This window comes from Streptomyces tendae (assembly GCF_008632955.1).
GTDB lineage: Bacteria > Actinomycetota > Actinomycetes > Streptomycetales > Streptomycetaceae > Streptomyces.
The window spans coordinates 5,124,245-5,180,903 of record NZ_CP043959.1 but is presented as its reverse complement, the minus strand read 5'-3'; the positions used below and the strand labels follow the sequence as shown (position 1 = coordinate 5,180,903).

52 protein-coding genes, 1 tRNA gene and 2 pseudogenes (2 of these 55 cut by a window edge) are annotated in these 56,659 nt (G+C 72.7%); 31 read left to right on the top strand and 24 right to left on the bottom strand.

Features of this window, described 5'->3' with window-relative positions; translation table 11 throughout:
• A protein-coding gene (locus F3L20_RS23875; RefSeq protein ID WP_145825280.1) for an NYN domain-containing protein crosses the window boundary here: on the top strand, positions 1 to 877 show its 3' portion. Its footprint begins 332 nt before the window's first position; only the last 877 of its 1,209 coding nucleotides appear in the window; its start codon lies off the left edge, out of view; it ends in the stop codon at positions 875 to 877.
• A 143-nt stretch (positions 878 to 1,020) separates the two neighbouring features.
• On the opposite strand, the gene F3L20_RS23870 is transcribed toward F3L20_RS23875, so the two are convergent.
• Complete coding sequence (locus tag F3L20_RS23870) at positions 1,021 to 1,425, bottom strand: VOC family protein (protein WP_145825279.1); 405 nt, start codon at positions 1,423 to 1,425, stop codon at positions 1,021 to 1,023.
• A 273-nt stretch (positions 1,426 to 1,698) separates the two neighbouring features.
• On the opposite strand from F3L20_RS23870, the gene F3L20_RS23865 reads away from it, so the two are divergent.
• From F3L20_RS23865 to F3L20_RS23855, 3 genes are all read left to right on the top strand, one after another.
• Complete coding sequence (locus tag F3L20_RS23865) at positions 1,699 to 2,673, top strand: ABC transporter ATP-binding protein (protein ID WP_150157478.1); 975 nt, start codon at positions 1,699 to 1,701, stop codon at positions 2,671 to 2,673.
• 86 nt (positions 2,674 to 2,759) lie between these two features.
• Positions 2,760 to 3,581 carry an ABC transporter permease gene (locus tag F3L20_RS23860; RefSeq protein WP_150156098.1) on the top strand — a complete coding sequence of 274 codons (822 nt, stop codon included), beginning with the start codon at positions 2,760 to 2,762 and terminating at the stop codon, positions 3,579 to 3,581.
• Between the two features lie 34 nt (positions 3,582 to 3,615).
• Positions 3,616 to 4,323, top strand: a complete 708-nt coding sequence (locus F3L20_RS23855) for an AAA family ATPase (protein ID WP_150156097.1) — start codon at positions 3,616 to 3,618, stop codon at positions 4,321 to 4,323.
• A gap of 190 nt (positions 4,324 to 4,513) precedes the next feature.
• On the opposite strand, the gene ybaK is transcribed toward F3L20_RS23855, so the two are convergent.
• The 4 genes from ybaK to F3L20_RS23835 all read right to left on the bottom strand — a co-directional run bounded on the left by ybaK (position 4,514) and on the right by F3L20_RS23835 (position 8,622).
• The gene (gene ybaK / locus F3L20_RS23850; RefSeq protein ID WP_150156096.1) at positions 4,514 to 5,014 is read right to left on the bottom strand and encodes a Cys-tRNA(Pro) deacylase; all 501 of its coding nucleotides are present in this window, start codon (positions 5,012 to 5,014) and stop codon (positions 4,514 to 4,516) included.
• Positions 5,015 to 5,036: 22 nt separating this feature from the next.
• On the bottom strand, positions 5,037 to 5,777 hold the full coding sequence (locus tag F3L20_RS23845) for an LON peptidase substrate-binding domain-containing protein (RefSeq protein ID WP_150156095.1): 741 nt from the start codon (positions 5,775 to 5,777) through the stop codon (positions 5,037 to 5,039).
• Between the two features lie 11 nt (positions 5,778 to 5,788).
• A complete protein-coding gene (locus tag F3L20_RS23840; RefSeq protein WP_150156094.1) occupies positions 5,789 to 6,865 on the bottom strand; it encodes a hypothetical protein in 1,077 nt (358 codons plus the stop codon).
• A gap of 179 nt (positions 6,866 to 7,044) precedes the next feature.
• A complete protein-coding gene (locus tag F3L20_RS23835) occupies positions 7,045 to 8,622 on the bottom strand; it encodes an oxidoreductase (RefSeq protein WP_150156093.1) in 1,578 nt (525 codons plus the stop codon).
• Positions 8,623 to 8,814: 192 nt separating this feature from the next.
• Here F3L20_RS23835 and hisD point away from each other — a divergent pair, with 192 nt between their 5' ends.
• From hisD to hisF, 8 genes are read left to right on the top strand one after another with little or no spacing between them, the layout of a single operon-like run.
• Positions 8,815 to 10,140, top strand: coding sequence for a histidinol dehydrogenase (gene hisD, locus F3L20_RS23830; protein WP_150156092.1), 1,326 nt, complete (start codon positions 8,815 to 8,817; stop codon positions 10,138 to 10,140).
• Positions 10,137 to 11,249 carry a histidinol-phosphate transaminase gene (locus tag F3L20_RS23825; RefSeq protein ID WP_150156091.1) on the top strand — a complete coding sequence of 371 codons (1,113 nt, stop codon included), beginning with the start codon at positions 10,137 to 10,139 and terminating at the stop codon, positions 11,247 to 11,249. Before hisD ends, F3L20_RS23825 begins: the two co-directional genes overlap by 4 nt.
• A complete protein-coding gene (gene hisB / locus F3L20_RS23820; RefSeq protein WP_150156090.1) occupies positions 11,246 to 11,839 on the top strand; it encodes an imidazoleglycerol-phosphate dehydratase HisB in 594 nt (197 codons plus the stop codon). Before F3L20_RS23825 ends, hisB begins: the two co-directional genes overlap by 4 nt.
• Positions 11,840 to 11,842: 3 nt before the next feature.
• A complete protein-coding gene (locus F3L20_RS34090) occupies positions 11,843 to 12,001 on the top strand; it encodes a hypothetical protein (RefSeq protein ID WP_167534591.1) in 159 nt (52 codons plus the stop codon).
• A 4-nt stretch (positions 12,002 to 12,005) separates the two neighbouring features.
• Complete coding sequence (gene hisH / locus F3L20_RS23815) at positions 12,006 to 12,647, top strand: imidazole glycerol phosphate synthase subunit HisH (protein WP_145825270.1); 642 nt, start codon at positions 12,006 to 12,008, stop codon at positions 12,645 to 12,647.
• 4 nt (positions 12,648 to 12,651) lie between these two features.
• Positions 12,652 to 13,374 carry a bifunctional 1-(5-phosphoribosyl)-5-((5-phosphoribosylamino)methylideneamino)imidazole-4-carboxamide isomerase/phosphoribosylanthranilate isomerase PriA gene (priA, locus tag F3L20_RS23810; RefSeq protein ID WP_150156089.1) on the top strand — a complete coding sequence of 241 codons (723 nt, stop codon included), beginning with the start codon at positions 12,652 to 12,654 and terminating at the stop codon, positions 13,372 to 13,374.
• 16 nt (positions 13,375 to 13,390) lie between these two features.
• On the top strand, positions 13,391 to 13,795 hold the full coding sequence (locus tag F3L20_RS23805; RefSeq protein ID WP_145825268.1) for a Rid family hydrolase: 405 nt from the start codon (positions 13,391 to 13,393) through the stop codon (positions 13,793 to 13,795).
• The gene (gene hisF / locus F3L20_RS23800) at positions 13,792 to 14,547 is read left to right on the top strand and encodes an imidazole glycerol phosphate synthase subunit HisF (RefSeq protein ID WP_145825267.1); all 756 of its coding nucleotides are present in this window, start codon (positions 13,792 to 13,794) and stop codon (positions 14,545 to 14,547) included. The genes F3L20_RS23805 and hisF overlap by 4 nt, the downstream gene beginning before the upstream one ends.
• 3 nt (positions 14,548 to 14,550) lie before the next feature.
• Here hisF and F3L20_RS23795 read toward each other — a convergent pair whose 3' ends face one another.
• Positions 14,551 to 14,949 carry a VOC family protein gene (locus tag F3L20_RS23795; protein ID WP_150156088.1) on the bottom strand — a complete coding sequence of 133 codons (399 nt, stop codon included), beginning with the start codon at positions 14,947 to 14,949 and terminating at the stop codon, positions 14,551 to 14,553.
• A gap of 23 nt (positions 14,950 to 14,972) precedes the next feature.
• Positions 14,973 to 15,608 (bottom strand): TIGR03085 family metal-binding protein, encoded by a 636-nt coding sequence (locus F3L20_RS23790; protein WP_150156087.1) that lies wholly within the window; start codon positions 15,606 to 15,608, stop codon positions 14,973 to 14,975.
• Between the two features lie 84 nt (positions 15,609 to 15,692).
• Between F3L20_RS23790 and hisI the strand changes: the two genes are divergently transcribed.
• The 11 genes and pseudogenes from hisI to lgt all read left to right on the top strand — a co-directional run bounded on the left by hisI (position 15,693) and on the right by lgt (position 24,654).
• Complete coding sequence (hisI, locus tag F3L20_RS23785; RefSeq protein ID WP_145825264.1) at positions 15,693 to 16,136, top strand: phosphoribosyl-AMP cyclohydrolase; 444 nt, start codon at positions 15,693 to 15,695, stop codon at positions 16,134 to 16,136.
• Positions 16,137 to 16,147: 11 nt separating this feature from the next.
• The gene (locus tag F3L20_RS23780; RefSeq protein WP_150156086.1) at positions 16,148 to 17,665 is read left to right on the top strand and encodes an anthranilate synthase component I; all 1,518 of its coding nucleotides are present in this window, start codon (positions 16,148 to 16,150) and stop codon (positions 17,663 to 17,665) included.
• A gap of 49 nt (positions 17,666 to 17,714) precedes the next feature.
• A complete protein-coding gene (locus F3L20_RS23775) occupies positions 17,715 to 18,356 on the top strand; it encodes a TIGR02234 family membrane protein (RefSeq protein WP_150156085.1) in 642 nt (213 codons plus the stop codon).
• Positions 18,357 to 18,539: 183 nt separating this feature from the next.
• Complete coding sequence (locus tag F3L20_RS23770) at positions 18,540 to 18,791, top strand: HGxxPAAW family protein (protein ID WP_150156084.1); 252 nt, start codon at positions 18,540 to 18,542, stop codon at positions 18,789 to 18,791.
• 82 nt (positions 18,792 to 18,873) lie between these two features.
• Positions 18,874 to 19,294 (top strand): annotated as a pseudogene (locus F3L20_RS23765) (DUF2752 domain-containing protein).
• 119 nt (positions 19,295 to 19,413) lie between these two features.
• Entirely contained in the window at positions 19,414 to 20,220 is an 807-nt protein-coding gene (gene trpC / locus F3L20_RS23760; RefSeq protein ID WP_145825259.1) for an indole-3-glycerol phosphate synthase TrpC, read from the top strand.
• A gap of 22 nt (positions 20,221 to 20,242) precedes the next feature.
• Positions 20,243 to 20,401, top strand: a complete 159-nt coding sequence (gene trpM, locus F3L20_RS23755; protein WP_145825258.1) for a tryptophan biosynthesis modulator TrpM — start codon at positions 20,243 to 20,245, stop codon at positions 20,399 to 20,401.
• 183 nt (positions 20,402 to 20,584) lie between these two features.
• Complete coding sequence (gene trpB, locus F3L20_RS23750) at positions 20,585 to 21,868, top strand: tryptophan synthase subunit beta (protein WP_150156083.1); 1,284 nt, start codon at positions 20,585 to 20,587, stop codon at positions 21,866 to 21,868.
• The gene (gene trpA / locus F3L20_RS23745; protein ID WP_145825256.1) at positions 21,865 to 22,680 is read left to right on the top strand and encodes a tryptophan synthase subunit alpha; all 816 of its coding nucleotides are present in this window, start codon (positions 21,865 to 21,867) and stop codon (positions 22,678 to 22,680) included. Before trpB ends, trpA begins: the two co-directional genes overlap by 4 nt.
• 96 nt (positions 22,681 to 22,776) lie before the next feature.
• Positions 22,777 to 23,553, top strand: a complete 777-nt coding sequence (locus tag F3L20_RS23740; protein WP_167534590.1) for a thioredoxin domain-containing protein — start codon at positions 22,777 to 22,779, stop codon at positions 23,551 to 23,553.
• An 87-nt stretch (positions 23,554 to 23,640) separates the two neighbouring features.
• Entirely contained in the window at positions 23,641 to 24,654 is a 1,014-nt protein-coding gene (gene lgt, locus F3L20_RS23735; RefSeq protein WP_150156082.1) for a prolipoprotein diacylglyceryl transferase, read from the top strand.
• Between the two features lie 57 nt (positions 24,655 to 24,711).
• Here lgt and F3L20_RS23730 read toward each other — a convergent pair whose 3' ends face one another.
• Genes F3L20_RS23730 through F3L20_RS23705 form a run of 6 tightly spaced genes read right to left on the bottom strand, consistent with a single transcriptional unit; the run spans position 24,712 to position 31,557 of the window.
• Positions 24,712 to 25,542 (bottom strand): HpcH/HpaI aldolase/citrate lyase family protein, encoded by an 831-nt coding sequence (locus F3L20_RS23730; protein ID WP_145825254.1) that lies wholly within the window; start codon positions 25,540 to 25,542, stop codon positions 24,712 to 24,714.
• Positions 25,539 to 26,762 (bottom strand): CaiB/BaiF CoA transferase family protein, encoded by a 1,224-nt coding sequence (locus tag F3L20_RS23725; protein ID WP_150156081.1) that lies wholly within the window; start codon positions 26,760 to 26,762, stop codon positions 25,539 to 25,541. The genes F3L20_RS23730 and F3L20_RS23725 overlap by 4 nt, the downstream gene beginning before the upstream one ends.
• On the bottom strand, positions 26,759 to 28,135 hold the full coding sequence (locus F3L20_RS23720) for an ADP-ribosylglycohydrolase family protein (protein ID WP_150156080.1): 1,377 nt from the start codon (positions 28,133 to 28,135) through the stop codon (positions 26,759 to 26,761). Before F3L20_RS23720 ends, F3L20_RS23725 begins: the two co-directional genes overlap by 4 nt.
• Complete coding sequence (locus F3L20_RS23715; RefSeq protein WP_150156079.1) at positions 28,123 to 29,304, bottom strand: ADP-ribosylglycohydrolase family protein; 1,182 nt, start codon at positions 29,302 to 29,304, stop codon at positions 28,123 to 28,125. Before F3L20_RS23715 ends, F3L20_RS23720 begins: the two co-directional genes overlap by 13 nt.
• 7 nt (positions 29,305 to 29,311) lie before the next feature.
• Positions 29,312 to 30,556, bottom strand: a complete 1,245-nt coding sequence (locus tag F3L20_RS23710) for an ADP-ribosylglycohydrolase family protein (protein WP_150156078.1) — start codon at positions 30,554 to 30,556, stop codon at positions 29,312 to 29,314.
• Complete coding sequence (locus F3L20_RS23705) at positions 30,553 to 31,557, bottom strand: ADP-ribosylglycohydrolase family protein (protein ID WP_150156077.1); 1,005 nt, start codon at positions 31,555 to 31,557, stop codon at positions 30,553 to 30,555. The genes F3L20_RS23710 and F3L20_RS23705 overlap by 4 nt, the downstream gene beginning before the upstream one ends.
• A 281-nt stretch (positions 31,558 to 31,838) precedes the next feature.
• Between F3L20_RS23705 and F3L20_RS23700 the strand changes: the two genes are divergently transcribed.
• The 3 genes from F3L20_RS23700 to F3L20_RS23690 all read left to right on the top strand — a co-directional run bounded on the left by F3L20_RS23700 (position 31,839) and on the right by F3L20_RS23690 (position 38,993).
• Positions 31,839 to 32,570: a VIT1/CCC1 transporter family protein gene (locus F3L20_RS23700; RefSeq protein WP_150156076.1), complete on the top strand. Its 732-nt coding sequence runs from the start codon at positions 31,839 to 31,841 to the stop codon at positions 32,568 to 32,570.
• A gap of 368 nt (positions 32,571 to 32,938) precedes the next feature.
• The gene (gene gltB / locus F3L20_RS23695; protein ID WP_150157477.1) at positions 32,939 to 37,537 is read left to right on the top strand and encodes a glutamate synthase large subunit; all 4,599 of its coding nucleotides are present in this window, start codon (positions 32,939 to 32,941) and stop codon (positions 37,535 to 37,537) included.
• A complete protein-coding gene (locus tag F3L20_RS23690; RefSeq protein ID WP_150156075.1) occupies positions 37,530 to 38,993 on the top strand; it encodes a glutamate synthase subunit beta in 1,464 nt (487 codons plus the stop codon). The genes gltB and F3L20_RS23690 overlap by 8 nt, the downstream gene beginning before the upstream one ends.
• A gap of 95 nt (positions 38,994 to 39,088) precedes the next feature.
• On the opposite strand, the gene F3L20_RS23685 is transcribed toward F3L20_RS23690, so the two are convergent.
• The 3 genes from F3L20_RS23685 to F3L20_RS23675 all read right to left on the bottom strand — a co-directional run bounded on the left by F3L20_RS23685 (position 39,089) and on the right by F3L20_RS23675 (position 41,991).
• Positions 39,089 to 40,003 (bottom strand): chitosanase, encoded by a 915-nt coding sequence (locus F3L20_RS23685; RefSeq protein ID WP_150156074.1) that lies wholly within the window; start codon positions 40,001 to 40,003, stop codon positions 39,089 to 39,091.
• Positions 40,000 to 40,926: a rhomboid family intramembrane serine protease gene (locus F3L20_RS23680; RefSeq protein WP_150156073.1), complete on the bottom strand. Its 927-nt coding sequence runs from the start codon at positions 40,924 to 40,926 to the stop codon at positions 40,000 to 40,002. The genes F3L20_RS23685 and F3L20_RS23680 overlap by 4 nt, the downstream gene beginning before the upstream one ends.
• Before the next feature lie 165 nt (positions 40,927 to 41,091).
• A complete protein-coding gene (locus F3L20_RS23675; protein WP_150156072.1) occupies positions 41,092 to 41,991 on the bottom strand; it encodes a hypothetical protein in 900 nt (299 codons plus the stop codon).
• A gap of 101 nt (positions 41,992 to 42,092) precedes the next feature.
• On the opposite strand from F3L20_RS23675, the gene F3L20_RS23670 reads away from it, so the two are divergent.
• The 3 genes from F3L20_RS23670 (at position 42,093) to pepN (ending at position 45,757) form a co-directional block, all read left to right on the top strand.
• Positions 42,093 to 42,431, top strand: a complete 339-nt coding sequence (locus F3L20_RS23670; RefSeq protein WP_024882496.1) for a chorismate mutase — start codon at positions 42,093 to 42,095, stop codon at positions 42,429 to 42,431.
• A 149-nt stretch (positions 42,432 to 42,580) separates the two neighbouring features.
• Positions 42,581 to 43,123 carry a response regulator gene (locus F3L20_RS23665; protein WP_150156071.1) on the top strand — a complete coding sequence of 181 codons (543 nt, stop codon included), beginning with the start codon at positions 42,581 to 42,583 and terminating at the stop codon, positions 43,121 to 43,123.
• Between the two features lie 48 nt (positions 43,124 to 43,171).
• Entirely contained in the window at positions 43,172 to 45,757 is a 2,586-nt protein-coding gene (pepN, locus tag F3L20_RS23660) for an aminopeptidase N (RefSeq protein ID WP_150156070.1), read from the top strand.
• 71 nt (positions 45,758 to 45,828) lie between these two features.
• Here pepN and F3L20_RS23655 read toward each other — a convergent pair whose 3' ends face one another.
• Positions 45,829 to 47,637, bottom strand: a complete 1,809-nt coding sequence (locus F3L20_RS23655) for a bifunctional metallophosphatase/5'-nucleotidase (RefSeq protein ID WP_150156069.1) — start codon at positions 47,635 to 47,637, stop codon at positions 45,829 to 45,831.
• 241 nt (positions 47,638 to 47,878) lie between these two features.
• Here F3L20_RS23655 and pyk point away from each other — a divergent pair, with 241 nt between their 5' ends.
• Entirely contained in the window at positions 47,879 to 49,315 is a 1,437-nt protein-coding gene (pyk, locus tag F3L20_RS23650) for a pyruvate kinase (protein WP_150156068.1), read from the top strand.
• 16 nt (positions 49,316 to 49,331) lie between these two features.
• On the opposite strand, the pseudogene F3L20_RS23645 reads toward pyk, so the two are convergent.
• A pseudogene (locus F3L20_RS23645) lies at positions 49,332 to 50,074 on the bottom strand (transposase).
• A gap of 106 nt (positions 50,075 to 50,180) precedes the next feature.
• Positions 50,181 to 50,255: transfer RNA gene (locus tag F3L20_RS23640), tRNA-Leu, on the bottom strand.
• Between the two features lie 100 nt (positions 50,256 to 50,355).
• Here F3L20_RS23640 and F3L20_RS23635 point away from each other — a divergent pair.
• Complete coding sequence (locus F3L20_RS23635) at positions 50,356 to 51,012, top strand: ANTAR domain-containing response regulator (protein WP_145825239.1); 657 nt, start codon at positions 50,356 to 50,358, stop codon at positions 51,010 to 51,012.
• 71 nt (positions 51,013 to 51,083) lie between these two features.
• Here the strand turns inward: F3L20_RS23635 and F3L20_RS23630 are convergent, their stop codons facing one another.
• The 5 genes from F3L20_RS23630 to F3L20_RS23610 all read right to left on the bottom strand — a co-directional run.
• On the bottom strand, positions 51,084 to 51,800 hold the full coding sequence (locus F3L20_RS23630; protein ID WP_145825238.1) for an ABC transporter ATP-binding protein: 717 nt from the start codon (positions 51,798 to 51,800) through the stop codon (positions 51,084 to 51,086).
• Positions 51,797 to 52,855, bottom strand: coding sequence for an ABC transporter ATP-binding protein (locus tag F3L20_RS23625; protein ID WP_150156067.1), 1,059 nt, complete (start codon positions 52,853 to 52,855; stop codon positions 51,797 to 51,799). Before F3L20_RS23625 ends, F3L20_RS23630 begins: the two co-directional genes overlap by 4 nt.
• 5 nt (positions 52,856 to 52,860) lie before the next feature.
• Complete coding sequence (locus tag F3L20_RS23620) at positions 52,861 to 54,687, bottom strand: branched-chain amino acid ABC transporter permease (RefSeq protein WP_150156066.1); 1,827 nt, start codon at positions 54,685 to 54,687, stop codon at positions 52,861 to 52,863.
• Positions 54,688 to 54,692: 5 nt separating this feature from the next.
• On the bottom strand, positions 54,693 to 55,625 hold the full coding sequence (locus tag F3L20_RS23615; RefSeq protein ID WP_150156065.1) for a branched-chain amino acid ABC transporter permease: 933 nt from the start codon (positions 55,623 to 55,625) through the stop codon (positions 54,693 to 54,695).
• Between the two features lie 112 nt (positions 55,626 to 55,737).
• Positions 55,738 to 56,659: the 3' portion of a branched-chain amino acid ABC transporter substrate-binding protein gene (locus F3L20_RS23610; protein WP_150156064.1), read on the bottom strand. Its footprint extends 314 nt past the window's final position; the window shows 922 of its 1,236 coding nt (coding positions 315-1,236); its start codon lies off the right edge, out of view; its stop codon occupies positions 55,738 to 55,740.

Genomic DNA, 56,659 nt, shown 5'->3' with positions numbered 1-56,659 from the left:
CCGCAACCGCGCCTGCTCCGACATCGTCCTGGTCACCGGGGACGGCGACCTGCTGCCGGGCATGATGGCCGCCAAGGAACACGGCGTGGCCGTGCACCTGTGGGCCGTGCAGGCCGCCGACGGCGACTACAACCAGTCCGAGGACCTGGTCGCCGAGGCCGACGAGCGCCGGGTGCTGGACCGGGCGTGGATCACCCAGGCGGTCCGCGCCAAGGAGATCGGCGGCGTGTGCGCCCCGTCGCCCGCGCCCCGGCCCGAGATCGCCGCGATCCTCTCCGCCCCGCTGCCCGAGTCCGCCCTCGCCCCGGCCACCGAGCGCCCCACCCCGGAACCGCGCCACCCGGCCGCCGCCGGGCACAACGGCACCGGCGAGCGGACGCCCGTCGCCAAGGGCGTCCCCACCCCGAAGGACCTGGCCGCGCTGCGCCACCCCGGGACGCACCAGCCGCAGCAGCCCGCCTCCGCGACCCTGCGCTGGTCCTCCGACAAGGGGTGGGTGGACCGGCCGGCCGCCGAGCCGCCGGAGGCCGCGTCCATGCCGACGCTGGCCCAGCTGACCACGGCCGAGCAGCGGTGGGCCGACCGCGAGGAGGACATCACCACCGTCGGCGGCGACCCTTTCGAAGTGGGGCAGGTCTTCGCGCGGCGCTGGGTGGAGCGGCTCGGCGATCACAGCCACATCCAGAAGCTGTCCGCGATGTACCCGCGCATTCCGCACCGCGTCGACGGTGAGCTGCTGCGTTACGCGGCCCGGTTCGGGCTGCTCGCCCACAAGGACGACCAGATCGACGAGCGGGACCGTTACGCCATCCGTGCGGGTTTCTGGCGTGAGCTGGACACCCGTACCGGTACGGAGCGCGCTTCCGCGGGGGAGTGAGGGACGCGTCGGCTCCACAGGCCGGGGCCGTCGTGGGCCGTTCGCGCAGTTCCCCGCGCCCCCTGAAGGGGCGCGGGGAACTGCGCGAGTGAGCATGGCGCACCCGCGGACGGTGTTCAGGGGGGCGCGCCCCTCAGGCTGCTCTAGTCACCGAGTTCGGTGAACAGAGTGAGCTGGAGCGCGCCCGGCGCCTCCAGGCGGGAGTTCAGGGAGTTCCACGGCGTACGGGTCGGCTCGGCCACCACCTCCGCCCCGGCGGCGGCCAACTTCTCCGTCGTCGCCGCCGAGTCGTCGACCTGGAACGCGACCCGGACGTGCCCCGCGACCCGCCGCCCCACCTCGACGTCGTCGATGAACGCCGCGTGGTTCGGATCGGTCAGCTCCAGCGTGGCCCGCCCCGCCTCCAGGATCGTCACCCGCCCGCCGTCCGACGTGAACGCGGCCCGCTCGGTCAGTCCCAGCACGTCCCGGTAGAACCGCAGCGCGGCGTCGTAGTCCTCGGCCGTCACCACCAGGCGCAGCTCGCGGACGGCGGGTTCGTCGGTCATGGCGGCTCTCCGTCTCGTTCGACGATCGTTCCGGTACGCGGGGTGAACACGGTCCGCGACCGAATGATTCCCCAGCGTCGAACCCGTCACCGGTGCTTTCGGGCGCCCTTGGGGCCGCAGGGGGCGGCGATCCCTCCCGGGGTGTCCGGTGCGTCCCCCCGCACGGGGTGGCGCGCGAAGGTGACCCGAGGGCGGAACGGCGGGGCCGACCCCGTACGCTCGTCCCTTGTGAGTACGCGCGCGGCACAGGGATATCGGCACGGTGGTGACGTCGTGTGTGCGGTGCGCGGGCTGACCAAGACCTATCCGGCGGTGCGCGGACGGCGGGGGGTGCCCGCGACGCCCGAGGTCCGCGCCACCGACGACGTGGCGCTCGACATCACGCGCGGTGAGATCTTCGGCCTGCTCGGGCCGAACGGCGCCGGAAAGTCCACCCTGGTGCGCCAGATGACCGGTCTGATGCGGCCCGACAGCGGCAGCGTCGAGATCCTCGGCCACGACATCGTCCGCCACCCCGAGCGGGCCTCCCGCATCCTCGCCTACCTCGGCCAGGAGTCCAGCGCCCTGGACGAGCTGACCGTGTCCCTGGCCGCCGAGACCACCGGCCGGCTGCGCGGGCTCGACCTGCGGCGGGCACGCGCCGAACGGGACGACGTCCTCGACGAGCTGGGGCTCACCGCGATCGCCTCCCGCCCGCTGCGCAAGCTCTCCGGCGGCCAGCGCCGCCTCGCCTGCTTCGCCGCCGCGCTGGTGGGGGAGCGCCCGCTGATGGTCCTCGACGAGCCCACGACCGGCATGGACCCGGTGGCCCGGCGCGCGGTGTGGTCCGCCGTCGACCGGCGCCGCGCCCAGCAGGGCACCACCGTCGTGCTCGTCACCCACAACGTCATCGAGGCCGAGACCGTGCTCGACCGGGTCGCCGTGCTGGACCGGGGCCGGGTCATCGCCTGCGACACCCCGGCCGGGCTGAAGGAACAGGTCGCCGGGGAGGTCCGGGTCGAGCTGGTGTGGCGCGAGGCCGCGCCGCTGCACGTGCCCGAGGTGGCCGCCCTGCGCGACCGGGCGGCCGAGTCCGGCCGCCGCTGGACCCTGCGGCTGGCGCCGGAGGAGGCCCGCACGGTCGTCGCCACCGTGACCGGCGGCGCCGCCTTCGCGGCCCTCGACGACTTCACGCTGGCCACGCCCAGCCTGGAGGACGTCTACCTGGCGCTGGGCGGCGCCGTGCGACAGGGACTGGTGAAGACGTGAGCGCACGGGCCGTGACATCCGTACCGAACGGGGCGACCTCCGGAGCGGCTCCGGACGGAATCCCGAGCGAAGGGGAGCAGCACGACGTGAGTGTCGTACCCGCCGATGCCCTGCCGGCCGGCGCCCTGACCGCGGAGGAGGCCGCGCCGGCACCGGCCGCGCTCGGCCCTCGCGCGCGGCTGTGGCCGTCGCTGGCGGCCGTGTACCGCGCCCAGCTGTCCCGGGCCCGGGTGGCGCGGATCCCGCTGCTGTTCGTGGCGACCTTCCAGTCGGTCGGGATCATGATCCTGATGCGCGGCGTGGTCGACGGCGGCGGCGAGGCGCGGGCCGTGGTGGCCGGGGCGTCGGTCCTGGTCGTCGCCTTCGTCGCGCTGAACCTGCTCGCCCAGTACTTCGGCCAGCTGCGCGCCAGCGGCGGTCTCGACCACTACGCGACCCTGCCCGTGCCGCCCGCGGCCGTGGTGCTGGGCGCGGCGGGCGCCTACGCCTCGTTCACCGTTCCCGGCACCGTGGTGACCGCCGTGTTCGGATGCGCGCTGTTCGGGCTGCCGCTCGCCCACCTGTGGATCCTGGTCGCGGTGATCCCCCTCGCGGGCGCGGCCCTCGCCGGGCTCGGCGCCGCCCTCGGCCTGCTCGCGCCCCGCCCGGAACTGGCCACCCTGCTCGGCCAGCTCGGCATGTCCGCGGCCCTGCTGCTGGGCGTGCTGCCGCCCGAACGGATGCCGGAGGTGGTGCGCCTGGCCCGCGACCTGCTGCCCTCCACGTACGGCGTCGAGGCCTTCGCGCGCACCTTCGCGCCGCACCCCGACTGGGCGCATGTGCTCGGTGACCTCGCCGTGTGCGGGGTGGTCGGGGTGATCTCGCTGGCCGTGGCGACCTGGGCGTACCGCAGGGCCGCCGTCCGGTGACGCGCGGTACGGCCACGCCTGGCACGATGGCAGGGTGAGCGCACCTCTGACACCCCCGCCGCCGCACGACCCGTCCGCCCACGACCCGTGGCAGCCCCCCTCCGACACCCCCTCGGCCGGCGCGCACCGGTACGACGGGAAGCCCGGCCGTGCCACTTCCCCCCGCCACGGCTGGTGGCAGGAACCGGGCGGCCCCGGGCTCGCGAAGGAGATACGGGAGGCCGCCGTGGTGGCTGCCGCGGTGGCGGTCGGCGGGGTGCTGCTCGGGGTGCTGTGGTGGTGGCTGGCGCCGCGGGTGCCGCTGGTGGGCGACGCGTCCGGCACCGCGTGGGTGGTCTACCTCAAGGACTCCGAGGGCGAACAGAGCATCGGCGTGGACGGCACGTTCACCCTGCTCGCGCTGGCCTGCGGTGCGCTGAGCGCGCTGGTGGTCTTCCTGGTGCGGCGGCGCGGCGGCGTCCCGCTCGTGGTGGGCCTGGCGGTCGGCGGGCTGCTGGGCTCGGTGCTGGCCTGGCGGCTCGGGGTGTGGCTCGGCCCGACGCAGGACGTCATCGCGCACGCGAGGAGCGTGGGGAAGGGCGTCACTTTCGACGCGCCGCTGAAGCTGAACGCGAAGGGCGCGCTGCTGGCGTGGACGTTCGCGGCGCTGGTGCTGCACCTGGGACTGACGGCGCTGTTCGGGCCGCGTGACCCGGAGGACTGGCCGCAGGCGGACCAGCCGTACGCGCCCCACGGGACGTAGGCCCCGGGGTGCCGGGCGGTCGCGTCCCGCCCGGCACGTCCGTCAGGCCGGGCGGCGTCCGTGGTTCGCCCGGCGCTTCCTGATCCGCCACCTGCGTTTGCGCGTCCGCTTCGACATACCTCGGTACCTACCGAACGCCCCGACACCCGTCGACCCCCGGAACAGGCCGCGTCCGGGCAGCGGTCGGGGGCTACTCCCGGCCGATCGGTGCCAGGGTCGCCGAGGTCAGTGCGGCCAGGTCGGCCGGGGCGAGTTCGACCTCCAGGCCGCGACGGCCCGCCGAGACGCAGATCGTCGCGTGGCGGTCCGCCGACGCGTCCAGCACCGTCGGCAGCTTCTTGCGCTGGCCCAGCGGGGAGATCCCTCCCCGCACGTACCCGGTGGTGCGCTCCGCCAGGGCCGGGTCGGCCATCGCCGCCCGCTTGCCGCCGGCCGCCGAGGCCAGCGCCTTGAGGTCCAGCTGGCCCGCCACCGGCACCACCGCCACCGTGAGGGTGCCGTCCACGTCCGCCACCAGCGTCTTGAAGACCCGGTCGGGCGACACGCCCATCGCCTCGGCCGCCTCCTCGCCGTAGCTCGGGTGGGAGGGGTCGTGGTCGTAGGAGTGCACCGTGAAGGGCACCCCGGCGGCGGTGAGCGCCACCGTGGCGGGCGTCCCGCCGGACTGCTGCTTCTTGGACTTCTTCGCCATGCCGGTCGTCGCTCCGAAAGCGTCAGTTGAGACTCGTCGGGCCGCGCGTCAGCTCCGACGCGGGCAACGACGGAAGACTACGGATGATCGCCGTCTCGGTGCGAAGGAGTTTCAGCTCGTCACGCAGGCGGGACGCGGTGTCCGGCGCCTGCAGCAGACGCTGCCGGGTCGGCGTGTCCAGCATCATCGCGGCGGCGACCAGGTACGAGACCACACCGGGCTCGTCGGGCAGGTCCGTGTCCGTGGCCAGCGACCGCTCCCGTGCCCCAGCCAGCCGCTTCTGGTACTGCCGGAACGCCCGCAGCACCCCCTCCGCCAGCGCCCCCGCCTCCTCGCCGGGGTCTTCCTCCAGCGGCTCCAGCTCGGCCGTGAGGAACGGGCCCGAGGCGTCGACCGACAGCAGCCGCACCCGGGTCGTGCCGGTCGCCAGCACCTCGAAGGTGCCGTCGGGCCGTTCCCGGACCGTCGCCGCGTCGGCGATGCAGCCCGTCTTGTGGAAGGCGCGCAGCGGGTCGGCGCCGAAGCCGGCCGCGGGGCCCCGGTCGGACACGGCGGTGGGGTCGGGCAGGCCGAGGGCGCTCGGTGCCACCTCGTGGCCGTCCCGGATCGCGACCACGGCGAAGCGCCGTGGCTCGTCCTCCGGGGTCTTCAACAGCTCACGCATCATGGCGCGATAGCGCTCCTCGAAGACGTTGAGCGGGAGCACGAGCCCCGGGAACAGCACCGTGTTCAGGGGGAAGAGCGGAAGCCGGACGGTGGTCACGACGCAAAAGCCTAATGGCCGCCGGGGCCGGGCCGTCCGCGCCGTCCGCCGCCCGGACGCCCGGAGGCGGGGAAGGGGCCCTGCGTTCCGGCCGTCGCGGCGCCCGGCGCGAGCGCGCCGAGGACCTCCTGCCGCACCTCCAGGAACCGCCCGAGCGGGTCCTCCCCGTCCCGGTCCCAGGGGAACGACGTGGCGTACGGGCCGGTCAGCCGCAGCTGTTCCAGGGCGTCCTGCCAGCGCTCCAGGCGGATCAGGACGTAGGTCAGCAGATTGCGTACCTCGGCCGGCCAGGGCCGGACCGCCGGCAGCCGGGCGGACAGGACGAGGGCCCGGTCGGCGGCGGCTTCCAGCCGTTCCCGTCCGACGGCGGGACCGCAGCCGTCCGTCAGATAGCCGTACGCCGCCCGCAGCGGCAGGGCCTGGGTGAGCGAGCCCTCCGGCGCGTCCTGCGCGGCCAGGTCCGCGAAGTCGAAGCACTCGCGGTGCGAGCCGTGCCAGGAGGACGCCAGGTAGCGCAGGGCCGCCACATGGCAGCCGTGGTGGTGCGGGGCGCGGCGCACCGCCGCCTCCCACAGCTCCTCGAAATAGGTGTGGCCGGCGTGCGCGCCGCGCGCGTGGTCCAGGGCCAGCCGCCACGGCACCGGGTCGCGGTGGTCCGCCCGGGCGGCGGCGGTGATCAGCGGGCTCACCTCGCGCAGCAGCTCCGTCCGGGCCGGTGAGTCCCAGGCCCGGTCCACCGCCCGCTGCGCGTCCAGCAGCAGCGCGTCCGGGTCGTGCGGGACGCGGGCGCGCCAGGTGTCCAGCCACTCGGGGCGCGACCGGGCGAAGGACGCGAGGCGGCGCACGTAGCGGTCGCGGTGCTCCCAGGCGGCCCGGTGCCGGGTGGCGGCGAGCAGGTCGGCGGCGGGCGCGTGGTCACCGGCGGCGGCCCCCACCAGCGCGCCGCCCAGGGCGTCGTCCGGTACGTCGAGGAGTACCTCGTCGTCGGCGGGCAGCACGACGGGGACGGGGGACGTGGCGCCCGTCCGCTTTTCTCGCCCCCGGGAAGTGCGGGTGAACGCGTGCAGCAGAGCCATGGTGCCGACCATTGAAAGACCGCAGGTCACGGGCGCGCCAGACCCCACGCGGAAGTTGCCGAAAGTTGTACGGGGGTCGGTCAAGGGCCGGTAAAAAGCGAAGGGCTCCGCAGGTGCCTCGGGCCTCACGGCCATCACCTGTCGCACACATCTCCGGTTGCAATGTGGCCCCACGCCCCGGGGGTGAGGGCTTACGTACGCCGCAGCGTGCGGGTCGCACCCGCTGCCACCGTTGTCGCCAGGACCCAGCCCAGCAGGATGAACGCCACCGAGAGCCACTGCCAGCCGCCGCGCAGCTGCCAGAAGCCCGCCTGCCCCAGGTCGATCACCGGCAGCAGCAGGTCCAGCGCGAACAGCGCCGGGTTCCAGGCCGGGTGCTCCCCGGCCTTGAGCGGCGGATGGTCCGCGCGCGCGAAGGCCAGCGAACCGGCCGCCCACAGCACCGCCATCCACACCGCCGCCCGGCCCGGCCGGTACCCGTAGGCGACCGTCCAGTCCTGCGCGTAGCCCCACAGCTTGGCCGCGAGCGGCAGGCTCTCCCGGCGCCGGCGCTGCTTGGCGAGCAGCACCTCGCGAGCGTCCTCGTCCGCCCCGCTCTCCCGCAGCACGGCGGCCAGCCGCTCGTACGGCTCCGGGTTGTACTCGGCGCTCGCCGCGTCCACCCAGCGCAGCCGCAGCGCCAGCGGGAACGGGCCGCGTGGCACCAGGTTCTCGTAGGTGAACCCGCCCATGTGCAGACGGCCCGGGCCGGGCCAGCTGTCCGCCCGGTCCATCAGGTTGACGACCTTCGCGCCGGACAGCACCACCCGGCCGCGCCGCGGCCGCTCCCCGAGGAACCGCAGCTCCGGCGTCTGCACCCGGCGCAGCGACAGCTCCTGCTCGTCGGTGAGGGAGAACGAGGCCCCCTCGAAGTCGACCGCGTCCCCGAACCGCCCGTCGTCCAGCCGCACCCCGCCCTCGCACTCGAACCGCTGGATGCGCGTGCCCTGGGCCGGGGTCATGCCGCTGCGGGCCTGCGCGCCCACCCCGGCCGGCGTCAGGTACAGCGAGCGCTCCACGGTCAGCTGCGGCGCGTTCAGCGCGAGCCGGGTGTACGGGTTGACCAGCCGGGCGCCGCGCAGGCTCAGGGACACGCCGATGGTCGCGCCGCGCAGGCTCAGCTCGCCGTGCGACTCCAGCATCTCCGCCTGGAGGTCCTGACCGACGCTCATCCCGTCCGCCGCCAGGGAACGGTCGCTGCGGTCCCGGTGCAGGACCGCCTGGTTGAGCATGAGGTCCGTGCCGATCCGGGCGTCGGTCAGGCGTATGCCGCCGAGGAACCGGCAGCGTGGCAGATGCAGATCGCCCTCGGTGTGCAGCCGGGCGGCCTCCAGACGGGGTATGGAGCAGTCCACCATCCGCATGGTGGTGAAGCGGGCCTCCGGCAGCAGCACGTCCTGTTCGAAGCGGCAGCCGCGCATCTCCACGTACGGCACGACCGTGCCGCCTGCCAGGTCCAGCGGGCCGCTGATGCGCACCCCGACCAGCTTCAGCGAGGAGACCCGGCCGGCCAGCGCGGGCGGACCGTCCAGCAACAGCCAGCACACGATCCGTGCCCGCACGGTGCGCTCCGGCCCCCAGGGGTGTCCCCCGTGCGGATCGTCGACCACCGTGTCACCGCTGCTCAGGTCGTACACGCTGCCGTTGCGGAAGGCCTGCCACATCCCGGCCTCCGCGGCGGTCAGGTCCTCCGGCGGCTCACCGCCACGCGGTCCCACCCCCTCGGCCACGGCACTCCCCTCCTCCTCATTACTCACCGGTTCATCGCTTCGTACAGCCGTTCATGCCCGGTACGGTGACGCGTTGAACACGGAAAGTGAAGAGGATCTCGAAAACGAGCGCGGACGGTCACCGGGAAGGTGACGTATCAGCCACTGGAACAGGCGGACGCCCTGCGTGACGGGTCTGAGAGAATTGAGCACGTGATCTCGCGAATCGACCTGCGCGGCGACGCCCTCCCCGAGGGCCCCGCCCTGCGCGACCTGCTGCCCCGTGCCGACTTCGACGTCGCGGCCGCCCTGGAGAAGGTGCGGCCCATCTGCGAGGACGTGCGCCATCGGGGCGACGCGGCGCTGATCGACTTCGCCGAGCGCTTCGACGGCGTGAAGCTGGAGCAGGTCCGGGTCCCGGCCGACGCGCTGAAGCGCGCGCTGGAGGAGCTCGACCCGGCCGTGCGCGCGGCCCTGGGGGAGTCCATCCGGCGCGCCCGCCTCGTCCACCGCGCGCAGCGCCGCACCACCCACACCACGCAGGTCGTGCCGGGCGGCACGGTCACCGAGAAGTGGGTCCCGGTCGACCGCGTCGGGCTGTACGCGCCCGGCGGCCGGTCCGTCTACCCGTCCTCCGTGATCATGAACGCGGTGCCCGCCCAGGAGGCCGGTGTCCCGTCGATCGCGCTCGCCTCCCCGGCCCAGGCCGAGTTCGGCGGCCTGCCGCACCCGACCATCCTCGCCGCCTGCGCCCTGCTCGGCGTGGACGAGGTGTACGCGGCCGGCGGCGCCACCGCCGTCGCGATGTTCGCGTACGGCACCGAGTCCTGCCCGCCCGCCAACATGGTCACCGGCCCCGGCAACATCTGGGTCGCCGCCGCCAAGCGCCACTTCACCGGGAAGATCGGCATCGACGCCGAGGCCGGCCCGACCGAGATCGCGATCCTCGCGGACTCCACGGCCGACCCGGTGCACGTCGCCTCCGACCTGATCAGCCAGGCCGAGCACGACCCGCTGGCCGCCGCCGTCCTGGTCACCGACTCGGCGGACCTCGCGGACGCGGTCGAGAAGGAACTGAAGCCGCAGGTCGAGGCCAGCAAGCACGTCGACGAGCGGATCGCCCCGGCCCTCGCCGGCCGCCAGTCCGCGATCGTCCTGGTCGACGGCGTCGAGGAGGGCCTGCGGGTGGTCGACGCCTACGGCGCCGAGCACCTGGAGATCCAGACCGCCGACGCCGCCGCGGTCGCCGACCGGGTGCGCAACGCGGGCGCGGTCTTCGTCGGCCCCTGGTCCCCGGTCTCCCTCGGAGACTACGCGGCCGGCTCCAACCACGTGCTGCCCACCGGCGGCTGCGCCTGCCACTCCTCCGGCCTGTCCGTCCAGTCCTTCCTGCGCGGCATCCACATCGTCGACTACACCGAGGACGCGCTGGCCGAGGTCGCGCACACCGTGGTGACGCTGGCGGAGGCGGAGGACCTGCCCGCGCACGGCGCGGCGATCAAGGCCAGGTTCGGCTGGAAGGTGCCCGAGAACAAGTGAGCGACGTGAGCATCGACGATCTCCCCGTACGGGACGAGCTGCGCGGCAAGTCCCCCTACGGCGCGCCCCAGCTGGACGTCCCCGTACGGCTGAACACCAACGAGAACCCCTACCCGCTGCCCGAGCCGCTGGTCGAGCGGATCGCCGAGCGGGTCCGCGAGGCCGCCCGCACCCTCAACCGCTACCCCGACCGGGACGCGGTCGAGCTGCGCACCAGGCTGGCCGAATACCTCAGCAGGACGACCGGCCACCCGGTCGCCCTGGAGAACGTGTGGGCCGCCAACGGCTCCAACGAGGTCCTCCAGCAGCTGCTGCAGACCTTCGGCGGCCCGGGCCGCACCGCGATCGGCTTCGAACCGTCGTACTCGATGCACGGGCTCATCTCGCGCGGCACCGGCACCGGCTGGATCTCCGGGCCGCGCCACGAGGACTTCACCATCGACGTGCCCGCCGCCGAGAAGGCGATCGCGGAGCACCGCCCGGACGTCGTCTTCGTCACCACCCCCAACAACCCCACCGGCAACGCGGTCCCGGCCGGGACGGTCCTCGCCCTGTACGAGGCCGCCCAGGCGGCGAAGTCGTCCATGGTCGTCGTGGACGAGGCGTACATCGAGTTCAGCCACGGCGACTCGCTGCTCCCGCTGCTCGACGGACGCCCCAACCTGGTGATCTCCCGCACCATGTCCAAGGCGTTCGGCGCGGCGGGCCTGCGCCTGGGCTACCTCGCCGCGCACCCGGCCGTCGTCGACGCCGTCCAGCTGGTGCGGCTGCCGTACCACCTGTCGGCGGTCACCCAGGCGACCGCGCTGGCCGCCCTGGAGCACACCGACACGCTGCTCGGCTACGTCGAGCAGCTGAAGACCGAGCGGGACCGCCTGGTCGCCGAACTGCGGGCCATCGGCTTCGAGGTGACCGAGTCCGACGCCAACTTCGTCCAGTTCGGGCGGTTCGCGGACTCCCACGAGACCTGGCGGAAGATCCTCGACCGGGGCGTCCTGGTCCGGGACAACGGCGTACCGGGATGGCTGCGGGTCACCGCCGGCACCCCGGAGGAGAACGACGCGTTCCTCGACGCGGTACGTGAAGTCAAGAAGGAGCAGAGCACATGAGCCGCGTAGGACGCGTGGAACGCACGACCAAGGAGACGTCCGTCCTCGTCGAGATCGAACTCGACGGGACCGGAAGGACGGAGATCTCCACCGGGGTCGGCTTCTACGACCACATGCTCGACCAGCTCGGCCGGCACGGTCTGTTCGACCTGACCGTGAAGACCGAGGGCGACCTGCACATCGACTCCCACCACACCATCGAGGACACCGCCCTCGCGCTCGGCGCCGCCTTCAAGCAGGCGCTGGGCGACAAGGTGGGCATCTACCGCTTCGGCAACTGCACGGTCCCGCTGGACGAGTCCCTCGCCCAGGTCACCGTCGACCTGTCCGGCCGCCCCTACCTCGTGCACACCGAGCCCGAGAACATGGCGCCGATGATCGGCGAGTACGACGTGACGATGACCCGGCACATCCTGGAGTCCTTCGTCGCCCAGGCGCAGATCGCGCTGCACGTGCACGTGCCCTACGGGCGCAACGCCCACCACATCGTGGAGTGCCAGTTCAAGGCCCTCGCCCGGGCCCTGCGTTACGCGTCCGAGCGCGACCCGCGCGCGGCCGGCATCCTGCCCTCCACGAAGGGCGCCCTGTAGACCATGAACGGACTGTCCACCGTCCTGATCGTCGTCGGCCTGTTCTTCGTCGGCGGGATCATCTCCTTCGTCAAGCAGAAGATGCCGACGAGCCTGATCGTGCTGATGTCCGTGGGCGCCGCGCTGTGCCTCTTCACGGGCCTGCTGCAACTGGAGGTGTGAGCCCTTGAGCACCACCAAGAAGGTCGTGGTCTTCGACTACGGCTTCGGCAACGTTCGCTCCGCCGAGCGCGCCCTCGCGCGCACCGGGGCCGACGTCGAGATAACGCGCGACTTCGACAAGGCGATGAACGCCGACGGCCTGCTGGTGCCCGGCGTCGGCGCCTTCGCCGCCTGCATGAAGGGCCTCAAGGAGGCCCGCGGCGACTGGATCGTCGACCGCCGGCTCGCCGGCGGCCGCCCGGTGATGGGCATCTGCGTCGGCATGCAGATCCTCTTCGCCCGCGGCATCGAGCACGGCGTCGAGGCCGAGGGCCTCGACGAGTGGCCGGGCTCGGTCGAACCGCTCCAGGCCGACGTCGTGCCGCACATGGGCTGGAACACCGTCGACGCACCGGCCGGCTCCGAGTTGTTCGCCGGCCTGGACGCGGACGCGCGCTTCTACTTCGTGCACTCCTACGCCGTCCACGACTGGACGCTCCAGGTGGAGAATCCCGCGATGCGCGCCCCGCTCGTCACCTGGACCACCCACGGCAAGCCCTTCGTGGCCGCCGTGGAGAACGGCGCCCTGTGGGCCACCCAGTTCCACCCCGAGAAGTCCGGCGACGCCGGTGCCCAGCTCCTCACCAACTGGATCGGAACCCTGTAGAGACATGGCCAAGCTCGAACTGCTCCCCGCCGTCGACGTCCGCGACGGCCAGGCCGTCCGCCTCGTGCACGGCGAGTCCGGCACGGAGACCTCGTACGGCTCGCCGCTGGAGGCCGCGCTCGCCTGGCAGCGCTCCGGCGCCGAGTGGCTGCACCTGGTCGACCTGGACGCCGCGTTCGGCACCGGCGACAACCGCGCGCTGATCGCGGAGGTGACCGGGGCGATGGACATCAAGGTGGAGCTGTCCGGGGGCATCCGCGACGACGACACCCTCGCCGCCGCCCTCGCCACCGGCTGCACCCGCGTCAACCTCGGCACCGCCGCCCTGGAGACCCCCGAGTGGGTCGCCAAGGTCATCGCCGAGCACGGCGACAAGATCGCCGTCGGCCTCGACGTGCGCGGCACCACCCTGCGCGGCCGCGGCTGGACCCGCGACGGCGGCGACCTCTACGAGACGCTGGAGCGCCTCAACAAGGAGGGCTGCGCCCGCTACGTCGTCACCGACATCGCCAAGGACGGCACCCTGCAGGGCCCCAGCCTGGAGCTGCTGCGGAACGTCTGCGCCGCCACCGACCGCCCCGTGGTCGCCTCCGGCGGGGTGTCCTCGCTGGACGACCTGCGCGCGATCGCCGAGCTGGTCCCGCTCGGTGTCGAGGGCTCCATCGTCGGGAAGGCCCTGTACGCCAAGGCGTTCACCCTGGAAGAGGCACTGGAGGCCACGTCTTGAACAAGGACACAGCCCGATGACGTCCGAAGCCGTGCGGCGAGTGCAGAGCGGGAATCCCTGGGAGGAGACCCTCGGCTCCGCGCGCGCCGTGGCGGCGGGCGACCTCGTCATGGTGGCGGGCACCACCGCGTTCCGGGGTGAGGTCCTGTACGGCGAGGGCGACCCGTACGAACAGGCCAAGGTGGCCTTCACCAGCGCGCTGGAGGCGATCGGGGAGTTCGGGCTCGGCGTGGGGTCCGTGGTCCGCACCCGCCTCCACCTCGCCCACGCGCGGGACGTCGACGCGGCCTGCCGCGCGCACAAGGAGCTGTTCGACGCCGTCCGCCCGGTCACCACGCTGCTGGTGGTCGAGGGCTTCGTCGACTCGCGCGTACTGGTCTCAGTGGAACTCGAAGCATTCAGAGGAGCCGTGGATTCATGACCCTGGCGGTCCGAGTCATCCCCTGCCTGGACGTGGACGGCGGCCGGGTCGTCAAGGGCGTCAACTTCCAGAACCTGCGCGACGCGGGCGACCCCGTCGAGATGGCCAAGGTGTACGACGCCGAGGGCGCCGACGAGCTGACGTTCCTCGACATCACCGCCTCCTCGGGCAACCGCGAGACCACCTACGACGTGGTCCGCCGCACCGCCGAGCAGGTGTTCATCCCGCTCACCGTGGGCGGCGGCGTGCGCACCGCCGAGGACGTCGACAAGCTGCTGCGCGCCGGTGCCGACAAGGTCGGCGTCAACACGGCCGCCATCGCCCGCCCCGACCTCATCCGTGAGATCGCCGAGCGGTTCGGCAGGCAGGTGCTCGTCCTCTCGGTCGACGCCCGGCGCACCGACGGCGGGTCCTTCGAGGTCACCACGCACGGCGGCCGCCGCGGCACCGGCATCGACGCCGTGGAGTGGGCGCACCGCGCCGCCGAGCTGGGCGCCGGGGAGATCCTGCTCAACTCCATGGACGCCGACGGCACCAAGGACGGCTACGACCTGGAAATGATCGCCGCCGTCCGCAAGCACGTCACCGTGCCCGTCATCGCCTCCGGCGGCGCGGGCCGGCTCGGCGACTTCCCGCCCGCGGTCGCCGCCGGCGCGGACGCGGTCCTGGCCGCCTCGGTGTTCCACTTCGGCGACCTGCGCATCGGCGAGGTCAAGCAGACCCTCAAGGACGCCGGCCACCCGGTGCGCTGAGACTCAGCCCAGCTTCTGGGTGAGCTGGATCAGGTTGCCGACCGTGTCGTCCAGGAGCGCGGTCAGCACCGGGCCCTGCTTCTCGGGGTCCCGCACGAAGTGGACGCCCTCCCCGCGCAGCCGCTCGAACTCCGCGCGGAGGTCGTCCACCGAGAACACGATCGCCGGCAGCCCCGCCTCCCGCACCGAGCGGCGGTAGGGCTCCGCGATCGGCCCGTCGCCCGGTTCGAGGAGCAGCTCCAGCTCGGGCTGGGCACCCTCGCGTGCCCCCACGGTGACGAACGGCGAGCCCCCGCCCGGGTCCACATGGGTGCGGGTCTCGAAGCCGAGGACCTGGGTGTAGAAGGCGTGCGCCTTCGCCACGTCCTCGACGTACACACTCGTCATGACGACCTTGATCACGAGCTGTGCCTTTCCGGAGCGGATCAGATGCCGAGCTGTTTCGAGGCGCGCAGCTCGGCGATCGCGTTCTCGTCGCCGTCCAGCTCGACCTTCGCCGCGCTCTGCCGGCCGTACGCGAACATCACCAGCTCGCTCGGCTGTCCGGTCACCGTCACCACCGGCGTCCCGCGGCGCGCCACCGCCGTCTGGCCGTCCGGGCGGCGCAGCACCAGGCCGGTCGGCACCCCGCGGCCCATCAGCCGGGCCGACCGCTCGAGCCGCGACCACAGGGCGTCCTGGAACACCCGGTCCAGCTCGCGCGGGGTCCAGTCCGGCTGGGCCCGGCGCACGTCCTCGGCGTGGACGTAGAACTCGATCACGTTCGACATCTCGTCGACCTGCTTGAGCGAGAAGGGCGAGAAGCGCGGCGGGCCGGTGCGGATCAGCCCGATCAGCTCGTCGTACGGCTTCGCCAGGAACTCCGCCGTCACCCGCTCCAGACGCGACGCCAGCTGCTTCACCAGCAGACCGCCCGCCGCGTCCGGGCGGCGCTCGCGCACCACCACGTGGGCGGCCAGGTCCCGGGTGGTCCAGCCCTCGCAGAGGGTGGGGGCCTCGGGGCCCGCGGTCTCCAGCAGGTCGGCCAGGAGGAGTCGTTCACGCTTGGCATGGGTCGACATGCCAGCCAGCCTACGGCGGGCCGTCACGTCCGGACAGTGGACGACCGCGCAGGGGGACCGGGGGCGGGCGGCACAATGGTTCCCATGACCAGCCAGCCCGCCCGCCGCCCGGCCACCGCCCCTCAAGGAGGCGCTTCGCGCCACAGCGCTCCGCCCAGCCGCCTCGACCCGGAGATCGCCGCGCGCCTCAAGCGCACCCCCGACGGCCTCCTGCCCGCCATCGCCCAGCAGTACGACACCGGAGAGGTGCTGATGCTGGGCTGGATGGACGACGAGGCGCTGCACCGCACCCTCACCACCGGCCGCTGCACCTACTGGTCGCGCAGCCGCCAGGAGTACTGGGTCAAGGGCGACACCTCCGGACACTTCCAGTGGGTGAAGTCGGTCGCCCTGGACTGCGACGCGGACACCGTGCTGGTCAAGGTCGACCAGGTGGGCGCCGCCTGCCACACCGGCGACCGCACCTGCTTCGACGCCGACGTCCTGCTGAAGGACGCCGGTACCGGCGCGCCCGCCGCGGATCAGTAGGGTCTGCCGCCATGGACCTCGAGACGTTCCGCAAGCTCGCCACCGACCGCCGGGTCATCCCGGTCACCCGCAAGCTCCTCGCCGACGGCGACACCCCGGTCGCGCTCTACCGCAAGCTCGCCGCCGAACGCCCCGGCACCTTCCTGCTGGAGTCCGCCGGTGGGGGCACCTCCCAGGCGTTCAGCACTGGGGGAGGGCGCGCCTGGTCCCGGTACTCCTTCGTCGGCGTCCGGTCCGCCGCCACCCTCACCGAGCGCGACGGGCAGGCGCACTGGGAGGGCACCCCGCCGGTCGGCGTGCCCGTCGACGGCGACCCGCTCGCCGCGCTGCGGGCCACCCTGCAGACCCTGCACACCCCGCGCGACCTCGCCCAGGACCTCGGCCTGCCACCCTTCACCGGCGGCATGGTCGGCTACCTCGGCTACGACATCGTGCGCCGCCTGGAGAAGGTCGGCCCCGGCGAGCGGGACGATCTGAAGCTCCCCGAGCTGACCATGCTGCTCACCAGCGACCTCGCCGTGATGGACCACTGGGAGGGGTCGGTCTGGCTGATCGCCAACGCGATCAACCACAACGACCTGGAGACCGGCGTCGACGAGGCCTACGCCGACGCCGTCGCCCGCCTGGACGCCATGGAGGCCGACCTCACCCGCGCGGTGGCGCAGCCCCCGGCGGTCCTGCCCCCGTCCGAGCTGCCCGAGTACACCGCCCTGTGGGGCGGCCCCGACTTCCGGGCGGCCGTCGAGGACGTGAAGGAACGCATCCGCGCGGGCGAAGCCTTCCAGGTCGTCCCCTCCCAGCGGTTCGAGACCCCCTGCACGGCCAGCGCCCTGGACGTCTACCGGGTGCTGCGGGCCACCAACCCCTCGCCGTACATGTACCTGTTCCGGTTCGACGGCTTCGACGTGGCCGGCTCGTCCCCCGAGGCGCTGGTGAAGGTCGAGGACGGGCAGGCCATGGTCCACCCCATCGCCGGCACCCGGCACCGCGGCACCACCCCCCAGGAGGACCAGGCGCTCGCCGACGACCTGCTCGCCGACCCCAAGGAGCGCGCCGAGCACCTGATGCTCGTCGACCTCGGGCGCAACGACCTCGGACGGGTCTGCGAACCCGGCTCCGTCGAGGTCGTCGACTTCATGTCGATCGAGCGGTACTCGCACGTGATGCACATCGTCTCCACGGTCACCGGCCGGGTCGCCCCGGACCGCACCGCCTTCGACGTGCTCACCGCCTGCTTCCCGGCCGGCACGCTCTCCGGCGCGCCCAAGCCCCGCGCCCTGCAGATCATCGACGAACTCGAACCCTCCCGGCGCGGTCTGTACGGCGGCTGCGTCGGCTACCTCGACTTCGCCGGGGACTCCGACACGGCCATCGCCATCCGCACCGCGCTGCTGCGTGACGGCACCGCGTACGTGCAGGCCGGCGCGGGCATCGTGGCCGACTCCGACCCGGTCGCCGAGGACACCGAGTGCCGCAACAAGGCGGCCGCGGTCCTGCGCGCCGTCCACACCGCGAACCGGCTGGGGTGACGGCCGCCACCCCACCCCGGATGCCGTAACGGTTGGGGTTCAGGCGATAGTGGTTGACGTGACTGCCGTACCTACCCCCCGTTCCGAGCCCGCCGGCCCCGCCCGGGCCGGCCGCACCAGCCTCGCCGTGGCCCTGCTGAGCGGCGCCCTGGGCGCGGCCGTGGCCCTGCTCGCCACCCGGCAGCAGTGGTCGGAAGGCACCGCGACGGTGGCCGGCGGCGCGTTCCCGCTGACCGCGAAGGGCAGCGACGTCACCGGCGTGCCCGCCGCCCTCGCCGTCGTGGGGCTCGCCGCCCTCGTCGCCGTCTTCGCCGTACGCCGGGCCGGCCGGCTGGCCGTCGCCGCGGTGCTCGCCCTCTCCGGAGCCGGCACCGTCGCCGCCGCGCTGCTCGGGGCGTCCGACGCCTCGGCGCTCGACGCGAAGGCCGCCGAGGCGTCCGGGGACACGTCGGCGACCGTCGGCGCCCTCTCGCACACCGCCTGGCCGTACGTGGCCGCCGTCGGCGGACTGCTGCTGCTGGTCGCCGGTCTGCTCGCGCTCCGCTACGGGCGCCTGTGGCCCGCCATGTCCGGGCGCTACGAGCGCGGTGGCGCCCCCCGCCCCCGCCGGGCGGCCGCCCCGGCCGACCCGGACCGCCCCGAGGACCTCTGGAAGGCCCTCGACCGGGGCGAGGACCCGACCGGCTCGTAGGGCCTGTCCGACACTTTCCGTCTGCTGCGCGACGCCGTGCACGCAGCAGACGGAAACGGTCGGACAGGCCCTGGGACACGCGCCCCCGCCCGCCCGACCCCCGGCGCACGACGGCCGGGCGTGTGCGGGACAATGGGGACGAGCGTCCCGCTCACCCACGCACACGGCAACGAGGAGCAAGCAATGGCGGGCAGCAGCCACGGTCACACCCCGGCCGCCTGGACCGGTGTCATCATCGCCTTCATCGGTTTCTGCGCCGCGGGCGCGTTCATGGTGATGGACCAGCCCGTGGGCTTCTGGGCCGGACTGGGTGTCGTCCTCCTCGGTGGCGTCGTCGGCGCCGTCATGCGCGCGATGGGCATGGGCCAGCCGAAGAGCCACCACCCGGTGCACGAGATGACCGGCGACCGCGAGCCGGCCCGCGCCCAGGGCTGAGCCCCGCGGACCAGACCCCGACGGGGGCGGTGGCCGGCGTGTGCCGGTGCCGCCCCGCGGCGCGTCCGGGGAGAATGCACCCGTGAACGCCCCCAGCACGCACGCGTCCCGGCCGGGCGGCCCGGCTGGCCGTCCCGCCGGCCTGCTCGCCGCCGTGGCCGGAACCTTCGCCTACGTCGCCGCCGTCGACCCCAACGAGCCCGGCCACTACCCGGTCTGCCCGCTGCTGCACCTCACCGGCCTGTACTGCCCCGGCTGCGGCGGACTGCGCAGCGCCCACGCCGTCGCCCACGGCGACCTGCTGACCGCGCTCCAGGCCAACGCCCCCGCCGTCCTCGGCTACGCGGCCTTCGCCGTGCTGTGGACCGTCTGGTGGTGCGGACGGCGCGCGGCAGGCCCTTCCGGCTCGACCCGCCCCCCGCGCTGGTGTGGTCGGCGGCGCGTTGCTGCTGGTCTTCACGGTGGTCCGGAACACGCCGTTCGGTGGCTGGCTGCACCCTTGAACAAGCGGTGATCGTCCAGGTAATGGACCGCGTGTCAGCCGGATGCGGGGCATTCGCCCTGCTCCGGATACCATCGCAGGGACCAGCCAAGCCCGACCGTCAGGAAGGGGGCCGCTCGCGTGAGTGTGCTCGACGAGATCATCGACGGAGTCCGTGCCGACCTGGCGGAGCGGCAGGCGCGCGTCAGCCTCGACGAGCTCAAGGAGCGCGCGGCCAAGGCGCCCGCGGCCAAGGACGGCGTGGCCGCCCTGCGCGGCGACGGCGTCAAGGTGATCTGCGAGGTCAAGCGCTCCAGCCCGTCCAAGGGCGCGCTGGCCGCGATCGCCGACCCGGCCGCCCTCGCCGCCGACTACGAGGCGGGCGGCGCCGCCGTCATCTCCGTCCTCACCGAACAGCGCCGCTTCGGCGGCTCGCTGGCCGACCTGGAGGCCGTCCGCGCCAAGGTCGACATCCCGGTGCTGCGCAAGGACTTCATCGTCACCTCGTACCAGCTCTGGGAGGCCCGCGCCTACGGCGCCGACCTGGCGCTGCTGATCGTGGCCGCCCTGGAGCAGTCCGCCCTGGAGTCGCTGATCGAGCGCGCCGAGTCCATCGGGCTCACCCCGCTCGTCGAGGTCCACGACGAGGACGAGGTCGAGCGGGCGGTCGACGCCGGCGCCAAGGTCATCGGCGTCAACGCGCGCAACCTCAAGACCCTCGAGGTCGACCGCGGGACCTTCGAGCGGGTCGCCCCCGAGATCCCCGCCCACCTCGTCCGGGTGGCCGAGTCCGGCGTGCGCGGCCCGCACGACCTCATCGCCTACGCCAACGCCGGTGCCGACGCCGTCCTGGTGGGCGAGTCCCTGGTCACCGGCAAGGACCCGAGGACGGCGGTCTCCGACCTGGTGGCGGCGGGCGAACACCCCGCCCTGCGCCACGGCCGCTGAGATCTCGCTAGGCTGACCCCCGATGACGCTCTCCCGACTCGCACGTGGCTGCCGGCCCCGCGGCTGCCGTGCCCCCGCCCGCCGGGTGCACGGCCGCAGGGTCCGCTACGTCATCGGCGACGAGCCGGGCCAGGTGAACGGCAGACGATGGCAGCGCCCCGTCAGGGGCGCGGGGCTCTGACGACATGCGGCTCCGCCGCGTGGACGTGAACAACCACACTCGGCGTGTGACCGACGGCCGGCCTCCGCCCCGGAAGGGGCGCGGGGAACCGCGCGACCGGCCACGCACGACCCGCGGTCGACGAACCACCCCCGCCCCCACGGCGCCCAGTGTCTTCCATCGCACTCACCGTGAGGTACACGCATGCCCAGCACCTTCTTCATCCCCGACCCGGAGGGCCACGTCCCCTCCGGCGAGGGCTACTTCGGCGCCTTCGGCGGCAAGTTCATCCCCGAGGCCCTCGTCGCGGCGGTCGACGAGGTCGCCGTCGAGTACGACAAGGCCAAGGCCGACCCGGAGTTCGCCCGGGAGCTCGACGAGCTCCTGGCCCACTACACCGGCCGCCCCAGCGCCCTCACCGAGGTACCCCGCTTCGCCGGGCACGCCGGGGGCGCCCGCGTCTTCCTCAAGCGCGAGGACCTGAACCACACCGGCTCACACAAGATCAACAATGTGCTCGGCCAGGCCCTGCTCACCAAGCGCATGGGCAAGACCCGGGTCATCGCCGAGACCGGCGCCGGGCAGCACGGCGTGGCCACCGCCACCGCCTGTGCCCTGTTCGGCCTCGAGTGCACGATCTACATGGGCGAGATCGACACCCGGCGCCAGGCGCTCAACGTGGCCCGGATGCGGATGCTCGGCGCCGAGGTCATCGCCGTGAAGTCCGGCAGCCGCACCCTGAAGGACGCCATCAACGAGGCGTTCCGGGACTGGGTCGCCAACGTCGACCGCACCCACTACCTGTTCGGCACCGTCGCCGGCCCGCACCCCTTCCCGGCCATGGTCCGCGACTTCCACCGCGTCATCGGCGTGGAGGCCCGCCGCCAGCTCCTGGAGCAGGCCGGCCGGCTGCCCGACGCCGCGATCGCCTGCGTCGGCGGCGGCTCCAACGCCATCGGCCTGTTCCACGCCTTCATCCCCGACGAGGGCGTCCGCCTGATCGGCTGCGAGCCCGCCGGACACGGCATCGAGAGCGGCGAGCACGCGGCCACCCTCACCGCGGGCGAGCCCGGCATCCTGCACGGCTCCCGTTCCTACGTCCTGCAGGACGACGAGGGCCAGATCACCGAGCCGTACTCGATCTCCGCCGGCCTGGACTACCCGGGCATCGGACCCGAGCACGCCTACCTCAAGGACAGCGGCCGCGGCGAGTACCGGGCCGTCACCGACGACGCCGCCATGCAGGCCCTGCGCCTGCTGTCGCGCACCGAGGGCATCATCCCGGCCATCGAGTCCGCGCACGCCCTGGCCGGCGCCCTGGAGGTCGGCAGGGAGCTCGGCGAGGACGGGCTGATCGTCGTCAACCTCTCGGGACGCGGCGACAAGGACATGGACACCGCGGCCCGCTACTTCGGGCTGTACGACACGGACGCCGAGGTCGGCGAGGACGCCGCCGGCACCGCCGAGATCGAGGGGGACGCCAAGTGAGCGGGAACGTGCGGTTGCTGAGCGACACCCTGGCCGCGGCGAAGGCCGAGGGCCGTGCCGCCCTCATCGCCTACCTCCCGGCCGGGTTCCCGACCGTGGACGGCGGCATCGAGGCGGTCAAGGCCGCGCTGGAGGGCGGCGCCGACGTCGTCGAGGTGGGGCTGCCGCACAGCGACCCCGTCCTGGACGGCCCGGTCATCCAGACCGCCGACGACATCGCCCTGCGCGGCGGGGTGAGGATCGCGGACGTGATGCGCACGGTGCGCGAGGCCCACGCGGCCACGGGCGCGCCGATCCTCGTCATGACGTACTGGAACCCCATCGACCGCTACGGCGTGGAGCGGTTCACCGCCGAGCTGGCGGAGGCCGGGGGCGCCGGGTGCATCCTGCCCGACCTGCCGGTCCAGGAGTCCTCGCTGTGGCGGGAGCACGCCGAGAAGCACGGGCTGGCCACGGTCTTCGTGGTGGCGCCCAGCAGCAAGGACGAGCGGCTCGCCGAGATCACCGCGGCCGGCAGCGGCTTCGTCTACGCCGCATCGCTCATGGGTGTCACCGGCACTCGCGCGTCGGTCAGTTCCCAGGCCGAGGACCTGGTGCGGCGCACCCGCGCCACCACCGACACCCCCGTCTGCGTCGGGCTCGGCGTGTCGAACCCGGAGCAGGCCGCCGAGGTCGCCCGGTTCGCCGACGGGGTGATCGTCGGCTCCGCCTTCGTCAAGCGGATGCTGGACGCGCCCGACGACGCCGCGGGCGTCGAGGCGGTCCGGGCCCTCGCCGGTGATCTGGCCAGGGGAGTGCGCGGGCAGGTGTGACCCGTCGGCCGTGCGAGGCGGGCCGTGGGGTCCCTCGTACGGGTGGACCTGGGACCGGGGAGGCGCTGGGCGCCTCCCCGGTTCGTTCTGCGGGGTGTGAGCGAGAAGAACCGTGAGGGAAAGCGCACCGCCCGTGAGCGGCTGGCGGTCGAGCGTGAGAAGCAGAAGGCGGCGGACAGGCGGCGCCGCACCCTGATCGTGGGTGCGAGCGTGGTGTGTGTCCTGGGGCTCGCGGCCGTGATCGGCGTCGTCGCGGCGAACTCGGGCGGCGACGACGAGAGCAAGGCGTCCGGTCCCGTCGTGGCGCCTTCGGGCGCGCAGGGCAAGGACGGCCTGGCCATCCCCGTCGGCAAGGAGGACGCCAAGGCCACGCTCACGGTGTGGGAGGACTTCCGCTGCCCCGCCTGCAAGGCCTTCGAGCAGACCTACCGCTCCACGCTGAACGAGCTGACCGAGGCGGGCAAACTGAAGGTCGAGTACCACCTGGTCACGCTGATCGACGGCGGCCTCGGCGGCAGCGGCTCCCTCAGCGCGGCCAACGCGGCGGCGTGCTCCCAGGACGCGGGGAAGTTCACCGAGTACCACGACGTGCTGTTCGAGAACCAGCCGATGGAGAGCGACGACGCCTTCTCCAGCGACGCCAAGCTGTTCGACCTGGCGAGCAAGGTGGACGGACTCGACACCCCCGCCTTCCGCACCTGCGTCGAGGACGGTACCCACGACAGCTGGGTGGTCAAGTCCAACGAGGCCTTCCAGAAGGGCGGCTTCAGCGGCACCCCCACCGTGCTGTTCGACGGCAAGAACATCTACCAGGACCGCTCCATGACGCCCGAGAAGCTGAAGGAGATGGTCGAGGAGGCCAACAAGTCCTGAGGGGCGTGTCTCCGAGGGGCCTGTTATGGAGCCGTAGCCGGACCGCCTGCCGCGCGGGCCGTCCGGCACGGTAGCGTCGACCCTGCCATGGAACTTGCCTACATTCCCAGCCCGTCGAGCGGGGTGCTGTACCTCGGCCCCGTTCCGCTGCGCGGCTACGCGTTCTGCATCATCATCGGCGTCTTCGTTGCCGTCTGGCTCGGCAACAAGCGCTGGATCGCCCGGGGCGGGCGGGCCGGCACGGTGGCGGACATCGCTGTCTGGGCCGTGCCGTTCGGTCTGATCGGCGGCCGGCTCTACCACGTGATCACGGACTACCAGCTGTACTTCAGCGAGGGCCGTGACTGGGTGGACGCCTTCAAGATCTGGGAGGGCGGCCTCGGCATCTGGGGCGCCATCGCCCTGGGCGCGCTCGGCGCGTGGATCGGCTGCCGCCGCCGCGGCATCCCGCTGCCCGCGTACGCCGACGCCATCGCCCCCGGCATCGCCCTCGCGCAGGCCATCGGCCGCTGGGGCAACTGGTTCAACCAGGAGCTGTACGGGCGGGCCACCGACGTGCCGTGGGCGGTGGAGATCACCTCCTCCTCCGACGGCCGGGTGCCGGGCACGTACCACCCGACGTTCCTGTACGAGTCGCTGTGGTGCGTCGGCGTGGCGCTGCTGGTGATCTGGGCCGACCGGCGCTTCAAGCTCGGCCACGGACGCGCCTTCGCGCTGTACGTCGCCGCGTACTGCGCGGGCCGCTTCTGGATCGAGTACATGCGGGTCGACGAGGCGCACCACGTCCTCGGCATGCGGCTGAACAACTGGACCTCGATCCTCGTCTTCCTGCTCGCGGTGCTGTACATCGTGCTGTCCGCGCGGAAGCGGCCGGGCCGGGAGGACACGGTCGAGCCCGGCGCGAGCGACGGCGACGGACCGGCCGACGGGGAGAAGAAGGCCGACGACAAGAAGGCCGACGCCGCCGAGGAGGGTGAGACCCCGTCCGCGAAGGAGCGGGCGGACGCGCCCGCCGAGGACTCCGGCGCCTCCACGGACTCCGGCGCCTCCACGGACTCCGAGGAGTCCAAGGACGGGGCCGGGTCGGCCAAGAAGGGCTGACCGCCCGCCGTACATCCGCCGAGGGCGCCCGGGGAGACCCCGGGCGCCCTCCGCGCGTCAGCGTTTGTGGGCCAGGGACAGCGTGCGGTGGGCCGCCGCCACCACCGCCGCGTCCACGAAGGTGCCGTCCGGGAGCGCCTGGGCCCCCCGCGTGGCCGCCGCTGCCTTGAGCACCGTCTCCGCCTGCTCGATCTCGCGCGCCGTCGGCAGGTAGGCGCGCTCGATGACCGGGAGCTGGCGCGGATGGATCGCGGCGCGGCCCAGGAACCCCAGGGCGCGGCCCCGCACGCAGGACGCCTCCAGGCCCTCCAGGTCGCGGATGTCCGGGTGCACGGACTGCGTGGGCGGGGCCAGCCCGGCCGCGCGGGCCGCCACCACCACCCGGGCCCTGCACCAGTCCAGGCCGGAGTCCTCGCGCACCCCGAGGTCGGCCCGCAGATCCGCCTCTCCGATCGCGATGCCGCGCAGGGCCGGGTGGGCGGTCGCCACGGCGTGGGCATGCTCGATGCCCAGCGCGGTCTCCAGCAGGGCGTACAGCGGCGGGGAACCGCCCCGCGCGGAGACGGTCCGGCGCGCCACGCGCACCACGTCGGCCGGCGAGGACACCTTGGGCAGCCGCAGCCCCGACAGGCCGGGGGCCGGGGCGACGGCCGCCAGGTCGGCCGGTCCCCAGGGGCCGGTGAGGGCGTTGACGCGTACATGGACCGGCACCGGCTGCGGGTCGCGCAGCAGCTCGGCGGTGGCGCCGCGGGCGTAGGCCTTGCGGTCGGGCGCGACCGCGTCCTCCAGATCGACCACCACCACGTCGGCCCCCGAGACGAGCGCCTTCGCCACCACCGCCGGACGGTCGCCCGGGGCGTACAGCCAGGTCAGCGGGAAGCCCGTCACAGGGCGCCCTCCGCGCGCAGTTCCGCGAGCTCGGCCGGGGTGAGACCCAGCTCGGTGAGGACCTCCTCGGTGTCCGCGCCGTGCGGGCGGCCCGCCCAGCGGATCGCGCCGGGGGTGCCGGAGAGCCGGAAGAGCACGTTCTGCATGCGCAGCGGACCCAGCTCCGGGTCGTCGACCGTGGTGATCGTGCCCAGCGCCTGGTACTGCGGGTCCGCCATCACGTCCCGTACGTCCTGGACCGGGGCGACGGCCGCCTCCGCCTTCTCGAAGGCGGCCACGACGTCGGCGCGGGTGTGCCGGGCGATCCAGCCGCCGACCGCCTCGTCCAGGACGTCCGCGTGCCGGGCCCGGCCCTCGCCGGTGGCGAACCAGGGCGCGTCGATCAGGTCGGGCCGGCCCACCAGCACCATCACCCGCTCGGCGATCGACTGGGCCGAGGTGGAGACGGCGACCCAGGTGCCGTCGGCGGTGAGGTACGTGCCGCGCGGGGCGTTGTTCTGCGAGCGGTTGCCGGTGCGGGGCTGGACGTGACCGAGCTGGTCGTACCACGTGGGGTGGGGGCCGAGGGCGCTGAGGATCGGCTCGATCAGGGCCGTGTCGACGACCTGCCCCTCACCGGTGCGGTCGCGCCCCGTGAGGGCGGTCATGACCGCGTAGGCCGTGGTGAGCCCCGCGATCGAGTCGGCCAGGCCGAACGGCGGCAGCGTGGGCGGGGCGTCCGGTTCGCCGGTGAGCGCGGCGAAGCCGCTCATCGCCTCGGCGAGGGTGCCGAAGCCCGGCCGGCGCGCGTACGGGCCGAACTGGCCGAAGCCGGTGACCCGGGCCAGGATCAGCCCGGGGTTGGCGGCGGACAGCTCGGGCCAGCCCAGGTCCCACTTCTCCAGGGTGCCGGGGCGGAAGTTCTCGATGACCACGTCGGCGGTGCGCACCAGGCGCAGCAGGGTGGTGCGGCCGCCTGGCGTGGACAGGTCGAGGGTGATGGTGCGCTTGTTGCGGCCGAGCACCTTCCACCACAGGCCGATGCCGTCCTTCGACGGCCCGTGGCCCCGTGAGGGGTCCGGTCTCCTCGGGTGCTCGACCTTGACGACCTCGGCGCCGAAGTCGCCGAGCAGGGTCGCCGCGAGGGGGCCGGCGAAGAGGGTGGCGAGGTCCAGGACGCGCAGACCGGTGAGCGGGGGAGCGGCGGGGGCGGCGGCGGCCGGTTCGGGGGGTGTCGTCATGGGCGGGACGCCTCCAGGTGGGTCAGACGGGCCAGGGTGTCGAAGCCGGTGCCGTCGAAGTCGCCGACGGAGGTGGCCAGGCGGTTCTTCAGCGGGGCCGTCCAGCGTTCGGGCAGCGCGCGGGGCGAGCCGGCCAGCAGCCCGGCGACGCTGCCGGCGGTGGCACCGACCGAGTCGGTGTCCCAGCCCCCGGACACCGCGCGGCAGACCGAGGCGGTGAAGTCCCCGTCGGCGTGGGTGAGGGCGGCGGCGAGCAGGGCCGTGTTGGGGACGGCGTGCACCCAGTGGTGGGTGGCGCCGTACGCCGCGTGCAGCAGGTCGACGACGGTGTCGAAGCCGGTGTGTTCCCGGGCCAGCCGTACGGCGTCACGGACGGCCATGGCGAGCCGGGAGCGGGGCGGGACGACGGTGAGGCCCGTGCGCAGACAGGCGTGCACGTCGTGCTCACCCGTGGCCGCGGCGGCGATGACGGCGGCGGTGAACATCGCCGCGTAGACGCCGTTGGCGGTGTGGGTGAGGACGGCGTCGCGGTGCGCCTGCGCGGCGGCGGCGCCCGGGTCGCCGGGGTTGGTCCAGCCGTGGACGTCGGCGCGGATCAGGGCGCCGATCCACTCGCGGAACGGGTTGCGGTGGCGGGCGGTGAGCGGGGGTTCGAGGCCGTCGAGGAGGTTGCGGTAGGCGACGCGCTCGGCGGTGAAGGTGCGGCCGGCGGGCAGCTCGTCGAGCCAGACGCGGGCCACGTCGGCGGTGCCGAAGCGACGGCCGTGGCGCCGCAGCACGAGCAGCGCGAGCAGCGGGTAGTTGAGGTCGTCGTCCTCGGGCATGCCGTCGATGTTCTCGGCGAGCGAGGTGGCCGCGGAGCGCCGGTTCCAGGGGTGCGCGGCCAGCAGCTCCGCGGGGACGCCCCGGGCGGTGAACCAGTCGTTCAAGGGCCAGTTGCCGGCGGCGCGGGCGAGGGCGCGGATGGCCGCGAGGGGGAGCTTCTCCACCGGCTTGCCCAGCAGGCAGCCGGCCGACCTGCCCAGCCAGGCGGCCTCCAGCCGGGCCTCGAACGCGGGCCCGTCCCAGGCCGGCGGGGCGGCGGGTGAGGCGGGCCAGTCCGGGCACAGGGCCCTGACGGCGGAGAGGTCGGTCGGCTCGTCGTCCGCCAGGGTGCTGGGCAGGTCGGCCAGTTCGTCCAGCAGGTCACCGGCCAGCAGCCGCAGACAGCGGGAGGCCGGCCGGGGGGAGGCGCCGGCGGCGGAGGGGGCCGGCGGGCCGCCCGCCGCGAGCCAGCGGGCGGCGACCGCCGACGGCTCACGGCCGTCCAGGGCGGCCTGGCGCAGTTCGTGGCCGACGAGGTCCTCGGGCTGGACCCAGGTCAGTCGGAGCATCCGGCCCCTCCCAGCTGTGCGAACGCCCGCTCGTGGGCGCGGCGGCGCTCCACGTCCCGGGCGAAGACCTCGCGGGCCACCTCGGTCAGCGCGGCGGCCGGCTCCCACAGGTCGAGGCGGCTGGCCGCCGCCACCGTCTTGGCCCACTCCTCGGGGACGGGCGAGCCGAGCGCGCCGGTCACCGCCCCGGCCATCGTGGCGATGGAGTCGCAGTCGCGGCCGTAGTTCACCGCGCCCAGCACCGCGTGCCGGGCGTCGCCGCGCGCCACCAGCACCATGCCGAGGGCGACCGGCAGCTCCTCGATCGCGTGCAGCCGGGATGGGCGCCGGGCACCCAGCGAGGGGGAGCGGTAGTCGGGGCCCACGGTGTCGTAGGGGGCGACCGCCGCGCGCAGCGGACCGAGTGCCGACTCGAAGTCGGTGTGCCGCTCCGCCTCCGCGCAGACCCGCTCGATCGCCTCCCGGGTGCCGTCCTTGGCCAGGGACAGGCACGCGGCGACGACCGACTCCGGGGTCGCCCCGGGCGCGCAGGCCGCCGCCACGGCCGCCGCGAACACCCCGGCCGCCTCCCTGCCGTACGACGACTGGTGGGCGCCCGCGACGTCCAGGGCCTCGGCGTACGCGGCGGCCGGGTGGGCCGCGTTGACCAGCCCGACCGGGGCCATGTACATCGCGGCGCCGCAGTTCACGATGTTGCCCGCCCCTGCCTCGCGCGGGTCCACGTGGCCGTAGTGCAGCCGGGCCACCAGCCACTTCTCGGCGAGGAAGATCCGGTGCAGCGGGAGCGTCTCCGCCTCCAGCTCCGGGATCCAGCGCGGGTTCGTCATCAGGTCCGGCACCAGGTGGTCGGCGACCGCGTAGGCGTCCAGGTGGTCGCGGACCCGTGCGTACACCCGGACCAGCGCGTGGGTCATCAGGGTGTCGTCGGTGACGTGGCCGTCGCCCTTGTGGTACGGCGCGACGGGGCGGGCGGTGCGCCAGGCGTCGCCGTTCCACGGGCCGACCACGCCGTGCACGCGGCCGCCGTGGCGCTCGGTGATCTGCTCGGGGGAGTACCCCTCGACCGGGCCGCCGAGGGCGTCGCCGACGGCCGCCCCGACCAGGGCCCCGGTGATCCGTTCCGCCAGGGAAGGCGTGCTTGTTCGGTCTTCGGTGGATTCGCGTGTCATGCCGGAATCATCCTCTCGGTGCGGCCGGCTGGGCGGCTTCCAGGAGCCCGGCGAGTTCGACCAGGTCCGTCCCTGTGAGCCGGGGCAGCACACAGCCGGAGAGGGTGCGGCAGCTCTCCCGCCACGACCGGGGGATCGCGGCGCTCCCGCCCAGCGCCCCGGTGAGGGCGCCGGCCAGCGCCGGGGCGGAGTCCGCGACCCGGGACAGGCAGGCCGCCGCGGGGACCGCCTCCGCGATCCGGCCGCGGGCGGCGGTGGTCAGGGCGAGGGCGACGGGGACGGTCTCGGCGGCGGCGACGCCGTAGCTGTAGACGTGGTCGACGATCTGGTGCTCCAGCGACGGCACCAGGGCGAAGGCGCTGTCGGCGTCCGCCGCGAGGACCAGCGCGTGCCGGGCGTTGCGGCCGATCTCGGTGTCCTCGGGCAGTTCGGCGCAGGCGGCCTCCACGCAGGCGCGCGGGTCCGCCCCGGCCAGCGCCAGCGACACGGCGGCGGCCATGGCGCGCGCGCCGTGCACACCGTCACCGTCCTGGGTGTAGCGGGCGTCGAACTCGGCGAGGTCGGCGGCGGCCCGCGGGTCGCCCGCGTGCGCCACGGCCAGCACGCAGGCCCGGACGCAGGCGGCGTCGTCGAAGTAGTGCGGGTTGTCGTGCCCGGTGGCGGGCGGGCGCAGACCGGTGGCGAGGTTGCCGAGGCCGGCCCGTACGGAGATGCGGGCGCGCAGGGGCAGGACGGCGGACTCGGTCTCGGGGGCCCGCTCGGTGGCGGCGGCCACCTCGGCCGCGACCGCGTTCCAGGTCAGGTCGATGGCGGCGCGGGTACGGCGCTCCCGGCTCAGGTCGCCGAGCACGGTGTCGTCGCCCGCGAGCAGCACCGCCTCGGCGGCGAACGCGGCCCACTCGGCGTCGTCGGAGGGGCCGAGGCGCAGGGGCTCGGGGGGCTGGTTGAGGGCGATGGGGACGGGGAGCGTGGTGGTGGCGTTCTGCTCGGCGAAGGTGTCCAGTTCGCGGGTGAGCCGCCGGGTCCACTCGGGCATGCGGGCGGCGCGGTGGCGGGCGGCGGGCCAGCCGGCGGCGTCCCCGGCGGCGAGTCCGAGGAGCAGGCCCTCGACGGCCGAGCGGGCCGGACGGGGTGCGGGTCCGGCGGGTGTGCGCGGCGCCGGGGCCGCGTCGTCCCGCGCGGTGCCGGGGGCCGGAGTGTCGTGGGTGGCCGGAGTGTCGTCGGTGGTCGGTGCGGGGGTGGTGGAGGTCATGTGGGGGTCTCCGGGGTCAGGAGGTCCGCGATGTCGAGGACGTGGTGGCCGGCCATGGCGGGCAGGCAGCTGCCGCGGGCCGGGGTGATGGCCGCGGCCCAGTGCTCCGGGACGGCGGCGACACCCTGGGTCGCCCCCGCCAGCGCGCCCGCGACCGCCGCCGTCGTGTCGGCGTCGCGGCCCATGTTCACGGCGGTCAGCACCGCTTGTTCGAAGTCGCCGTCGGCCGTCGCGTACGCGCCGAAGGCGAGGGCCACCGCCTCGGGCGCCAGGTCGGTCCAGGGGTAACCGCCGATCACCACCGCGGCGCGGACGGCGCGTTCGCCGTGGTGGGCGGCGGTCACCGCGCGGCGCAGCGAGCGGGCGGTCCAGGAGTCGTCCGGCACCACGGCCAGTGCCGAGGCCACGACGGTGACCACCGGTGCCCCGGCCATGGCCGCCGCGACGCCCGCCGCGACCGCCTGCCCGCCGTAGATGCCCTCGCCGTCGTGGCTGACCGAACCGTCGATCGCCGCGAGCCGGGCCGCCTCGTCCGGGCGTCCGGCCGCGTGCACGCCGTACGGCGCCGCCCGCATCGCCAGCCCGTCGCTCCAGGCGTGCCGGTGCTGGGCGGAGATGGGCGCGGCGAGCCCCCGGCGCAGGTTCTCCAGGGTGCCGCGCTCGCTGAAGCCGGCGCCCCGGAAGGGGCCCTCGGCGCGGTCGGCGATCCACTCGTGCCAGGCCGCCTCGACATGCGCGGGGGTGAGCGCGGAGCCGTGCCGGGCCACCAGCAGTCCGGAGAAGATGGCGTACTCGGTGTCGTCCGTGCCCGCCGGGGGGTCGGTCACGTAACCCGTGACGCGGCCCCACTTCGCGCGGATCTCGGAGGGCTTCATGTTCTCGGCGGGCGCGCCGAGGGCGTCGCCGACGGCCAGGCCGAGCAGCGCGCCGCGTGCCCGTTCGCGGAGACCGGGGGCGTCCCCGGGCGCGGGCACCGAGGGGATGCGGGCGGTCGATGCCATACGCGGCTCTCCTCTCAGGCGCGCCCCGCGGGGCGCGGGCCCTTTGCGGAACTGTCCCCGGTGCCGTGTTCGCCGCAGCCTCGTCCGCCCGAGCGTCACCCGGACGACATCGGCGGGGCCATCCACGCACCGCGGTGAGAACCGCAAAACCGCTGGTTAGCCCAGCCTTTCCTTGCTGGCAGGAGGTTCGGTCGAGGCGTAGACTGGTTTTCGTCGAAAAATAGAACGAGTCCAAATGGGCACCCGGGCGAGGGTGCCCGAGAACGTCCTGGGGGACCGGCATGGCCATCATCGAGACCGAGGCGACGCTGCACGAGGCGCACCGCGACAACCACACCCACCGCGACGTCAACGGCGGCTGGCTGCGCCCGGCGGTGTTCGGCGCGATGGACGGGCTGGTCTCCAACCTCGCCCTGATGACGGGCGTCGCCGGCGGCGCCGTCGGCCAGCAGACCGTCGTCCTCAGCGGCCTCGCGGGACTGGCCGCCGGTGCCTTCTCCATGGCGGCCGGCGAGTACACCTCGGTCGCCTCCCAGCGTGAGCTGGTCGAGGCCGAGCTGGCCGTCGAGCGGCGTGAGCTGCGCAAGCACCCGGAGGACGAGGAGGCCGAGCTCGCCGCGCTCTACGAGGCCCGCGGGGTCGAGCCGGAGCTGGCCCGCGAGGTCGCCCGGCAGCTCTCCCGCGACCCCGAGCAGGCGCTGGAGATACACGCCCGTGAGGAGCTGGGCGTCGACCCCTCCGACCTGCCGTCGCCCACCGTCGCCGCCGTGTCCAGCTTCGGCTCCTTCGCCCTGGGCGCGCTGCTGCCGGTCCTGCCCTTCCTGCTCGGCGCGAGCAGCCTGTGGCCGGCCGTGCTGGTGGCGCTGCTCGGACTGTTCCTGTGCGGTGCCGTGGTGGCCAAGGTCACGGCGCGGTCCTGGTGGTACAGCGGACTGCGGCAGCTGGCCCTCGGCGGTGCGGCGGCCGGTGTGACGTACGCCCTCGGCTCGCTGTTCGGAACGGCCGTAGGATGAGGCCCCTTGCGTTTATGCGGAGCCTCGCATAAATAATCATTACTTGCTGGTTTCGCACGTGTGACCAGTGGGCATGAGCCGTACGCGCTGCAGGCAATGAGGCCTGCGGCGCGCCCAGCGGGCGAGGCGACGAAGCCTTTCCCCGCCATCGGACCGGCGGACACCGATCTGCCCGCCGCGGTCCCCACAGTCTCTCGTCGACACAGGTGCGGAACCCCGCCGCGACCCACTCGATGTCCGCATGCTGGAACAGAAGTCCCGGTTCCCGAGAGTCGTTCCATCATGTAACCTGCACGAAATTTAGCCACGCAGAGGGCCAACGTCGTCCCTCGGCACGCATATGCCACATGACGACGACGGGAGAGCCGATGCGTACGCCGCGCCAGCCGTCCCAGCATTCCTCGAACGACCGCACGAGCTGGTCGTTCATGGATGCTCGCCCTGCTGCGCAGGGTATGTACGACCCCCGCAACGAGCACGACGCCTGCGGCGTCGGCTTCGTCGCCACCCTCACCGGCGAGGCGTCCCACACCCTGGTCGACCAGGCCCTCACGGTCCTGCGCAACCTGGAGCACCGCGGTGCCACCGGCTCCGAGCCGGACTCCGGCGACGGAGCGGGCATCCTGTCCCAGATCCCGGACGCCTTCTTCCGTGAGGTGGCCGAATTCGACCTGCCCGAGGCGGGCGGATACGCCGCCGGCATCGCCTTCCTGCCCGGGGAGGGCACGGACGCCGCCGTCGCCCGCATCGAGGAGATCGCCGCCGCCGAGGGGCTGACCGTGCTCGGCTGGCGCGAGGTGCCGGTCGCGCCCCAGCTGCTGGGTGCCACCGCCCGCTCCACCATGCCGGTCTTCCGGCAGCTCTTCGTCTCCGACGGCACCAGCCGGGACATCGCCCTGGACCGCAAGGCGTTCCTGCTGCGCAAGCGCGCCGAGCGCGAGGTGGGCGTCTACTTCCCGTCGCTGTCCGCGCGGACCATCGTCTACAAGGGCATGCTGACCACCGGCCAGCTGGAGCCCTTCTTCCCGGACCTGTCCGACCGCCGCTTCGCCTCCGCGATCGCGCTGGTGCACTCCCGGTTCTCCACGAACACCTTCCCGTCGTGGCCGCTGGCGCACCCGTACCGCTTCGTCGCGCACAACGGTGAGATCAACACCGTCAAGGGCAACCGCAACTGGATGCGGGCCCGCGAGTCCCAGCTGATGTCCGACCTGTTCGGCACGGCGAAGGACCTGGAGCGCACCTTCCCGGTCTGCACCCCGGACGCCTCGGACTCCGCCTCGTTCGACGAGGTGCTCGAACTGCTGCACCTGGGCGGCCGCTCGCTCCCGCACTCCGTGCTGATGATGATCCCGGAGGCGTGGGAGAACCACGACTCCATGGACCCGGCCCGGCGCGCCTTCTACCAGTACCACTCCACGATGATGGAGCCCTGGGACGGCCCGGCCTGCGTCACCTTCACCGACGGCACCCAGGTCGGCGCCGTGCTCGACCGCAACGGCCTGCGCCCCGGCCGGTACTGGGTCACCGACGAGGGCCTGGTCGTCCTCGGCTCCGAGGTCGGCGTGCTCGACATCGACCCGGCCAAGGTGGTCCGCAAGGGCCGGCTGCAGCCCGGCCGCATGTTCCTCGTGGACACCGCCGAGCACCGCATCATCGAGGACGACGAGATCAAGGCCGCCCTCGCCGCGGAGCACCCCTACGCGGAGTGGCTCGAGGCCGGCGAGATCGAGCTGAGCGACCTGCCCGGGCGGGAGCACATCGTGCACACCCACGCCTCGGTCACCCGCCGGCAGCAGACCTTCGGGTACACCGAGGAGGAGCTGCGCGTCATCCTCGCCCCGATGGCCAAGGCCGGCGCCGAGCCCATCGGCTCCATGGGCACCGACTCGCCGATCGCCGCGCTCAGCGAGCGCCCGCGGCTGCTGTTCGACTACTTCACCCAGCTGTTCGCGCAGGTCACCAACCCGCCGCTGGACGCCATCCGCGAGGAGCTGGTCACCTCGCTGCGCTCCTCCCTGGGCCCGCAGGGCAACCTGCTGGAGCCGACGGCCGCGGCGTGTCGCAGCGTCACCCTGCCCTTCCCGGTGATCGACAACGACGAGCTGGCCAAGCTCATCCACATCAACGCCGACGGCGACATGCCCGGGTTCAAGGCCGCGACCCTCTCCGGCCTCTACCGGGTGGCCGGCGGCGGTGAGGCCCTCGCCGCCCGCATCGAGGACATCTGCGCCGAGGCCGACGCCGCCATAGAGAACGGCGCCCGCCTGATCGTCCTGTCCGACCGGCACTCCGACGCCGAGCACGCGCCGATCCCGTCGCTGCTGCTCACCGCGGCCGTCCACCACCACCTCATCCGCACCAAGCAGCGCACCCAGGTGGGCCTGCTGGTCGAGGCCGGCGACGTCCGCGAGGTCCACCACGTGGCCCTGCTCATCGGCTACGGCGCCGCCGCGGTCAACCCGTACCTGGCGATGGAGTCGGTCGAGGACCTGGTCCGCGCCGGCACCTTCCTGCCGGGCGCCGAGCCCGAGCAGGCCATCCGCAACCTCATCCACGCCCTCGGCAAGGGCGTGCTGAAGGTGATGTCCAAGATGGGCATCTCCACGGTCGCCTCCTACCGCGGCGCCCAGGTCTTCGAGGCCGTGGGTCTCGAGGAGGGCTTCGTGGAGAAGTACTTCAACGGCACCACCAGCAAGATCGGCGGCGTCGGCATCGACGTGATCGCCAAGGAGGTCGCCGCCCGCCACGCCAAGGCGTACCCCGCCTCCGGCATCGCCCCGGCGCACCGCGCCCTGGACATCGGCGGCGAGTACCAGTGGCGCCGCGAGGGGGAGCCGCACCTGTTCGACCCGGAGACGGTCTTCCGCCTCCAGCACTCCACGCGCTCCGGCCGCTACGAGATCTTCAAGAAGTACACGGAGCGGGTGAACGAGCAGTCCGAGCGGCTGATGACGCTGCGCGGCCTGTTCGGCTTCAAGCCGGGCCGCGGGCCGATCCCCGTCGAGGAGGTCGAGCCGGTCTCCGAGATCGTCAAGCGCTTCTCCACCGGCGCCATGTCGTACGGCTCCATCTCCCAGGAGGCGCACGAGACCCTCGCCATCGCCATGAACCAGCTGGGCGGCAAGTCCAACACCGGTGAGGGCGGCGAGGACCCGGAGCGCCTGTACGACCCGGCCCGCCGGTCCTCCATCAAGCAGGTCGCCTCCGGCCGCTTCGGCGTGACCTCCGAGTACCTGGTCAACTCCGACGACATCCAGATCAAGATGGCCCAGGGCGCCAAGCCCGGCGAGGGCGGCCAGCTGCCCGGCCACAAGGTCTACCCGTGGGTGGCGAAGACCCGGCACTCGACCCCGGGCGTGGGGCTCATCTCCCCGCCGCCGCACCACGACATCTACTCCATCGAGGACCTCGCCCAGCTCATCCACGACCTGAAGAACGCCAACCCCCAGGCGCGCATTCACGTCAAGCTGGTCTCCGAGGTCGGCGTCGGCACCGTCGCCGCGGGCGTCTCCAAGGCCCACGCGGACGTCGTACTGATCTCCGGCCACGACGGCGGCACCGGAGCCTCGCCGCTGACCTCGCTGAAGCACGCGGGCGGCCCCTGGGAGCTCGGCCTCGCCGAGACCCAGCAGACCCTGCTGCTCAACGGCCTGCGCGACCGGATCGTCGTGCAGACCGACGGCCAGCTGAAGACCGGCCGTGACGTGGTGATCGCCGCGCTGCTCGGCGCCGAGGAGTTCGGCTTCGCCACCGCCCCGCTGGTGGTCTCCGGCTGCGTCATGATGCGCGTCTGCCACCTGGACACCTGCCCGGTCGGCATCGCCACCCAGAACCCGGTGCTGCGCGACCGCTTCACCGGCAAGGCCGAGTACGTGGTGAACTTCTTCCGGTTCATCGCGCAGGAGGTCCGCGAGCTGCTGGCCGAGCTGGGCTTCCGCTCCATCGAGGAGGCCGTCGGCCACGCCGAGGTCCTCGACGTGACCCGCGCGGTCGACCACTGGAAGGCGCAGGGCCTGGAGCTCGAGCCGCTGTTCCACGTGCCCGAGCTGCCCGAGGGCGCCGTCCGCCACCAGGTCGTCGCCCAGGACCACGGCCTGGAGAAGGCGCTCGACAACGAGCTGATCAAGCTCGCCGCCGACGCGCTCTCCGCCACCGGCGCCGAGGACGCCCAGCCGGTGCGCGCCCAGGTAGCCATCCGCAACATCAACCGCACGGTCGGCACCATGCTCGGCCACGAGGTGACCAAGAAGTTCGGTGGCGCGGGCCTGCCCGACGACACCATCGACATCACCTTCACCGGCTCCGCCGGCCAGTCGTTCGGCGCCTTCGTCCCGCGCGGTGTCACGCTGCGCCTGGAGGGCGACGCCAACGACTACGTCGGCAAGGGCCTGTCCGGCGGCCGGATCGTCGTGCGGCCCGACCGGGCGGCCGACCACCTCGCCGAGTACAGCGTCATCGCGGGCAACACCCTCGCCTACGGCGCCACCGGCGGCGAGATGTTCCTGCGCGGCAAGACCGGCGAGCGGTTCTGCGTCCGCAACTCCGGCGCGCTCGTCGTCTCCGAGGGCGTGGGCGACCACGGCTGCGAGTACATGACGGGCGGCCACGCCGTCGTCCTCGGTGAGACCGGGCGCAACTTCGCGGCCGGCATGTCCGGCGGCGTCGCCTACGTCATCGACCTCGACCGGGACAACGTCAACGCCGGCAACGCCGGCTCCGTCGAGGCGCTGGACGACGCCGACAGGCAGTGGCTGCACGACGTGGTCCGCCGTCACCAGGAGGAGACGGGCTCCACCGTCGCCGAGAAGCTGCTCGCCGACTGGGACACCGCCGTGGAGCGCTTCAGCAAGATCATCCCCAGCACGTACAAGGCAGTGCTCGCCGCCAAGGACGCCGCCGAGCGAGCCGGTCTGTCGGAGACCGAGATCACCGAGAAGATGATGGAGGCGGCGATCAATGGCTGACCCGAAGGGCTTTCTGAACCACGGCCGCGAGGTCGCCAGGTCCCGTCCGGTCGAGGAGCGGAAGAAGGACTGGAACGAGGTCTACGTCCCCGGCTCCCTGCTGCCGATCATCAGCAAGCAGGCCAGCCGCTGCATGGACTGCGGCATCCCGTTCTGTCACAACGGCTGTCCGCTCGGAAACCTCATCCCCGAGTGGAACGACTACGCCTACCGCGAGGACTGGGGCGCGGCCAGCGACCGGCTGCACGCCACGAACAACTTCCCGGAGTTCACCGGGCGGCTGTGCCCCGCGCCGTGCGAGTCGGCCTGCGTGCTCGGCATCAACCAGCCGCCGGTCACCATCAAGAACGTCGAGGTCTCGATCATCGACAAGGCGTGGGAGACCGGTGACGTCGCCCCGCAGATTCCCGAGCGGCTGTCCGGCAAGACCGTCGCGGTCGTCGGCTCGGGCCCCGCGGGCCTGGCCGCCGCCCAGCAGCTGACCCGGGCCGGCCACACCGTCGCCGTCTACGAGCGGGCGGACCGCATCGGAGGCCTCCTGCGGTACGGCATCCCCGAGTTCAAGATGGAGAAGCGGCACATCAACCGCCGTATCGAGCAGATGCGCGCGGAGGGCACCAAGTTCCGCACCGGTGTCGAGATCGGGCGCGACATGCCGGCGACCGCGCTGCGCAAGCGGTACGACGCCGTGGTCCTCGCGGTCGGCGCGACCACCGCGCGCGACCTGCCGGTGCCGGGCCGCGAGCTCAACGGCATCCACCAGGCCATGGAGTACCTGCCGCTGGCCAACAAGGTGCAGGAGGGCGACTACGTCTCCCCGCCGATCACCGCCGAGGGCAAGCACGTCGTCGTGATCGGCGGCGGCGACACCGGCGCCGACTGCGTGGGCACCGCCCACCGCCAGGGCGCCGCCTCCGTCACCCAGCTGGAGATCATGCCCCGCCCGAACGACGACCGGGACCCGGTCGCCCAGCCCTGGCCGACCTTCCCCATGCTGTACAAGGTCACCAGCGCGCACGAGGAGGGCGGTGAGCGGGTCTACTCCGTCTCCACCACCCACTTCGAGGGCGACGAGGACGGCAACGTCCAGTGGCTGCACCTGACCGAGGTCGAGTTCGTCGACGGCAAGCTCACGCAGAAGCCGGGCACCGAGCGCAAGATCCCGGCACAGCTGGTCACCCTGGCCATGGGCTTCACCGGCACCGACCGGGACAACGGCCTGGTCGAGCAGTTCGGCCTGGAGCTGGACGCGCGCGGCAACATCGCCCGCGACGGCGACTTCCAGACCAACGTGCCCGGTGTGTTCGTCGCCGGTGACGCGGGCCGCGGTCAGTCGCTCATCGTGTGGGCGATCGCCGAGGGCCGCTCGGCCGCCCGGGGCTGCGACCGCTTCCTCACCGGGGCCAGCGCGCTGCCCGCCCCGATCCGCCCGACGGACCGCGCCCTGGCGGTCTGACCCCCCGAGACGTCCCGCACAAAGGCGTGCGGAACACCGCGGCGCCTGCCCGCCAGTCCCCGACCGGACCGACTGGGCAGGCGCCGCGAACACGTTCAGGACAGGGTGTAGTGGTCCCCGTACATCTCCCAGGTCAGCGGGGTGTCCAGCGCAAGGTTCCCGGCCTGGAGGAAGCGGCGCTGCGCGGTGTCGACGCGGGAGGTGTCGCGGTCCGGGTACCGGGTGAGCATGGTGTCGCGGCGGACGTCGAGGAAGGCGTCCAGGTACGCCTTCTCGCCGCCGCCCATGGCGGGTGTCTTCGCCTGCTTCAGCGCGCGCTCCCGCAGGGCGTAGAAGCCGGTCTCGTCGGTGCCGGTGCCGTGGAAGACCATCGCGTCGAAGTAGACGAACTGGCCGAGGGTGCCCAGGCGGTCCAGCTTGGCGAGGCGCACCGCCGGTTCGAAGTAGACACGGTCGCGCTCCTCCTCCTGCGCCGCGCGGAACTCCGGTACCTCGGCCTCCGCCTTCCAGGCGTCCGTGAAGCCGGGGTCCAGCCCTTCGTGGGAGTCCGTGCCGTCGACCTTCCGCAGGGCGGGCAGATAGCGCGCCAGCCCGTTGCCGGGACGGTTCTCGGTGTAGTGCTCCACGAGGGTGAGCAGATCGTGGGTGCCGGTGCAGAAGCCGATGATGCCCGCGGTGTAGCCGCAGTCGTCGTCCCGGTCCTCGATGATCCCGTAGGTGGAGCGCCAGTCGGTGGTGGAGTGCTCGGCGCTCGCCACCAGCTTGTGGGCCAGCTCCTTCTTCGCCGGGGCGGCCAGTCCGGGGGGCAGGGAGGCGACGATCTCGTCGTCCTTGTCCCGCTGCTCCTCGTGGTCCTGCTCGGCGCGGTCCTTGACGTCGTCCCGGGAGGACTGCGCGCCGACCGACGTGGGGGCGGCCGGCGCGTCCGCGGCCCCCGACGGCAGGACGAAGTACACCGCCGTGGCGACCACGGGGACGCCCGCGAGGAAGAGCACACCGGCACGTTTCACTGGGGGATCCCTCCACCTGTCAGTTCGGACACCTTGACCACCGTCAAGACCGCCAGCAGCACCGCCAGCCCCGCGCACGCACCGATCTGCACCGCCGCCCGGCGGCCGTCGCGGGGGGCGTACGCGAACGCCAGGGCCACCAGCCCGCCCGTCAGCAGCCCGCCCAGGTGGCCCTGCCAGGAGGTGAAGAGCGCCGACACCACCAGCCACAGCAGCAGTCCGCCCATGAGGCGGTTCACCCCGCGCATGTCGGCGCCCACCCGCCGGGCCATCACGTAGTAGGAGGCACCCAGGCCGAACAGGGCGCCGGACGCGCCGACCGTGGGGTCCGAGGGCGCGATCAGCAGCACCAGCACCGAACCGCCCAGCGCGGACAGCAGGTACAGGGCGAGGTAGTGCAGGCGGCCCAGCATCGGCTCGACCATCCGGCCCAGATTCCACAGGGCCACCATGTTCATCACCAGGTGGAGGACGCCGAAGGTGCCCTCCGTGGGCGGCAGGTGCAGGAACGCGCCGGTCAGCAGCCGGTACCACTCGCCGCCCGCCAGCCCCTCGGGGGTGAAGCCCGGAGGGTACGCGTCGGTCCACAGGTAGTGGCCGCCGTCCGGGCCGGCCAGCCCCGCGCCCAGCATCGCGAACCGGTCCACGACCTCGGGCCGGACCACCTCCGTCAGGTACGCCAGCACGTTCAGGGCGATCAGCACGTACGTCGCGACGGGCACGGCCGAGACCCGGCCGCCCACCAGGGTGCGCGCCTGCCGCATCGACCGGGCGCCCTCCCGCACGCACTCCGGGCACTGGTGGCCCACGGCCGCCTCGCGCATGCAGTCGGGGCAGATGTACCGGTCGCAGCGGACACAGCGGACGTGACACTCCACCCGCGGATGGCGGTAACAGGTGGTGACGACGGACTCGGGCTCCACAGGCCGGCTCCTCGGCGGGGTCGGGACGGAAACGGGCCGGCGGGGACGGCGGCGCACACGACGACAGCGGCGAACAAAATAGCGAACGCCTGAGACATGGGCGAATGCTGGGGTGAAATGCCGCTCTTGTGGCGGTCGCCGACGGGATGGGGCGGGGCCCGGCCCTCAGGTGTCGCATTCCAGGACGGTCCGGCACACACCGCACCGCGCCCGCACACGCCCCGTCACCGGGACCCGGATCCGCTGGTGGCAGGTGGGGCAGGGGAACGACACCCGCAGCGGTCCGTGGCCGTCCGCCGAGAACCGGTACGGCGTCTCCCGCCCCGGCCCGGCCGCCTCCGCGTGCCCCAGGGCGTGCCGCCGGTCCCGCGCGTACCGGCGCCGCCCGGCCCACCCCGCGGAGAGCAGCGGCGGCTGCTCCGCGTCGCGCCGCGCCAGCGCCATGCCCTCCCGGTACGCCGAGTACGCCTGCGCACTGGTGAACCACACCGACGGGTCCTCGCCGAACAGCAGGGACCGCTTCGCCAGCACGTAGCCGAACTCCTCCGGCGTGAGGTACCCGAGTTTCTGGGAGGACGCGCCGTCCTCCCGGAACGCGTCCAGCAGCAGCCAGCCCGCGCCGAGGTACGTCGCCGCGGTGTCCGTGAGGATCTCGTTCTCCCGCGTCGACGGGAACGCCAGCCCCAGCCGGTGCAGGTACACGTGCGCCACCTCGTGCGCCAGCGCCGCCCCGATGTCCCGCCGATGGTCACGGAACCGGTCGTTCAGCTCGACGAAGTACTCCGGGCCCGCCGTCAGTTCCACGTTCGCCGCATGCGTCATCTCACGGAACCCGACGATCAGCCGCGCGTCCGGCAGGCGGTAGTGCCCCACCATCTCGTGAGCCACCCGCTGCGCCCCCAGATGCAGGTCGTCCGTGTCGCAGAACGCCACGTCGGCCGGCGCCACACTCACCGAGAAGGTGCGGACCGTGTCGTACGACAGGCGCCGGTACAGCGCCGTGACGGACTCCCGCACCGTCCGCAGATGCGGGTAACCGCGCTCCACCGGCCCGCCGTTCGCCACGTCGCACCCCCGCCGCGCCTGGACCCCGTTCCACTGTACGGGCCCGCCCCCGAGGCCGCCCCGTCCGCGCCCGGGGCCGCCCGGCCGTAGGCTGAACCGCCATGACCACCAGCAACGCCGCCACCCCGGACGCCGACCCCGCCGTCCTCGACGAGCTGACCCGCCTGCGCGACAGCATCGACAACATCGACGCGGCCGTCGTCCACATGCTCGCCGAGCGCTTCAAGTGCACCCAGCAGGTCGGCCGGCTCAAGGCCGAGCACCGGCTGCCGCCCGCCGACCCCGGGCGCGAGGCCCGGCAGATCGCCCGGCTGCGCGCCCTCGCCGAGAGTGCCAAGCTCGACCCGGCCTTCGCGGAGAAGTTCCTGACGTTCATCATCGCCGAGGTGATCCGCCACCACGAGCGCATCGCCGACGACACCGCGAACGGCACGGCCTGAGCACGGCGGACACCGTCTCCTCCTCCGCGGGGAGTGACAGGGCGGCCCGCGCGGTGCATGCTGCGCCGTGCACTCCTCGTCCGCCGGCGAGCACCGTCCGTCAGCGCCCGGAGCGACGTTCCGGACCCTGACGGGGAAGGACGTGCGCCATGCCGCCCACCGCCCGCATCCTCCTCGTGGACGACCACGAGGACACCCTGTACGCCCTGGAGAGCGCCCTGGCCCCGCTGGGCCACCTGCTGGGCCGGGCCACCAGCGGCGACGAGGCGCTCAAGCAGCTGCTGCGCGGGAACGTCGGCCTGCTCCTGCTCGACGTGCACATGCCCGGCATGGGCGGGCTCGACGTCGTGCGCCACATGCGCCGCCTGGAACAGACCCGGCACGTCCCCGTCGTCCTGCTCACCGGCTTCGCCCGCGACCGCCGCCTCGGCGCCGCCGCCTACCGCCTCGGCGTGGCCGACCTGGTCACCACACCCGTCGACCCCTGGGCCCTGCGCACCAAGGTGCGCCACCTGTACGACGCCCACCAGCGGCGGCTCGCCCTGGAGGCCGAGATACGCGCCCTGCGCGCCCGGCTCGACGAACGCGGCACCCCGCCCGCACGCCCCGCGCCGTCCCGTCCGCACGCGCACGTGCCGCCCGCACAGCCCCCGGGGGCGCACACCGCGGAGCTCGAGGAGGACCGGACATAGGCCCCGTACCCCATCCTCCTCTGTGCCCGGCAGGCGGCATCAGGCAGCATGGCACGCATGTCCGTACTGACGCGCGACGAAGCGCAGAACCGAGCACAGCTCATCGACGTCCACCGCTACACGATCGCTCTCGATCTGACCGCCGGGGACGAGACGTTCGACTCCCGCACCCTCATCAGGTTCAGCGCCCGCACCGACGCGGACACCTTCGTCGAGATCAAGCCCGCCGAGCTGCGCACCGTCACGCTCGACGGACAGCCCCTGGACCCCGCCCTCCTCGACGACGGCCGGCTCCCGCTGAAGAACCTCACCGCCGGCGAGCACGAGCTGCTGGTCGACGCGCGCATGGACTACTCCCGCACCGGCGAGGGCATGCACCGCTTCACCGACCCCACCGACGGCGAGACCTACGTCTACACCCAGCTCTTCCTGGACGACGTGCAGCGCGTCTTCGCCGCCTTCGACCAGCCCGACCTCAAGGCCGTCTTCGACCTCACCGTCACCGCGCCCGAGAGCTGGACGGTCCTCGCCAACGGCGTCACCGAACACACCGGCGGCGGCGTATGGAAGGCCGCCCCCACCCCGCTGATCTCCACCTACCTCGTGGCCGTGGCCGCCGGCCCCTGGCACTCCGTGCGGACCGAGCACCGGGGCCTGCCCTTCGGCCTGCACTGCCGCCGCTCCCTGGCCCCGTACCTGGACGCGGACGCCGACGAACTGCTCGACATCACCCGCGCCTGCTTCGACCGCTACCACGAGAAGTTCGAGGAGCCGTACCCCTTCGACTCCTACGACCAGGCCTTCGTCCCCGAGTTCAACGCGGGCGCCATGGAGAACCCCGGACTGGTCACCTTCCGGGACGAGTTCGTCTACCGCTCCGCCGTCACCGACACCGAGCGGCAGACCCGCGCCATGGTCGTCGCCCACGAGATGGCCCACATGTGGTTCGGCGACCTCGTCACCCTGCGCTGGTGGGACGACATCTGGCTCAACGAGTCCTTCGCCGAGTACATGGGCTACCAGACCCTCAACGAGGTCACCCCCGCGAGCCCCGGCGGACAGCCGCCCCGCTGGCGCGGCACCGACACCTGGACCGACTTCGGCGTCTCCCGCAAGGCCTGGGGCTACGACGCCGACCAGCGGCCCTCCACCCACCCCGTCGCCCCGGAGCACGTCGAGGACACCGCCTCCGCCCTGCTCAACTTCGACGGCATCTCCTACGCCAAGGGCGCCTCCGCGCTGCGCCAGCTCGTCGCCTGGCTCGGCGAGAAGGACTTCCTCGTCGGCATCAACATCCACTTCGAGCGCCACCGGTTCGGCAACGCCGGACTCGCCGAGTTCATCGACTCGCTGGCCGCCGCCACCGAACGCGACGTGCACGCCTGGGCCGACGCCTGGCTGCGCACCACCGGCGTCGACACCCTCGTCCCCGAGGTGCGCGGCGGCGACCCCGGCTCCTGGACCCTCGCCGTCCGCAACCTCGGCGACGCCCGCCCGGCGCCCGCCGACGGCACCGCCACCGAACGGGACGGCGGCAGGCGCCCGCACCGCATCACCGTCGGTGTCTACGACCGCGACCTGCACGACGCGGGACGCCTCGCCCTACGCGAGCGCATCGACGCCGACGTCCCCGCCGACGGGACCGTCTCCCTCGACACCGGCGGCACCCGCCCCGCCCTCGTCGTCCTCAACGACGGCGACCTCACCTACGCCAAGATCCGCTTCGACAGCGAGTCCCTGGCCACCCTGCGCACCCACCTGTCCGGCCTGCCGGACCCGCTCACCCGCGCCGTCGTGTGGAACGCGCTCCGGGACGCCGTACGCGACGGCGAGCTGCCCGCCGCCGACTACCTCGACATCGCCCGGGCCCACCTGCCCCACGAGACCGACGTCGCCCTCGTGCAGGGCGTCCTCGCCTTCGCCTCCGGACACGTCGCCGACCGCTACCTGAGCCCCGCCCGGCGCCCGGCCGCGCTCGCCACCCTCACCGACCTGTGCCGCGACCTCATCCGCCGCACCGAGGACGGCGACCACCCCGGCCTGCGCCTGGTCGCCGTGCGCCATTCCATTGACGCCGCCGCCCACCCGGAACCCGTCGCCGCCTGGCTCACCGAGGGCACCGTCCCCGGCGGCCCGGAACTCGACCCCGAACTGCGCTGGCGCGTCCTGGCCCGCCTCGCCACACTCGGCGCCGTCACCGAGACCGACATCGCCGAGGAACTGCGCCGCGACCCCAGCGCCACCGGCCAGGAAGGCGCCGCCCGCTGCCGGGCCGCACTGCCCGACCCGGACGCCAAGGCCCGCGCCTGGGACGCCATGTTCGCCTCCGACGACCTGTCCAACTACCTGTTCACCGCCACCGCCCAGGGCTTCTGGCAGCCCGAACAGGCCGAACTGGTCCGCCCCTACGTGGCGCGCTACTTCAAGGACTCCGTCGCCGTCGCCGCGCGCCGCGGACCCGCCATCGCCGCGGCCGTCGGACGCTGGGCCTTCCCCGCCCACGCCGTCGACGCCGAGACGTTGAAGCTGGGCGAGAAGACGCTGCGCAAGGCCGACCCCGTCCCCGCCCTGCGCCGCCAGTTCACCGACCAGCTCGACGACCTGGCCCGCGCCCTGCGCGTCCAGGAGGCGTGACAGCGGACACGAACGCGTCGGGGCGCCGCCGGACGGACCGGCGGCGCCCCCGCGGGCAGTACCCCGGACGGTCAGAACACCGGAGTGCCGTCCCGCGTCAGCCGCCAGTCCTCCGACGCGAAGTCCTTCGGGTCCAGCACGCCCTTGGCCGTCGCCCACTCCGCGATCCGGGTCCGGATCTCCGTCGACTCCGCCCACAGCTCCTGCGCCGACGCCACGTGCGGGAACGCGCCGCCGCCGTTCGCCCGGTAGTTGTTCACCGCGAACACGAACCGCTGCGCGTCGTCCACCGGGGCGCCGTCGAACGTCAGGTTCCTGATCCGCGACCCGGCCGGCCGGGCGATGTCGATGTCGTACCGCACACCCGACACGTAGTCGTAGTTGTAGTCCGGACGCCCGCCCGCGTTCGTCAGCCGGTCGACGTCCACCGGAGCGCCGGCCGCGGTCTGCACGAAGTACTCCGCCGAGTACTCCAGGTACGCCCGCACCTGGGCACCCGTCAGCAGCTTCGCCACCAGCGTGTTGTCGTACACGTACAGGCCCGACAGGTCCCGGACCGTCACCTCGCCCGCCGGGATCTCACTGGTCCGCGAGAACGGCGACGCCTGCGACAGCACCGGCAGCGACGCGTACTCCGTGCCCGCCAGCGCCTCCCTGACCACGTCCTCCTGCACCTTGCTGATCAGGTCGATGATCGGCGCGTCCTTGTACCGCGCCTCCACCGTCGTCAGCGTCTCGGTGGCCGTCCCCACCACCTGGTTGACGTACGCCACCACCTGCGCGTGCTCGTCGCCCAGCAGCCGGGTGATGCGCGGGTCGTCCTCCACCGACGCCGCGTCCCGCAGCGACGCCTTCACCGACCCCACCTGCCAGCGGCCCCGCTCGAAGGCCAGCTCGACGTCGAACAGGGTCAGCCGCTCCGCGTAGCACAGCGGCTCCGACAGCACGACCTCCTTGCCCGTCTTCTCGTTGGTCACCCGCAGCTCCGCGATCTCCGCGTGCGCGTGGCCGACCAGGATCGCGTCGATGCCCGGCACCTGCCGCGCCACGTTCGCCGCCGCGTTCTCCACGTGCGGCAGCTGGTCACCGTACGAGGAGGTGCCGGACGTACCCGAGTGCGCCGACACGACGACCACGTCCGCGCCCATCGAGCGCAGCTTCGGCACCCACTTCGCCGCCTGCTCCTCCAGGCCCGGGAACGTCAGCTTCCCCTGCACGTACGCCTTGTCCCAGATCGCGATGCCCGGGTTGGTCAGCCCCAGCACCGCCACCTTCACCGGCGGGGCGCCCTTCACGTGGAACTTCTTGATGAAGTACGGCGGGAAGGCGGGCTTCAGCGTCTTCGCGTCCAGGGCGTTGGCGCCCAGCAGCGGGAAGTCGCACTGCTCCTCGAACTTCCGCAGCGTCTCGATGCCGTAGTTGAACTCGTGGTTGCCGAGCGCCACCGCGTCGTACCCGATGGCGTTCATCGCCTGCGCCATCGGGTGCACCGGACCGCCCTCGGCGGTGATCGGGTCCACCTTCGCGTAGTAGTAGGTCAGCGGCGTGCCCTGGATGGTGTCGCCCGCGTCCAGCAGCAGCGTGTTCTCCCGGCCCCGCTCCTTACGGATCCGGTTCACCAGCGTGGACACGCGCGCCAGGCCCTGGGCGTTGCCGTCCGTGTCCCGGTACTCGGCGTCCTTGAAGTAGTCCCAGTTGAAGACGTGCCCGTGCAGGTCGGTCGTGCCCATCACGGTCAGTGCGTACCGCTTCACCGGCTTCTTGCCCCGTCCCGCAGGCGCTGCGGCCTCGGCCGCGGGAGTGGCCACCGTACCCGCCAGCGCCACCCCCGCCCCCGTGACGGCGGACTTCTTCAGGAACTTCCGGCGGTCCAACGGCATGTCAGGTTCTCCTCGGACGACGACGGCGCACAACGCGCGTAGATTCGCCCGACGATTCTGACCTGAACACGTCGACCCGGAACAGACCCCCCAGGTTGCGATCCGGTGACCGGCACCCCGCACGCTCATCGGAGCGGCCCCGCGCACACTTCAACACTTGTCAAAAGCCCTTCACCCACACGCCGTTGGGTGGTCACGCGCCACCAAATCACTACCGGCAAGTAGGGCCTAGGGTCGCACCATGCGCCGAGCGAAAATCGTCTGCACCCTCGGGCCCGCGACGGACACGTACGACCAGATCAAGGACCTGGTCGACGCCGGAATGGACGTGGCCCGCTTCAACCTCAGCCACGGCGAGCACGCCGAGCACGAGGAGCGCTACCGAAGGGTGCGCAAGGCCGCCGACGAGACCGGCCGCAGCGTCGGCCTCCTCGCCGACCTTCAAGGCCCGAAAATCCGCCTGGGCCGCTTCGCCGAAGGCCCGGTACTCCTCGAACGCGGCGACACCTTCACCGTCAGCGTCGAGGACGGCGTCGAAGGCGACCGCCACCTCTGCGGCACCACCCACGCCGGCCTCGCCGACGACGTCACCCCGGGCGAACGCATCCTCGTCGACGACGGCAGGGTCACCCTCGAGGTCACCGCCGTCGACGGCCCCCGCGTACGCACCACCGTCGTCGAGGGCGGCGTCGTCTCCGACCACAAGGGCCTCAACCTCCCCGGCGTCGCCGTCTCCGTCCCCGCCCTCTCCAAGAAGGACGAGGACGACCTGCGCTGGGCGCTGCGCACCGGATTCGACGTCGTCGCCCTCTCCTTCGTCCGCAGCGGACGCGACGTCAAGGACGTCCACCGCATCATGGAGGAGGAAGGCCGCCGGCTCCCCGTCATCGCCAAGATCGAAAAGCCCCAGGCCGTCGACAACCTCGACGAGATCGTCGCCGCCTTCGACGGCATCATGGTCGCCCGCGGCGACCTCGGCGTCGAGATGCCCCTCGAACAGGTACCGATCGTCCAGAAGCGCGCCGTCAAGCTCGCCCGGCGCAACGCCAAGCCGGTCATCGTCGCCACCCAGATGCTCGACTCGATGATCGACAACGCCCGGCCCACCCGCGCCGAGGCCTCCGACGTCGCCAACGCCGTCATCGACGGCACCGACGCCGTCATGCTCTCCGGCGAGACCAGCGTCGGCAAGCACGCGATCGAGACCGTCCGCACCATGGCCCGCATCGTCGAGGCCGCCGAGGAGGACATCCTCGCCCGCGGCCTGCCGCCGCTGACCGAACACAACAAACCCCGCACCCAGGGCGGCGCGGTCGCCCGCGCGGCCGCGGAGATGGGCGACTTCCTCGGCGCCCGCTTCCTCGTCGCCTTCACCCAGTCGGGCGACACCGCCCGCCGCCTCTCCCGCTACCGCTCCCCCATCCCCCTCCTCGCCTTCACCCCCGACCCGGCCACCCGCTCCCAGCTCACCCTCACCTGGGGCGTCGAGACCTTCCTGGGCCCGCACGTGGACTCCACGGACGCGATGGTCGACCAGGTCGACGAACTGCTCCTGAGGTACGCCCGCTGCGCCGAGGGCGACACGGTCGTCATCACCGCCGGCTCCCCGCCCGGTGTCTCCGGCTCCACCAACCTGGTCCGCGTCCACCACATCGGCGAGGACGACAGCCCGAAGTGACGGCACCGGGCCCCGGTCAGTACTTGGGGCCCACGTGGAGATCCATGAGGGCGACGGACGCCTTGCGGGCGATGGAGATGTTCCGGGTCCCGGCCCAGGCCCATTCGACGCCCACCCGGTCGAGTGCGGAGGTGAAAAGACCGGTGATGTCGGCCGACAGATTGGTGAAGAAGTACCGCGGGTACGTGTGGCATCTGCGCTCACCGGCCACCACCCGAGTCGCCCAATTGACGGTGCGGCAGCCGTCCGAATGGATCAGGCCACGGATGAACTCCCACGGGTGGGCGTCGACAATCGTCTGCTGCCAGCCCGCGAGCACGATGTCACGCACGTGCTTCTTCCCGGGCCCGTGCTGGGGAACAGCGCGGGCCAGTGCCGCGAATAACTCGTCACCATCCGGCAGCCCTGCTTCGGTACGAGAGAGACCTTCGCGCCCGGGCGCACCCTGGTGATGGCCTCACGGCACTCGTCGATGAGGCCGGGCCACGCGTCCGCGCAGGCGATCCGCAGGTAATGGCCACCGCGCGGGTGGGCGCTGATGCATCCGTCGCCCAGGTAGAGGCCCAGCAGGTACGCGTACGCGCGTTCACAGGCGGGGGGACCGAGGTGGTGAGATTCCGGGGTGGGGGTGGCGTCCGGACGGTTCCGCCAAGCACGGAGCGCGGAGCGCGAAATCCCGGTCTCCCGGCTCACGGAACTCACACTGCGGCCCTGATCCACCAGTGCCAGAGCACGTCTGCGGGTGCTGATGTCGTACATAGGGCCACGATCGCCGGAGAGTCGCATCCGGACCCGGTGAAACAGCGGGATTCAGGCGAACGGGGAAATCCGCTATCCGTGTCAGCCTTGAGATCGAAGGAAAAAGTGCCCCAGGTGGGATTCGAACCCACACTGTCCGCTGTTTGAGAGCGGCCTCTCTAACCAGTTGGAGTACTGGGGCCTTCGAAAGCAAGGGGTGCGGCGCCCCCTCGCGCCCCTACCTTACCGCAGCTAGGTAGGCTCTTGGCAGCAGAGTTCTGCCTCGCACCAAGGAGCCCACGTTGAGCGCCCCCGAGTCGCCCCAGCCCGCAGACGTGCCCGACGACGACAAGTCGCACGTGCCGCCGATGACGACCCGCGTCGTCATCGCCGAGGACGAGGCACTGATCCGGCTCGATCTCAAAGAGATGCTCGAGGAGGAGGGGTACACGGTCGTCGGCGAGGCCGGCGACGGTGAGCAGGCCGTCGAGCTGGCGCGCGAGCACCGCCCCGACCTGGTGATCCTAGACGTCAAGATGCCTAAGCTGGACGGCATCTCCGCGGCCGAGAAGATCGCCGAGGAGTCCATCGCCCCGGTGCTGATGCTGACCGCGTTCTCGCAGCGCGACCTGGTGGAGCGGGCCCGGGACGCGGGTGCGATGGCGTACCTGGTCAAGCCGTTCAGCAAGAGCGACGTGGTGCCCGCGATCGAGATGGCGGTGTCGCGGTTCACGGAGCTGAAGGAGCTGGAGCGCGAGGTCGCCGACCTGAGCCAGCGTCTGGAGACGCGCAAGCTGGTGGACCGCGCCAAGTCGGTGCTGCAGACGCAGTACGGGCTGACGGAGCCGGCGGCGTTCCGGTGGATCCAGAAGACGTCGATGGACCGGCGGATGTCGATGCAGCAGGTCGCGCAGGCGGTCATCGACGACGCCGAGGAGAAGAAGGCCGCGAAGGGTTAGCACCGGCCGGTGGACGACGACGAAGGTCCGCGCCCCCCCACGGCGGGGGGCGCGGACCTTCGTCGTGCGGCTCAGTCCTCGCCGAGGTAGGCCTTGCGGACCGACTCGTCGTGGAGGAGGTCCCGGCCGGTGCCGGACAGGACGATGTTGCCGACCTCCATGACGTGGCCGTGGTCGGCCAGCGAGAGGGCGGCCTGGGCGTTCTGCTCGACGAGCAGGATGGTGGTGCCCTGGGACTTCAGCTCGGCGATGGTCGCCATGATCTTCTGCATCATGATCGGCGACAGACCCATGGAGGGCTCGTCGAGCATGAGGAGCTGCGGCCGGGACATCAGGGCCCTGCCCATGGCGAGCATCTGCTGCTCACCGCCGGAGAGGGTGCCGGCGGCCTGCTTGCGGCGTTCCCCGAGGATGGGGAAGAGGTCGTAGGCGCGCTGGATGTCCTGCTCGATGCCCGTCTTGTCGCTGCGCAGGAAGGCACCGAGGCGCAGGTTGTCCTCGATCGTCATGCGCGGGAAGATGTGCCGCCCCTCGGGGGAGTGGGCGAGCCCGAGAGAGACGATCTTGTGGGCGGGGATCTTCTTCAGCGACCGGCCGTTGAACTTGATCTGGCCGCCGACCGGCTTGAGGAGCCCGGAGAGCGTGCGCAGGGTGGTGGTCTTGCCGGCGCCGTTGGTGCCGATGAGGGTGACCACTTCGCCGGCCTCGACGCTGAACGAGATGCCCTTGACGGCCTGGATCTTGCCGTAGGCGACTTTCAGGTCCTCGACCTCGAGGAGTGCGGTCATCGGTCGTTCTCCTTGCCGGGCGCGGCGTCGGTGGTGGCCTCGGCCTCCGTCTGCGCCTGTGCTCCTGTCTCGGCGTCCGTGTCGGCGTCGGCGCTCGCTTCGGCGTCCGCCTCGGCGGCGTCCGTGCCGGCGTCCGCCGGCCCGGTGCCGGCCGTGCCGGCGGGCGCCTGGGGCCGGCCTGCCGCCTGGGCCGCCGCCTCGGCGGCCTCGACCTCGGCGACCTCCGCGGCACCGGGGTCGTCCGCGAGGGGCTCCCCGATGTACGCGGCGATCACGCGCTCGTCGCCCTGGACGGTCGCGGGGTCGCCCTCGATCAGCTTCTCTCCCTGGACGAGCACGGCGACCCGGTCGCAGAGGTTGAAGATGAACCGCATGTCGTGCTCGATCACGAGGACCGCGGTGCCCTGGTCGCGGATGGCGAAGATGAGTTCCTCGGCCGCCCGGGTCTCCTGGGGGTTCATGCCCGCGGTGGGCTCGTCGAGGAGCAGCAGCCCCGGCTCGCTGGCGAGGGCGCGGGCGATCTCCAGCTTGCGCTGTTCGCCGTAGGGGAGGTTGCGCGCGAGGTGGTCGGCCTTGTCGGCGAGGCCGACGAACTCCAGCAGTTCCATGGCCCGGGCGCGGGAGGCGGCCTCGGCCTTGTGGAAGCCGGGTCCGCGCAGGACGGCGGACCAGAAGCCCTCCTTGGTGCGGGTGTGCCGCCCGACGAGCACGTTCTCCAGGACCGTCATGTTGGCGAACAGCCGGATGTTCTGGAAGGTGCGGGCGATGCCGGCGGCGGTCACCTTGAAGGACTTGGGCGGCAGCACCTTGTCCCGGTAGCGGACCTCGCCCTCGGTCGGGATGTACAGCCCGGTGAGGCAGTTGAAGAAGGTGGTCTTGCCGGCGCCGTTGGGGCCGATGAGACCGACGATCTCGCCGCTGCGGACGGTGAGGTCGACGTCCCGGACGGCGGTGAGGCCGCCGAACCGCATGGTGACGCCGCGGGCGTCGAGGACGACGCTGCCGGGGTCGGACGCGCCCGCGGCGGTGTCCTTGGTGGTGGTGTCGGTGGTCATGGTGGTCAGGCCCCCGTCTTGCTCAGGACTGTGGGCGCGTCGGCCTCTTCGTGGAACTCCAGCTGGCGGCGGCGGTTGGGGATGAGGCCCTCGGGGCGGAAGCGCATCAGCAGGACGAGCGCGAGACCGAACGCGAGGAGCTGGTAGTCGCCCAGGAACTGGAGCTTGTTGGGGATCAGGAAGAGCAGCGCGGCCCCGATGAGGGGTCCGGCGATGGTGCCCATGCCGCCGAGCACGACCGCGGCGAGCAGGAAGGCGGAGTTGGGCGGGGTGGTGCCGGCGAACAGGTACTGCTCGGGGGTCACGGTGTAGGTGACGTGTGCCTGCACCGTTCCGGCGAGGCCGGCGAGGGTGGCGCCCACGGCGAAGGCGATGAGCTTCACCCGGAAGCCGTTGATGCCCATGGCGAGGGCGGCGGTCTCGTCCTCGCGGATGGCGACCCAGGCGCGGCCGATGCGGGAGTCGCCGCTGCGCCGGAAGACGAGGACGACGACGGCCGTGATGACCAGCATCAGGAAGAAGTAGTTCGCGAACCGGCCGATGGTGAAGCCCGCGATGTCGTGCTGGATGCCGAGGTCGAAGCCGAGGATGTTCAGGTCCGGGATGGACGCGATGCCGTTGGAGCCGTTGGTGAGGTCCGGTCCGGAGGTGCCGTCGGTGTTGTTGACGGCGATGCGGAAGATCTCACCGAAGCCGAGGGTGACGATGGCGAGGTAGTCGCCGCGCAGCCGGAGTGTCGGCGCGCCGATCAGCACACCGAAGATCAGGGAGGCGGCGGCGCCGACGAGCACGGCGGCCCAGAAGGGGAAGTGCACGCCGAACGGCGAGCTGGGGGAGCCGGAGACGAGCGCGGCCGCGTAGGCGCCGACGCCGAGGAAGGCGACGTAGCCGAGGTCGAGCAGGCCGGCGAGGCCGACGACGATGTTCAGGCCCAGGGCGACGGTGGCGAAGATGAGGATGTAGACGCCGAGGGTGGCGTACTGGTCGTCGGTCTGGGTGAAGGGGAACGCCGCCGCCGCGATGAACGCGCCGCAGACGGTGATGTTCTGGTGGCGTGCGCTGATCTGGGAGGCGTGGGCGATCAGGCCGGAACGGTTCAGCGCGCTGAAGCCGAAGCCGGCGGTGATCAGGAAGCCGACGAACAGCTCGTCGTACTCGGTGCCGATGCCGTAGGTGAAGACGACCAGGGCGAGCGCCAGGATGCCGACGATGACGAGGATCTCGGCGTAGGACGGCAGGGTGCGCACGGGGCGTGGGCTGCCGGATGAGAAGGCGGCGCGGAGCACGGCCATGGCGTGGCCGGCGTCGTGCTTGAACTGCTCCCAGCCGGTCTCGTCGGGGTCGATCGGGTCGGGCTCGGGCCGCTCGAAGGGGAGGGCCAGGGCGCCGAGGAGGGCTATGAGCGTGGCGGCGGCGACGAGGTAGCCGCCGGGCTCGAGGTTGACGACACCGCCGAGTTCGGTGCTGATGGAGACGACGGTGTACCAGGCGGTGGCGAAGGTGCCGAGGACGGCGTACTTCACGGCCGCGTCGGCGCCGGCCGGGGTGAGCCAGCCCAGTCCCTTGACGCCGTAGGAGGCGAGGCAGAACAGCGTGGCGAGGGCGCCGCCGACGAGGACCAGGACCTGCAGTCCGCCGGGGTAGCCGTAGACGGTGAGGTCGCCGGGGAACTCGGCGGTCCAGGTCCAGGCGAGGAAGGTCGAGACGACGGCGAGGACGCTGCCGCCGGTGGCGAGGGCGCGGCCGAGGTGGGCGGGGATGCCGATGAGCCCGGAGGGGGTGCCCGGGGCGGGTGCGGCCACGGTCTTGGATGCGGTGGTCTGTGTGGTCATCGGTGTCACGCCCTGTCCGCAACGCGCTCGCCGAGCAGGCCCTGTGGCCGGAACAGGAGCACGAGGATGAGGAGGATGAAGGCCCAGACCTCGGCCCAGGACTGGCTGCCGAACTTGTCCAGGCCGGGGATGTCCGCGATGTAGGCGGTGGCCAGGGTCTCGACGACGCCGAGGACCACACCGCCGATCATGGCCCCGTAGATGTTGCCGATGCCGCCGAGCACTGCCGCGGTGAAGGCCTTGAGGCCGAGGATGAAGCCCATCTTGAAGTCGATCTGGCCGTACTTCAGACCGCTGGCGACGCCGCCGACGGCGGCGAAGACGGCGCCGAGGGCGAACGCGATCACGATGATGCGGTCGGTGTTGACGCCCATGAGCTTGGCGGTGTCCGGGTCCTGCGCGGTGGCCTGCATGCCGCGGCCGGTGCGGGTGCGCATCACGAAGTAGGCCAGGAAGGCCATGCTGATGGGCGCGGCGACGAGCAGGAAGATGTCACCGGTCTGGATGGTGGCGCCGCCGATGCTGAAGGGGCCGCCCTCGATCTGGGGGAAGGGCAGCTTGGACTTGGCCTCGGGGTAGAAGGCCCAGACGGCCTGCTGGAGCGCGAGGGAGAGTCCGATGGCGGTGATGAGCGGGGCCAGACGGGGGGCGCCGCGCAGCGGGCGGTAGGCGAACCGTTCCGCTCCGATGGCGACCAGCACCGAGACGATCATGGCGCCGAGCAGCATCAGCGGCAGGGCGACCCACATGGAGGTGCCGTCGGGCAAGACGTACAGGTGCACGGTGATGGCGCCGAAGGCGCCGACCATGAAGATCTCGCCGTGGGCGAAGTTGATGAGCTGGACAATGCCGTAGACCATTGTGTAGCCGATGGCGACCAGGCCGTACATGGATCCCAGTAGCAGGCCGTTGACCAGCTGCTGCGGCAGTTCGTTCACCGCATGTCCTCCGAGACTTTCGGAATGTTCGACGGATGGGCCGGAACCGGGTCCGCGCGGGGCGCCAGTGGAACAGCGCCCCGCGCGGCCCGTGTGAGTGGTGCGGGGGTGATCAGCCGGTGAAGGTGCCGGACTTGACCGTGGCCCAGTCGCCGCCCTTGACGGTGTAGACGGTGAGCTGCTTGTTGGTCGCGTCACCGAACTCGTCGAAGGAGACCTTGCCGGTCACGCCGTCGAAGGAGACGTTCTGCATGGCGTCGACGACCTTGGAGCGGGCGTCGTCGGGGAGCTTGCCGTCGTTGTCCTCGACGACCTTCTTGACGGCCTCGATGATCGCCCAGGCGGAGTCGTAGGAGTAGCCGCCGTAGGCCTCGTAGGCCTCCTTGTAGCCCTCGGCCTTGTAGTTGGCGACGAACTCCTTGGCGGACGGCAGCGTCTCGACGGGCGCGCCGACGGAGGTGGCGAGGTCGCCGGTGCCGGCGGCGCCGGACAGCTTGATGAAGTCGGCGCTGTAGATGCCGTCACCGCCGACCAGCGGGATCTTGGCTCCGGCTTCCTTGATCTGCTTGCTCAGCGGGCCGGCCTGCGGGTACTCGCCGCCGTAGTAGACGACGTCGGCGCCGGAGTTCTTGACCTTCGTCGCGACGGCGCTGAAGTCCTTGCTCTCCGGGTTGATGTGCTCGGTGCCGACGACCTGGCCGCCGAGCTTCTTGAACTCCTCGGTGAAGGTGGCGGCCAGACCGGCGCCGTAGGTCTTCTTGTCGTCGATGACGAAGACCTTCTTCTTCTTGGCGTCGTTGTAGACGTACTGCGCGGCGAACGGGCCCTGGATGGCGTCCGTGGTCGCGGTGCGGAAGTACGACTTGTACGGCCGGGTCTTCTCCTTGGCCCAGTTCACACCCTGGGTGAGGGCGGGGTTGGTGTTGGCCGGGGAGACCTCGACGAGCTTGGCGGTGTCGAAGACCTTCTGCATCGACTCGCCGACGGAGGAGTTCAGCGGGCCGACGACACCGAGCACGTCCTTGTTGGCGACG

Bases quoted from the DNA above. Each gene is read 5' to 3' on its own strand.
- F3L20_RS23870 (WP_145825279.1), bottom strand. From the start codon at position 1,425: ATGACCGACGAACCCGCCGTCCGCGAGCTGCGCCTGGTGGTGACGGCC.
- ybaK (WP_150156096.1), bottom strand. From the start codon at position 5,014: ATGGCGAAGAAGTCCAAGAAGCAGCAGTCCGGCGGGACGCCCGCCACG.
- F3L20_RS23840 (WP_150156094.1), bottom strand. From the start codon at position 6,865: ATGGTCGGCACCATGGCTCTGCTGCACGCGTTCACCCGCACTTCCCGG.
- hisB (WP_150156090.1), top strand. From the start codon at position 11,246: ATGAGCCGCGTAGGACGCGTGGAACGCACGACCAAGGAGACGTCCGTC.
- F3L20_RS34090 (WP_167534591.1), top strand. From the start codon at position 11,843: ATGAACGGACTGTCCACCGTCCTGATCGTCGTCGGCCTGTTCTTCGTC.
- priA (WP_150156089.1), top strand. From the start codon at position 12,652: ATGGCCAAGCTCGAACTGCTCCCCGCCGTCGACGTCCGCGACGGCCAG.
- F3L20_RS23805 (WP_145825268.1), top strand. From the start codon at position 13,391: ATGACGTCCGAAGCCGTGCGGCGAGTGCAGAGCGGGAATCCCTGGGAG.
- hisF (WP_145825267.1), top strand. From the start codon at position 13,792: ATGACCCTGGCGGTCCGAGTCATCCCCTGCCTGGACGTGGACGGCGGC.
- F3L20_RS23790 (WP_150156087.1), bottom strand. From the start codon at position 15,608: ATGTCGACCCATGCCAAGCGTGAACGACTCCTCCTGGCCGACCTGCTG.
- hisI (WP_145825264.1), top strand. From the start codon at position 15,693: ATGACCAGCCAGCCCGCCCGCCGCCCGGCCACCGCCCCTCAAGGAGGC.
- F3L20_RS23780 (WP_150156086.1), top strand. From the start codon at position 16,148: ATGGACCTCGAGACGTTCCGCAAGCTCGCCACCGACCGCCGGGTCATC.
- F3L20_RS23770 (WP_150156084.1), top strand. From the start codon at position 18,540: ATGGCGGGCAGCAGCCACGGTCACACCCCGGCCGCCTGGACCGGTGTC.
- trpM (WP_145825258.1), top strand. From the start codon at position 20,243: ATGACGCTCTCCCGACTCGCACGTGGCTGCCGGCCCCGCGGCTGCCGT.
- trpB (WP_150156083.1), top strand. From the start codon at position 20,585: ATGCCCAGCACCTTCTTCATCCCCGACCCGGAGGGCCACGTCCCCTCC.
- lgt (WP_150156082.1), top strand. From the start codon at position 23,641: ATGGAACTTGCCTACATTCCCAGCCCGTCGAGCGGGGTGCTGTACCTC.
- F3L20_RS23725 (WP_150156081.1), bottom strand. From the start codon at position 26,762: ATGACGACACCCCCCGAACCGGCCGCCGCCGCCCCCGCCGCTCCCCCG.
- F3L20_RS23720 (WP_150156080.1), bottom strand. From the start codon at position 28,135: ATGCTCCGACTGACCTGGGTCCAGCCCGAGGACCTCGTCGGCCACGAA.
- F3L20_RS23715 (WP_150156079.1), bottom strand. From the start codon at position 29,304: ATGACACGCGAATCCACCGAAGACCGAACAAGCACGCCTTCCCTGGCG.
- F3L20_RS23710 (WP_150156078.1), bottom strand. From the start codon at position 30,556: ATGACCTCCACCACCCCCGCACCGACCACCGACGACACTCCGGCCACC.
- F3L20_RS23705 (WP_150156077.1), bottom strand. From the start codon at position 31,557: ATGGCATCGACCGCCCGCATCCCCTCGGTGCCCGCGCCCGGGGACGCC.
- F3L20_RS23700 (WP_150156076.1), top strand. From the start codon at position 31,839: ATGGCCATCATCGAGACCGAGGCGACGCTGCACGAGGCGCACCGCGAC.
- gltB (WP_150157477.1), top strand. From the start codon at position 32,939: ATGCGTACGCCGCGCCAGCCGTCCCAGCATTCCTCGAACGACCGCACG.
- F3L20_RS23690 (WP_150156075.1), top strand. From the start codon at position 37,530: ATGGCTGACCCGAAGGGCTTTCTGAACCACGGCCGCGAGGTCGCCAGG.
- F3L20_RS23670 (WP_024882496.1), top strand. From the start codon at position 42,093: ATGACCACCAGCAACGCCGCCACCCCGGACGCCGACCCCGCCGTCCTC.
- F3L20_RS23665 (WP_150156071.1), top strand. From the start codon at position 42,581: ATGCCGCCCACCGCCCGCATCCTCCTCGTGGACGACCACGAGGACACC.
- pepN (WP_150156070.1), top strand. From the start codon at position 43,172: ATGGCACGCATGTCCGTACTGACGCGCGACGAAGCGCAGAACCGAGCA.
- F3L20_RS23655 (WP_150156069.1), bottom strand. From the start codon at position 47,637: ATGCCGTTGGACCGCCGGAAGTTCCTGAAGAAGTCCGCCGTCACGGGG.
- pyk (WP_150156068.1), top strand. From the start codon at position 47,879: ATGCGCCGAGCGAAAATCGTCTGCACCCTCGGGCCCGCGACGGACACG.
- F3L20_RS23630 (WP_145825238.1), bottom strand. From the start codon at position 51,800: ATGACCGCACTCCTCGAGGTCGAGGACCTGAAAGTCGCCTACGGCAAG.
- F3L20_RS23625 (WP_150156067.1), bottom strand. From the start codon at position 52,855: ATGACCACCGACACCACCACCAAGGACACCGCCGCGGGCGCGTCCGAC.
- F3L20_RS23620 (WP_150156066.1), bottom strand. From the start codon at position 54,687: ATGACCACACAGACCACCGCATCCAAGACCGTGGCCGCACCCGCCCCG.